The 57,671-nt window shown below is 29.5% G+C and carries 56 protein-coding genes (2 of these 56 running past the window's edge); all 56 read right to left on the bottom strand.

The window, feature by feature from the left end; all coding sequences use genetic code 11:
* On the bottom strand, positions 1–721 hold the 5' portion of the coding sequence (locus HNP35_RS18095) for a glycosyltransferase (protein WP_184165366.1). It extends 398 nt beyond the left edge of the window; the window shows 721 of its 1,119 coding nt (coding positions 1–721); it begins with the start codon at positions 719–721; its stop codon lies beyond the left edge, outside the window.
* Positions 722–1,699: a glycosyltransferase gene (locus tag HNP35_RS18090; protein WP_184165369.1), complete on the bottom strand. Its 978-nt coding sequence runs from the start codon at positions 1,697–1,699 to the stop codon at positions 722–724.
* Positions 1,689–2,708: a glycosyltransferase family 2 protein gene (locus HNP35_RS18085; RefSeq protein WP_184165372.1), complete on the bottom strand. Its 1,020-nt coding sequence runs from the start codon at positions 2,706–2,708 to the stop codon at positions 1,689–1,691. Before HNP35_RS18085 ends, HNP35_RS18090 begins: the two co-directional genes overlap by 11 nt.
* Positions 2,709–2,712: 4 nt before the next feature.
* Positions 2,713–3,582, bottom strand: a complete 870-nt coding sequence (locus HNP35_RS18080) for a hypothetical protein (RefSeq protein ID WP_184165374.1) — start codon at positions 3,580–3,582, stop codon at positions 2,713–2,715.
* Between the two features lie 5 nt (positions 3,583–3,587).
* On the bottom strand, positions 3,588–5,120 hold the full coding sequence (locus HNP35_RS18075) for a hypothetical protein (protein WP_184165377.1): 1,533 nt from the start codon (positions 5,118–5,120) through the stop codon (positions 3,588–3,590).
* A gap of 102 nt (positions 5,121–5,222) precedes the next feature.
* Positions 5,223–6,761, bottom strand: coding sequence for a glycosyltransferase family 2 protein (locus HNP35_RS18070; RefSeq protein ID WP_184165380.1), 1,539 nt, complete (start codon positions 6,759–6,761; stop codon positions 5,223–5,225).
* Complete coding sequence (locus tag HNP35_RS18065) at positions 6,761–7,921, bottom strand: glycosyltransferase family 4 protein (protein ID WP_184165383.1); 1,161 nt, start codon at positions 7,919–7,921, stop codon at positions 6,761–6,763. Before HNP35_RS18065 ends, HNP35_RS18070 begins: the two co-directional genes overlap by 1 nt.
* A 2-nt stretch (positions 7,922–7,923) precedes the next feature.
* Positions 7,924–8,805, bottom strand: coding sequence for a hypothetical protein (locus HNP35_RS18060; RefSeq protein WP_184165386.1), 882 nt, complete (start codon positions 8,803–8,805; stop codon positions 7,924–7,926).
* On the bottom strand, positions 8,805–10,238 hold the full coding sequence (locus tag HNP35_RS18055) for an MBOAT family O-acyltransferase (protein WP_184165389.1): 1,434 nt from the start codon (positions 10,236–10,238) through the stop codon (positions 8,805–8,807). The genes HNP35_RS18060 and HNP35_RS18055 overlap by 1 nt, the downstream gene beginning before the upstream one ends.
* A 3-nt stretch (positions 10,239–10,241) precedes the next feature.
* On the bottom strand, positions 10,242–11,204 hold the full coding sequence (locus HNP35_RS18050; protein ID WP_184165392.1) for a hypothetical protein: 963 nt from the start codon (positions 11,202–11,204) through the stop codon (positions 10,242–10,244).
* Positions 11,205–11,218: 14 nt separating this feature from the next.
* Entirely contained in the window at positions 11,219–12,646 is a 1,428-nt protein-coding gene (locus HNP35_RS18045; RefSeq protein WP_184165395.1) for an MBOAT family O-acyltransferase, read from the bottom strand.
* A gap of 20 nt (positions 12,647–12,666) precedes the next feature.
* Entirely contained in the window at positions 12,667–14,061 is a 1,395-nt protein-coding gene (locus HNP35_RS18040) for a UDP-glycosyltransferase (protein ID WP_184165397.1), read from the bottom strand.
* Complete coding sequence (gene neuC / locus HNP35_RS18035; protein WP_184165400.1) at positions 14,061–15,182, bottom strand: UDP-N-acetylglucosamine 2-epimerase; 1,122 nt, start codon at positions 15,180–15,182, stop codon at positions 14,061–14,063. Before neuC ends, HNP35_RS18040 begins: the two co-directional genes overlap by 1 nt.
* Positions 15,182–15,841, bottom strand: coding sequence for a TylF/MycF/NovP-related O-methyltransferase (locus tag HNP35_RS18030; protein ID WP_184165403.1), 660 nt, complete (start codon positions 15,839–15,841; stop codon positions 15,182–15,184). Before HNP35_RS18030 ends, neuC begins: the two co-directional genes overlap by 1 nt.
* The gene (gene neuB, locus HNP35_RS18025) at positions 15,841–16,881 is read right to left on the bottom strand and encodes an N-acetylneuraminate synthase (protein WP_184165406.1); all 1,041 of its coding nucleotides are present in this window, start codon (positions 16,879–16,881) and stop codon (positions 15,841–15,843) included. Before neuB ends, HNP35_RS18030 begins: the two co-directional genes overlap by 1 nt.
* Before the next feature lie 45 nt (positions 16,882–16,926).
* Positions 16,927–17,724 carry an SDR family oxidoreductase gene (locus HNP35_RS18020; RefSeq protein WP_184165409.1) on the bottom strand — a complete coding sequence of 266 codons (798 nt, stop codon included), beginning with the start codon at positions 17,722–17,724 and terminating at the stop codon, positions 16,927–16,929.
* Positions 17,714–18,406 carry a cytidylyltransferase domain-containing protein gene (locus HNP35_RS18015; RefSeq protein ID WP_184165411.1) on the bottom strand — a complete coding sequence of 231 codons (693 nt, stop codon included), beginning with the start codon at positions 18,404–18,406 and terminating at the stop codon, positions 17,714–17,716. The genes HNP35_RS18020 and HNP35_RS18015 overlap by 11 nt, the downstream gene beginning before the upstream one ends.
* Position 18,407: 1 nt before the next feature.
* On the bottom strand, positions 18,408–19,388 hold the full coding sequence (locus HNP35_RS18010) for a Gfo/Idh/MocA family protein (RefSeq protein WP_184165415.1): 981 nt from the start codon (positions 19,386–19,388) through the stop codon (positions 18,408–18,410).
* Positions 19,389–19,486: 98 nt separating this feature from the next.
* Positions 19,487–20,581: a glycosyltransferase family 4 protein gene (locus tag HNP35_RS18005; RefSeq protein ID WP_184165417.1), complete on the bottom strand. Its 1,095-nt coding sequence runs from the start codon at positions 20,579–20,581 to the stop codon at positions 19,487–19,489.
* 6 nt (positions 20,582–20,587) lie between these two features.
* Positions 20,588–21,664, bottom strand: a complete 1,077-nt coding sequence (locus HNP35_RS18000; protein ID WP_184165420.1) for a glycosyltransferase family 2 protein — start codon at positions 21,662–21,664, stop codon at positions 20,588–20,590.
* Positions 21,665–21,671: 7 nt separating this feature from the next.
* Entirely contained in the window at positions 21,672–22,496 is an 825-nt protein-coding gene (locus HNP35_RS17995) for a glycosyltransferase family 2 protein (RefSeq protein ID WP_184165423.1), read from the bottom strand.
* A 45-nt stretch (positions 22,497–22,541) separates the two neighbouring features.
* Positions 22,542–23,360, bottom strand: coding sequence for a glycosyltransferase family 2 protein (locus HNP35_RS17990; RefSeq protein WP_184165426.1), 819 nt, complete (start codon positions 23,358–23,360; stop codon positions 22,542–22,544).
* Between the two features lie 23 nt (positions 23,361–23,383).
* Positions 23,384–24,244 carry a glycosyltransferase gene (locus HNP35_RS17985; RefSeq protein WP_184165429.1) on the bottom strand — a complete coding sequence of 287 codons (861 nt, stop codon included), beginning with the start codon at positions 24,242–24,244 and terminating at the stop codon, positions 23,384–23,386.
* Positions 24,245–24,325: 81 nt separating this feature from the next.
* Entirely contained in the window at positions 24,326–25,165 is an 840-nt protein-coding gene (locus HNP35_RS17980; protein ID WP_184165432.1) for a glycosyltransferase family 2 protein, read from the bottom strand.
* 25 nt (positions 25,166–25,190) lie between these two features.
* A complete protein-coding gene (locus HNP35_RS17975; RefSeq protein ID WP_184165434.1) occupies positions 25,191–26,129 on the bottom strand; it encodes a glycosyltransferase family 2 protein in 939 nt (312 codons plus the stop codon).
* The gene (locus HNP35_RS17970; protein WP_184165438.1) at positions 26,114–26,995 is read right to left on the bottom strand and encodes an alpha-1,2-fucosyltransferase; all 882 of its coding nucleotides are present in this window, start codon (positions 26,993–26,995) and stop codon (positions 26,114–26,116) included. The genes HNP35_RS17975 and HNP35_RS17970 overlap by 16 nt, the downstream gene beginning before the upstream one ends.
* Positions 26,995–27,705 carry an FkbM family methyltransferase gene (locus HNP35_RS17965; RefSeq protein ID WP_184165442.1) on the bottom strand — a complete coding sequence of 237 codons (711 nt, stop codon included), beginning with the start codon at positions 27,703–27,705 and terminating at the stop codon, positions 26,995–26,997. Before HNP35_RS17965 ends, HNP35_RS17970 begins: the two co-directional genes overlap by 1 nt.
* Positions 27,705–28,238: an acyltransferase gene (locus tag HNP35_RS17960; RefSeq protein WP_221433471.1), complete on the bottom strand. Its 534-nt coding sequence runs from the start codon at positions 28,236–28,238 to the stop codon at positions 27,705–27,707. Before HNP35_RS17960 ends, HNP35_RS17965 begins: the two co-directional genes overlap by 1 nt.
* On the bottom strand, positions 28,222–29,487 hold the full coding sequence (locus HNP35_RS17955; RefSeq protein ID WP_184165444.1) for an ABC transporter ATP-binding protein: 1,266 nt from the start codon (positions 29,485–29,487) through the stop codon (positions 28,222–28,224). The genes HNP35_RS17960 and HNP35_RS17955 overlap by 17 nt, the downstream gene beginning before the upstream one ends.
* A 74-nt stretch (positions 29,488–29,561) precedes the next feature.
* Positions 29,562–30,689, bottom strand: coding sequence for a glycosyltransferase family 4 protein (locus HNP35_RS17950; RefSeq protein ID WP_184165447.1), 1,128 nt, complete (start codon positions 30,687–30,689; stop codon positions 29,562–29,564).
* 29 nt (positions 30,690–30,718) lie between these two features.
* Positions 30,719–31,588 (bottom strand): ABC transporter permease, encoded by an 870-nt coding sequence (locus HNP35_RS17945; protein WP_184165450.1) that lies wholly within the window; start codon positions 31,586–31,588, stop codon positions 30,719–30,721.
* A gap of 143 nt (positions 31,589–31,731) precedes the next feature.
* Complete coding sequence (locus tag HNP35_RS17940) at positions 31,732–33,699, bottom strand: polysaccharide biosynthesis protein (RefSeq protein WP_184165453.1); 1,968 nt, start codon at positions 33,697–33,699, stop codon at positions 31,732–31,734.
* 84 nt (positions 33,700–33,783) lie between these two features.
* Positions 33,784–34,668: a glucose-1-phosphate thymidylyltransferase RfbA gene (gene rfbA, locus HNP35_RS17935; RefSeq protein WP_184165455.1), complete on the bottom strand. Its 885-nt coding sequence runs from the start codon at positions 34,666–34,668 to the stop codon at positions 33,784–33,786.
* 63 nt (positions 34,669–34,731) lie between these two features.
* Positions 34,732–35,577, bottom strand: coding sequence for a dTDP-4-dehydrorhamnose reductase (gene rfbD, locus HNP35_RS17930; RefSeq protein ID WP_184165458.1), 846 nt, complete (start codon positions 35,575–35,577; stop codon positions 34,732–34,734).
* Positions 35,577–36,125, bottom strand: a complete 549-nt coding sequence (gene rfbC / locus HNP35_RS17925) for a dTDP-4-dehydrorhamnose 3,5-epimerase (RefSeq protein ID WP_184165461.1) — start codon at positions 36,123–36,125, stop codon at positions 35,577–35,579. Before rfbC ends, rfbD begins: the two co-directional genes overlap by 1 nt.
* Before the next feature lie 13 nt (positions 36,126–36,138).
* On the bottom strand, positions 36,139–37,266 hold the full coding sequence (locus HNP35_RS17920; protein ID WP_184165465.1) for a DegT/DnrJ/EryC1/StrS family aminotransferase: 1,128 nt from the start codon (positions 37,264–37,266) through the stop codon (positions 36,139–36,141).
* Positions 37,266–37,685: a WxcM-like domain-containing protein gene (locus HNP35_RS17915; RefSeq protein ID WP_184165468.1), complete on the bottom strand. Its 420-nt coding sequence runs from the start codon at positions 37,683–37,685 to the stop codon at positions 37,266–37,268. Before HNP35_RS17915 ends, HNP35_RS17920 begins: the two co-directional genes overlap by 1 nt.
* Entirely contained in the window at positions 37,682–38,647 is a 966-nt protein-coding gene (locus HNP35_RS17910; RefSeq protein ID WP_184165471.1) for an MraY family glycosyltransferase, read from the bottom strand. Before HNP35_RS17910 ends, HNP35_RS17915 begins: the two co-directional genes overlap by 4 nt.
* A 9-nt stretch (positions 38,648–38,656) precedes the next feature.
* Positions 38,657–39,589 carry a GDP-L-fucose synthase family protein gene (locus tag HNP35_RS17905; protein WP_184165474.1) on the bottom strand — a complete coding sequence of 311 codons (933 nt, stop codon included), beginning with the start codon at positions 39,587–39,589 and terminating at the stop codon, positions 38,657–38,659.
* A gap of 47 nt (positions 39,590–39,636) precedes the next feature.
* Positions 39,637–40,755, bottom strand: coding sequence for a GDP-mannose 4,6-dehydratase (gmd, locus tag HNP35_RS17900; RefSeq protein ID WP_184165478.1), 1,119 nt, complete (start codon positions 40,753–40,755; stop codon positions 39,637–39,639).
* Positions 40,756–40,781: 26 nt separating this feature from the next.
* Entirely contained in the window at positions 40,782–41,696 is a 915-nt protein-coding gene (locus tag HNP35_RS17895; RefSeq protein WP_184165481.1) for an NAD-dependent epimerase/dehydratase family protein, read from the bottom strand.
* On the bottom strand, positions 41,696–42,517 hold the full coding sequence (locus tag HNP35_RS17890) for a glycosyltransferase (RefSeq protein WP_184165484.1): 822 nt from the start codon (positions 42,515–42,517) through the stop codon (positions 41,696–41,698). The genes HNP35_RS17895 and HNP35_RS17890 overlap by 1 nt, the downstream gene beginning before the upstream one ends.
* A 33-nt stretch (positions 42,518–42,550) precedes the next feature.
* Complete coding sequence (locus HNP35_RS17885) at positions 42,551–43,354, bottom strand: alpha-1,2-fucosyltransferase (RefSeq protein ID WP_184165487.1); 804 nt, start codon at positions 43,352–43,354, stop codon at positions 42,551–42,553.
* A complete protein-coding gene (locus HNP35_RS17880) occupies positions 43,351–44,421 on the bottom strand; it encodes a glycosyltransferase family 4 protein (protein WP_184165490.1) in 1,071 nt (356 codons plus the stop codon). Before HNP35_RS17880 ends, HNP35_RS17885 begins: the two co-directional genes overlap by 4 nt.
* Complete coding sequence (locus HNP35_RS17875) at positions 44,418–45,191, bottom strand: glycosyltransferase family 2 protein (RefSeq protein ID WP_184165493.1); 774 nt, start codon at positions 45,189–45,191, stop codon at positions 44,418–44,420. Before HNP35_RS17875 ends, HNP35_RS17880 begins: the two co-directional genes overlap by 4 nt.
* Before the next feature lie 21 nt (positions 45,192–45,212).
* Positions 45,213–46,511: an O-antigen polymerase gene (locus tag HNP35_RS17870; RefSeq protein WP_184165496.1), complete on the bottom strand. Its 1,299-nt coding sequence runs from the start codon at positions 46,509–46,511 to the stop codon at positions 45,213–45,215.
* 273 nt (positions 46,512–46,784) lie between these two features.
* Positions 46,785–47,900, bottom strand: a complete 1,116-nt coding sequence (locus HNP35_RS17865) for a glycosyltransferase family 4 protein (RefSeq protein WP_184165499.1) — start codon at positions 47,898–47,900, stop codon at positions 46,785–46,787.
* Positions 47,901–47,919: 19 nt separating this feature from the next.
* On the bottom strand, positions 47,920–49,107 hold the full coding sequence (locus HNP35_RS17860; protein WP_184165502.1) for a glycosyltransferase: 1,188 nt from the start codon (positions 49,105–49,107) through the stop codon (positions 47,920–47,922).
* On the bottom strand, positions 49,104–50,090 hold the full coding sequence (locus HNP35_RS17855) for a nucleotide-diphospho-sugar transferase (protein WP_184165504.1): 987 nt from the start codon (positions 50,088–50,090) through the stop codon (positions 49,104–49,106). The genes HNP35_RS17860 and HNP35_RS17855 overlap by 4 nt, the downstream gene beginning before the upstream one ends.
* 4 nt (positions 50,091–50,094) lie before the next feature.
* Complete coding sequence (locus HNP35_RS17850) at positions 50,095–50,967, bottom strand: NAD-dependent epimerase/dehydratase family protein (protein ID WP_184165508.1); 873 nt, start codon at positions 50,965–50,967, stop codon at positions 50,095–50,097.
* 108 nt (positions 50,968–51,075) lie between these two features.
* Positions 51,076–52,410 carry a flippase gene (locus HNP35_RS17845; RefSeq protein ID WP_221433472.1) on the bottom strand — a complete coding sequence of 445 codons (1,335 nt, stop codon included), beginning with the start codon at positions 52,408–52,410 and terminating at the stop codon, positions 51,076–51,078.
* A gap of 136 nt (positions 52,411–52,546) precedes the next feature.
* Positions 52,547–52,972 carry an adenylyltransferase/cytidyltransferase family protein gene (locus HNP35_RS17840; protein ID WP_184165511.1) on the bottom strand — a complete coding sequence of 142 codons (426 nt, stop codon included), beginning with the start codon at positions 52,970–52,972 and terminating at the stop codon, positions 52,547–52,549.
* Between the two features lie 36 nt (positions 52,973–53,008).
* Positions 53,009–54,076, bottom strand: coding sequence for a Wzz/FepE/Etk N-terminal domain-containing protein (locus HNP35_RS17835; RefSeq protein WP_184165514.1), 1,068 nt, complete (start codon positions 54,074–54,076; stop codon positions 53,009–53,011).
* 8 nt (positions 54,077–54,084) lie between these two features.
* A complete protein-coding gene (locus tag HNP35_RS17830) occupies positions 54,085–56,517 on the bottom strand; it encodes an SLBB domain-containing protein (RefSeq protein WP_184165517.1) in 2,433 nt (810 codons plus the stop codon).
* Positions 56,518–56,547: 30 nt separating this feature from the next.
* Entirely contained in the window at positions 56,548–57,594 is a 1,047-nt protein-coding gene (gene rfbB / locus HNP35_RS17825) for a dTDP-glucose 4,6-dehydratase (protein ID WP_184165518.1), read from the bottom strand.
* 14 nt (positions 57,595–57,608) lie between these two features.
* Positions 57,609–57,671 carry the 3' portion of a mannose-1-phosphate guanylyltransferase gene (locus HNP35_RS17820; protein ID WP_184165521.1) on the bottom strand. It continues 945 nt past the right edge of the window, so 63 of the gene's 1,008 nt are visible here — the last part of the coding sequence; the start codon falls outside the window, past its right edge; it ends in the stop codon at positions 57,609–57,611.

Below are 57,671 nucleotides of genomic sequence, written 5' to 3'. Positions count from 1 at the left end.
TTTCAGCACCTTCCCCGTATAAATTTAAGATTACCGACTTGCCGTTTCGCGCTAATTTCTCAACTAATTTTATTGCGTATAACGGATTTTTGCCTGAAACTAAACTTCCCACAAAAACAAAATTAATCTCTGAATTTAAACTTTCTTTTACAATAATCTCTTTCTCTGACTCTGAATAAGTTGCGGTAAAAAATGGTTTTATATTTTTAGTTTGATTTTTCCAATTCCCATAAACTAGCACCTCCATATTTCGAGTTAAAAAAGTGTTGTTTAAAATCCATTTTTGAATATTGTATGTAAATGGTTGCTTACTTTGAGAATCCCAGTTACCAGCGTATTTTGCAGTTTTAGTTTTATTAGGAAACAAAACCTGAACAAAACAGCCTACTAACCCCATATTTCCAGGACATCTTAAATGAATATGATCTGCATTTTTCATTGCGAAATATACCTTCCAAAAAATGATTGGTAACTTGAAGATCGAACTAAATATGCGGCTAAAACTAGTAAAGCTAAAATCTGGCACTTTTCTAAAATCTATTTTCTCATGCTTATATGCACTTTCTATAGCAGTAGGAACACCGTTTTTTATGGGCGCAACAATAATTACTTCATCAACATATTTGAACCAAATATTCATTTCGTTAACATAAGGAGCATAGCCAAAATAATCATTAGCTTGCAGAATATGATTAACATGTGTAATTACTGCAAATTTCATTTATAGACTAGTTAATTTTTCGATTACCGAATGAGGTGCTAAATATTCATCAAAATATGCTCTAGCTTGTAATTCTAATTTATTTTTAAACTGTACGTTAGACATTACTTTTTGAATAGCTTCTCTTATCGCCTCAGCATTATTAGCATAGATCAAATGTTCATTGTTATTTAATGGCTCAGGCATCATATTATAATGATCTGTTGAAATAATTGCTTTTCCTAATGCTAAAAACTCTCCAAGTTTCCATCCATGGCAAGATAAAACTGCAGGAGTATTAAATACTACCATAGAATTTTTAATTTTCTTTAAATAAATTTTTAAAGGTATTATTTGTGAATACACTAAACTATCATATCCTAAATTATCTCCGTTAGCTCTTGCTGCAAAACCTCCTTCAAAATTAATCTCTTTAAACTTTTTACATGTCTTTATAAACAATGCTCTATAGTTATTGGTATTTTTTTCCTCTTTCCAAATACTATTCATAAAGAAAACTTGATTATTTGAAGACTTTAAAGGTTTATAATCTTTTAAAGGAAATCTTTTATACTGCCTCCAATAATTCGCTAAGAATTCTCTCTTATTAGAAATTGCTTTTCTAAATTTTATAAAATTAAATAACATGTAATAAAATGTCACAAAAAGGCTCCAAATTTTAATTCCAAAACTTGGTCCAATTGGTATAATCTTCTCAGGACTTCCTGAAGGTATGTAATTCTGATTGTAATTTATTTTACCGTAGATATCACACCATTCCAGTAATTCTAGCTCAATATCTGGTTTGTCTGTCGAATCAATAATTATTTTTTTAGAATATTGATCGTTTTCTATTATAAATGCAAATGCACCTTGCCTTAATTCTGGAAATTTGGATGTATTAAATCTATAATTTCCGTAAACTTTTTTAATACCTTCAATGTAATACGCATCGTAATGTACATCGCACAAACCATAAATATATATCTTATTTCTCATGGGTATTTTTTGGTTTATTAAAAAACAAACTCCATAACCCCACAGTTCTTCCCAATGCTTCAGTTAATGGGACTTTCTTATTACTTTCTGTTAGAACGTTGCTAAATCGAATCGCAGTAAGCAAAATAGTAATTGCATTCCATTTAAAACGGTCCGTAAATTTTGGATTTGGATTTTTTATTCTCCATACATACCAACCGTTTCGCACTACCATTTTACCGTATTTATAGTGGTTTGGTCTTCCCGATGGAGCATGATAATGCGATAAACTTGCAGCCGTATTTAAGTACAAATTTCCTTGTTTTGCAACTCGCAACGAAAAATCGGCATCTTCATACAATCCGTAGCCTTCAAAATAAGTCGAAAATGAAAATGTCTTAAATATAGATTTTTTAAAGGAAGATACTCCACCCATTAATTGTTCGACCTGATAGGTTTTATTACTTGGAGGCAAAAAGCCTACGCTTCGTCCATGAGAAAATCTTGGAGAAAACCCTGGTGGACAGTCACTATCTAAATTTAATTTTTTTCGAAGTACAAATCGGCTTCCGTCTTTTCGTTTCCAGCCGTCGAAGCAAAATTCTTTAATTGAGGGAATGTAGTTCTCATCTACTTTTTCCCATTTTGTTTCATTGTCTATATAACCACCAACCCCGAGAGCATCTGGAAAAACTCGATATGTATCTAATAAACTCTCAAAATATTTATTATCCAATACAACATCATCATCCAGAAAACATACAATTTCTGAATCAATATTTACTTTCGAAATTCCGTAATTACGTTGTCTTGTCAAACCTCGATCTTTCTCCTCTACGCAAAAATATTTTAATTTTTCTATATTGTTTATTTTTAATAGAAGTTCGGTTTTATTGTCTGGCGAGCCATCTACAATTAAAATCTCATCAGGATATAAAGTTTGCTCCTGAACCGATTTTAATAAATTTAGCAATGGTTCAGGTCGCATGTATGTACATATAATTAACGAAAATGGAGGTAATAAAATCATCTATTTAAACTTTTAATATCACGAAAATATTTCCAGCCATTAATTCTTCATCTGAATATTTGATATAATCTTGGTGGAGTTTAATTTTTTTAAACAGCTCATATCTCTTTGATGCCTTATCTAAGGTTTCATATTCTAAATAAACAACTTCATAGTTATATTCTTTAAATATCTCTAGAAATTGTGGCAATCTTAAACGATTATGATAATCATATTTAGTTCTAATCTTACTCCATTGTTCTTCACTATATTTTAAAAAATCCTGAGCAGATATTCTACTATCTCCATGTTGTCTCAAATCACTTGGTGAAATAAAATGAATAACGTAAGTACCTTTTCTGTATTCCTCTTTAATTTTTTTGTGTAAAATCTCAACATCCTTTGCCTTCATATGAGAAAGAACATAACGAGAAAAAACAACATCAACGTCTGGAAGATTATTCTCTACAATATTATAATTAGGAAAATATTCAATGCCATACGGGAGATTATAATTATTACCCAAATTAATTTCTATATTACAATCGTACTTCTTAGAAAAAATATCGTTCAGTTCTACAACCGTTTCCTTTTTAAAATGCTTATTAATATCAAAAGTGAGAACTTCTTTTACATCAAATTTATATTTAAAAAAATAAGGCATAGCTGGGAACCATCCAGATCCAAACTCAAAAACAGTTTTGTCCTTCAAGTCGATATTTAACTCTTTCAACACTTTAGAAAGTCTAAAATATGTTGCCTCTACACTCTTTAACCTATCTTCTAATGTAGACTTATCAAAAAAACTTTGAATCTTATGGTAACAAAAATCGTCTACTTTACTTGGCAATAAAGCAATTGTTTTAAATAAAAGGGTTTTAACTTTATGATTCATTATGATTAAATTGCTTTTCTAATTTCCAGTAAAATATTGTTCTTTTCAAATATATTTCCATCCAAATCTATATCAAAAATTATTTTATCAAAACCTTTCCAATATTCAATTAGTTCGGTAAGTGTCGGATTCCAGATTTCTCTATTTTTGATTTTATTTCCTAAATAGTTAAAGTTTTCTGAGACTTCTAAATCTATTGTTTTTGAATCAGCAAACAATCTCCCTTGATGATATTTCATTGGAACCGAAAAATAAGTGTGGGCTATAAAGACACCTTTTTCATCTATTAAAGTATTAATGTTATGTTTTGATAAAGATCTTTTAAAATCAAGCATTTCTAAGGTTTGAAAAACATAAAACTCTTTATTTCCTATTATATTTTTAAAAACTATCGGCGAATATTTTGATAATTTATAAGGTTTATTTTTAACCTTTTCCCAAAACAAAATTACCTTAAAAATAGACTTTCCAAGTGAAAGGCTATTTTTTATAAAAGGTAAAAGAAACTTTATTTTTTTCTGAAAAATAATCTTTTTGAAATTCCCGGCGGTATTTTTATATTTTAGAATCATATTTTCATCATTGTAGTAATGAAATATAATATTCTTAATCATTAACTGAATCTTTTTAGTTAGTCCGAGATTCTTATTTCCTTTTAAAAAACTAGCTAATGTAAAATGTTTCGTATTCAACTGATTTATTATACCATTTGTTGAAGTTCCCGAATCAATATAATTCCAAAGTATATTTATATTTTTAGCATTTAGAATCTCTCCAAACTCTTCTTCAGATAATACATTATTGCTGAGTAGCGAAAAATTATACGGTTGAAATCCGTGATCAATCCAAACTTTTAAATCGTTGAGTGGCGGAACAAAATTTTCAAAATCTTCAAAACTTTCCTTTTCGTTTTTTATAGATTGAGATAATGAATGATAACATAATTCGTGACCGTCGTTTCTCCACTCTAACAATTCTTCTTTATCATTTTGAAAAGAAGCATTATCAGCTCGTTTTGAAAAATGATTAAGGAAAAAACCTTTTGTAACCTTAACATTATTTTCTTCAAAGAATTTCCTTTGAAGGACTAAGTTTTCGGCAGTATCAAAATCACAATGATCTGTAAAACAAGCTATAGCTGAAAACGGATATTTAGATCTGCTAAATTCGATTCCATTCTGAACCGGAAACAAAAGTGCTGGTTTTTCTGGAAAATCAAATCTTTTTTTAGCAGTTGAGATTTCTTTTTTATTGTTAAAATCAATATAATTTGCAATTGGTTCTGCAAATTCAGGGTTGAAACGCCAACTTAAAATATGAGTATTTTTTTTATTTATTTCCCAAATTCCGTCATTTATATTGGCCTGGACATATTGCCCATTTTTCAGTTTTATAATTTTTGGCGAAAATTCATTTGCAATTCTGTCTTCATCGCATTTTACCCAAGTATAATCATAGTTTCTAAATTCAATTATAGGCTGATCGAATACAATTTCAATATCAAAAGAATTAAGCTCAGAAAGTTTTATTTGAGTCATATCAATACTCAATTTGTGCTTTTGATCTGTATCAAAAACGTAATTTTGTCTGATTGAATTATAATGTATTGAAATTGATTTTATCAATTTATCTAAATAAAATTATTGCTTTAATTTTTCTGCCCAGAATAAACTCGACTCCCATTGCTTACGGAAGCTTGAAAGATATTTTATCGGATTTTTAATTTTTTGGTGTTTATAGAATTTAAAAAACAAAACCGTTTTATAACCATTTAACTGTTGTTTTTTTAAATTCGAAATCTTATACAACATAACTGTAGGCGAAGGTTTCGGCTGAATTGTATCTCTATGCCATGCCAAAACTGGTTTCGTTCTAAACCCTCCTACTGGCGCTTTTAAATGAACAATTTCAGGTTTTGGTGAGTAAATGATATTAAAACCAGCATTTCTTAGCTGTGCTCCAAAATCATTATCTTCACCATAGCCAAATTCAAAACTCATATTATAAAAAATTCCTTTTATATTTTTAGTTTTTACAATACTGCAACCGGAACCAAAACCATCCCATTGAATTATTTGTTCTTCTTTTTTATTCTCAGGATAATTAACTTCATAACATCCAAAGGTTACTTGTTCTACACCTTCTGTTTTTATGAAATCAAAAGCTTTTTCTAAAAAATCATCTTGAATTCTAATATCATCATCTGCCATAAAAACCCACTCGTTTTCAACTTTTTCTAAAGCCAAATTTCTTGCGTTGCAAGCTCCTGCCTGATTGATAAATTGATGTTTTATACAAAATGGCCAATTTTCGGTATTTATAAAATCGAGTTCAGAAATGCTATCGAGATCTGGATTTTGTTCAATTATAATAACATTTTTAGGCTGAAGAGTTTGTCTAGACAAATCTTTAAGGAAATCGTATAGATATTTTTTTCTTCCAATTGTTGGAATGATGATATCTATCTTTTTTTGGTCAATTATTTTTTTGCTTGATTGAAAAGTTATAGTATTTAACGCGTTTTCATTTATGCTTCTTTGCTTATAAAACAAACTAGCAAATAATGGAAAAACAGCTATTTTCTTTTCGTATAAAAATAAATTCAAAAACAATAAAAAGATCCATCGAGTCTTGTAATGGTGTTTTACAAAACGAAATAGCAAAAAGTAATCTATATTATGTTTTTGCACTTCTGTAGAAAAACCTTTAACTAATAGCGGTTCAGAATAACAAAACAAGCCATTTATCATTGCTAATTTTGCCATTGAATGCAAGAAATATTCAAAATCCAAATCGGCCTTAATCTCATTTTTTAAAGCCTTCAATACCGAAGCATGTATTCCACCTACATCACTACTCATCTTCCAAGTAGGATATGTAACATCTTTTTTAACATTTACAAAAAGAGATTCATCAATATAACCAATTGTATCAGGCAAAAAAGAATATTGCGACAAATTGTAAGATGCCATTATTCTCCTATTATGAAAAATTATCTCTAATTTATCAATATTTAAGTTTGATTTTAATTCTAAAAGGCACCAAACAATCAGATGTTCAGGATATTTTTCAGCTATTTCAAATAAGTTTTGCGCTATGCTTTTGTTCGCAAAGACATCAATTTCTTCTGAAAACTGAACCTCAACAATGGTATTATTTTGATGATAAACAATAATCATTACCTGATGCTATTTGAATTAATAATCTTAGAATAAAACATGATATTCTCTTTTGCAATTTTCTTTATATCAAATTTATCCTCAACTCTTAATCTTGCTTTTTTTCCGATTTCTAAAGCTAATTTTTTATTCTGTAAAAGTTCTATAATTCTATTCGCATAATCCATGTGATTTGTTGGATGAACCAAAAAGCCACTTTCCTGATCATTAATTAGTTCTTGCGCCCAGCCAATGTTTGTATTTACAATTGCCTTTTGCATAGCCATTGCTTCTATAGTAACCATTCCTAAAGTTTCTGCAAAACTTGGAAACACACAAACATTCGCCTCCTTAATATGTTGTTGAACTTCCTTGTAAGCTATCTGTCCTAAATAAGAAACGTTTTCCAAATCTTCAGGTTCGAAACTATTTTGCATTATTTTCCAAGTCGAATCTGAGCCTGTCTGAATATCAAAAGAATCACCTCCTATTAAAATTAATTTAGCATTTGGAATACTCTTTCGCACTTGATTAAAAATTGATGGTAATTCTAAAACACCTTTTTTTCTAATAAGTGTTCCAATGTACAAAATTGTATTTTCAATATATTGTTCAGGAAATTCATTTTTAAATAATGTCAAATCTATACCATTTGGGATAACTTTGGTTTCTATTTTCTGATTCTTAAAAAGCGTATTGGTCAATTTTCCAGCAAAATCTGTTGGCGCTATAAATGCTTTTGCATCTTGCAAAGCCAATTTTTCGAACCAAAAATTTTTCTTTCTTTGTTTACGTTTTTCTAAATGGCAGAAATAAGTATCACTTCCGTGAAAGCGAATTACTAAAGGTATTCTAAACTTCATGAAGGCCGTAATCCCAGTCCAGTCTGGAGCTTCAAGAATTTCAATTTTTTCTTTATTTATAACCGAATTACAATATTTCTCAATATGCTTTCTATGTAAATACCATCCAAAAAAAGAATGTTTTCTATTTTTAATGAGATGAATTTTAACTCCATTATCATCTATTATTTCCTGAGTAGATTGTCCATAAACAAAAACTGTAATATCATTTCCTTCCTTTTGCAATGCAATAGCCAGATTTTTTATACTCGTACCTATCCCTGCTGCATGTGCAACTTTAGGATGTGAATATTCTGGAGTTAGAAATGCTATATTCATTTTTATTTATTAAAAAAGTCTTTGATGATTTTTGCTGTAAAAATTTTTGCTCCAGCATCTGTCATGTGACCACAAGACGAGAAATATTTATCTTCGACAACTACGTTTTCATAATTGTATATTTCTGGATAGGCTTTTTTCACTTTGTCAAAATAATTCATTCCTGTAACATTTTCGCACATTGGCGTCATTACGGCAATAAAATTTATGTTGTTCGCTTTACAAATACTCTTAATTTCTTCATAGTATTTATTGTGGGGCAACGGATTTAAATTGACAATATTATTTTTCATATTGCCATTTTTGTGCTTTTCTAATGGGTAATAACCCAAATTGTCCTGTGAATTTGTTTTCTTATGAATCGCTGTAAAGAAAACTTCTCTTACACCTATTTTCCCATCGTATTTTATATATCTATAAAATGGAATATAGTACAGCTCGTTAAAATCACTTTCATTCTTAAAATGATCTTTTATAATTGTTGAATTATGAATAAAAGGAACAAAAAGAGATCCTATTCCTTCTGCCATTTTTTCATTTGATAAATTTAAATCTGCCTCTAGAATTACATTTTTGATTTCGTATTTTCTTTCTATCATTAATTTCAACATTAAGGAAGCTTCAAATAAATGCCCACCACTCATTCCGTAATTAAAGGTTTTTAGTCCTTTATCTTCAAACATTTGAGAAACAAAATGATTATTGGCTCTAGAAGACCCTAAAATAACTACATCATATTTTTTTGCTTCAGAGTTTACAACTGCTTCAATTTTTCCGCGATTTTTTGACTGCATAAAAATGTAAGTGTACAATCCGTCTAAGAGAAATGCAACTAAAACTGTTACCAGAAAAATTTTGAATATGTAGAATAAAAACTTTTTCATTAAAATTGGAAATAAATAAATTCTTTGTAATCTGAGTATGTTCCGAAAGCAATTATAGCCACAATAGCTAAAGCCATTTTCAGCATACTTCTTTTTCCTGAAATTGGTTCTACTTTAGTTCGATTATTCCATTCTACTAAAACAAATAAACCAATCATTAACAGTAATTCGTAATTATATCTTTCGTTTTCTAAATACTGAAATTCGAAGTTTCTATCTGTTATTATTCTTTTCAAATACAAAACGGCATCCGTAATTGTTCTGGCTCTAAAAAATATCCAGGCAATACATGTCAATAAAAAAGTAGTTAGAATACTAAATAATACTTTTATAGAATCTAGATTCCATTTTAAAACAACCGAATCTATATTGTTTCTATTACTGTTGGACAATAATAACGGAAGAAAATAAACAGCATTGATAAATCCCCAGATAATATAAGTCCAATTGGCGCCGTGCCAAAACCCGCTGACAATAAAGATGATAAAAGTGTTTCTAATTTTCATCCAAAGTCCGCCTTTGCTTCCGCCTAACGGAATATATAAATAATCTCTAAACCAAGAAGAAAGCGAAATGTGCCAACGACGCCAAAACTCCGCAATATCTCTTGAAAAATACGGGTAATTAAAGTTTCTCAATAAATCTAAACCGAACAATTTAGAAACTCCTAGCGCAATATCTGAATATCCTGAAAAGTCTCCATAAATCTGAAAAGCAAAATAAATTGCTCCTAAAATCAACGAAAAAGAATTCATTGAATTATAATGATCAAAAATAGCATTTGCATAAACCGCGCAAGTATCTGCAATAACCACTTTTTTTACTAATCCCCAAACAATTTGATAAACACCTTCTTTTGCTTTTTGTAAATCAAATTCGCGTTTAACTTTTAATTCAGGCAGCAAATGTGTTGCTCTTTCAATTGGTCCAGCGACTAAAAGAGGAAAATAGCTTACAAATAGAGAGTAGTCTACAAAGTTGTACTCCGCTTTTATTCTTTTATAATAAATATCAATTACATACGATAACCCGTGAAAAGTGTAGAAAGAAATTCCGACAGGAAGAATAACATTCAGTAAAAATGGACTTGTTTTGAACCCGAAAGAAGTGAGCATTTCTGCAAATGAACTAGCAAAAAAGTTATAGTATTTAAAGATTCCTAGAAAACCTAAGTTGACTAAAATACTGAGCCAAAACCAAAATTTTCGTTTTTTATCAGAATCACTTTTCTCAATTTGTATTCCGGTGAAATAATCTAAAAACGTAGAAAAAACCAATAGAAAAAGAAATCTCCAATCCCAGCAAGAATAGAAATAATAACTTGCAACAATAAGCAAAGCATTTTGTGTACTTTTATTTTTGTTGAAGACAAACCAATACAGAAAAAAAACGATTGGCAGAAAAATGGCAAATGCCAGAGAATTGAAAAACATGAATTAATTTAAGTGTTCATTAATTTTTAGTGAAACTTTTTTTGAGAACAAATTTGCTCCAGTTTCATTTAAGTGAAATGTATCATAATAGTATTCATCATGATTTGAAATATCGTCGTAAGCCATATCAATGAAGATAACATTTTTATATTTTTTCTGAATTGAATTTAACTCCTCAACTATTGTCTGTCTAGTCAGATCATAACTTTTGGTTAATCTCATCTTATTTTCAGGCATCCAGACAAATATAAGTTTTGAATCTTTATCTAATCTCGAAAAATAAAAATAAATCATTTTGTGTAAAATCCTTATTTCTCTCTCGTTTGGTGCTTTTGCTTTGAGTTGAGGTAATTTTTTTAAGTTATGGTAATCTATTTTAAAAACCCGATCTTGCGGACAATAGCCTTTAAATGTTGTTGCATTTTTTTTTGTTGCATTTGAAAAATTAGCCACAATTCCTTCTTCGAGCATCTTAAAACTCTGATTGTATTTCAATAAGGGCATAATCTTAAATAAATTAAATTTGTTTTCATATTTCCCTACTAATGAATTAATATCTTCATTGTACACAAAAGGATAAAATTGTGCTATATCTGGTATTTCTGTATTCTCACCAAAATGAGCCATATCAATATTTTGGATAACAATTTTAGGTTTCTTGTTTCTTTTAATGTAAATATCAAACTTATATTCCTGTAATTTATAACATCCTGCATTGAAACTTATATTGAAACAATCTCTTTTCAAATTGTCTCCAATAATTTGAGAATTATACCCCATTAGACTTCGCGAAGATCCATTTACAATGATATCACTATTTATTTTTCCATCGACAATATTTTTCCAATCGTTATACTCAGTATTCTTAAGATTTCGAAGACCATTATCTGCCAGATATTGAATTCCGAAAGAAACAATAAAAGTTATACTAATAATTCCGATAATATATTGGAGAAAAAATTTCATGCTAATAGAACTACTTAGAATTGAAAATAAATGAATTTACTCTGAATATCAAATTGTCCAAATAACAAAATAAATATAAGTGTTATAATGGCTTTAATTCCTGAATATCTATCAAATAAAGGGCATTCTTTTCTTCTGTTATTCCACTCAAGTAAAATGAAGTAAGGCAAGATAATGATAATAATGTAACTTAATTGTTCTTTCAAACTATCTAGGCTAAAGGTAAAGAGTGTAATTCTTTTAATGTATTCAATCGCCATATTTATACTTTCAGATCTAAAAAAGATCCACGCAATACAGGTAAGACCAAAAGTAAAAAGTATACTGCAAATCATTTTTAGAGAAGAAAAATTAAATGCAATAGATTTTTGTTCAATATTATTTCGGTTTGTTTTTCTTAAAAGTAATGGTAGGAAATAAAATGCATTTATTGCTCCCCAAATTATATAAGTCCAATTGGCTCCATGCCAAAATCCGCTTAGTAAGAAAATAATAAAAACATTTCTTATTTGCATTATTTTAGAACCTTTGCTCCCGCCTAAAGGGATATACACATAATCTCGAAACCAAGAAGATAGCGATATATGCCAACGACGCCAAAATTCTGCAATATCTCTTGAAAAGTATGGATAATTAAAGTTTTTTAATAAATCGATGCCGAATAATTTTGATACACCCAAAGCTATATCTGAATATCCCGAAAAATCTCCATAAATCTGAAAAGCAAAATATACAGATCCCATTACGAGAGAAAACGAGTCCATTGATGTATAATGATCAAATATATTGTTAGCATAAACAGCGCAATTATCTGCTATAACAACTTTTTTGAACAACCCCCAAATAATCTGTAAAAAACCTTCTTTCGCTTTCTCTAAATTAAATTCGCGTTTTATTTTTACTTGTGGCAATAAATGTGTTGCTCTTTCGATTGGTCCAGCAACCAATAAAGGAAAGTAACTAACAAACAATGAATAATCTACAAAATTATATTCTGCTTTAATCCTTTTCAAATAAATATCAATTACATACGATAATCCATGAAAAGTGTAAAAAGAAATTCCGACAGGCAAAATAACATTTAATAAAATCGGGCTTACCTTAAATCCAAAATATCCAAGCATTTCTGCAAATGAAGTTGCAAAAAAATCATAATATTTAAAAACACCTAAAAATCCTAAATTTACCGATACACTAAGCCAAAACCAGAATTTTCGCCTATTATTCGATTTACTTTTTTCAATTTGTATTCCAGTGAAATAATCTAAAAATGTAGAAAAAACTAACAAGAATAAAAACCTCCAATCCCAACAAGAATAGAAATAGTAGCTCGCAATAATTAGTAAGCCATTTTGTGTGCTTTTATTTTTATTGAAAACAAACCAATACAGAAAAAAAACGATTGGTAAAAAAAGACTAAATGCTACAGAATTAAAAAACATAAATCTTTTAATTTAACAAATTAACTTAAAATTTCTGTTATTGCTTCCCATATTCTGTCCGAAGAGTCTTCAGCTGGATGCTGATTAATAATTTTGAACCATTCTTGTGCATTTTCTACTATTTGATCAGATTGTTTCAATATTTGTTTTATTTGATCTGCAATTTCATCTGAAGAGTTTAACCAAACAACCGCATCTTTGTTCGGCATTGAACGAAAATGTACATATTTATAGATTTTTGAAACAGACCAATCTGCATCAATTTTGTTTTTCACATCGTAGTTTATATAAGCACAAGGTTTTTTAAAACAAGCAGCATCAAAAACCATTGAAGAACCCAGATTTACAACCATTTCAGAATGAAAAATTGTATTTGATAATAATTTTACATCTTCTTTAGTCGGCAAAATAGTATCCCAATCTTCGCCAATATTTTTCCATACTGGATCGATAGCTGTAATGAGATCTTTATTTTTTTGTAAAACAGCATTATAACGACCAGAAAAATCAACTGGACAACGTCTAAATATAATGCCTAACGAATTATTGTTCTCCTGATTCAATTTTCTAATCGCGTCTGCTGTATCAGACAGATATTGAGGATCATCTGGACAAGTAACAAAATCATCACCAGAATAACAGATATATTTTTTATTGAAATCTAAATCATATTCATTAAAGAACTGAATTTTATCCAGAATACTTTCTGAATCAAAATGGCTTTCAAATTGTGGCGTACCTACAACAAAAATTTGATTTTGATTTACATAAGAATAATATTTTAGAAGCTCAGATTTCATATGTTCGCTCCATACAAAATAATAATCTGTTTCTATAACCATAGTCGACTTTGGCAAATTATCCCAAGAAAAAATAAAAGTTCCAGTCGGTATTTTAAGTTCTTTTGCAGCTAAAATTGGTGCAATTGCTAATAATGGTCTTTGATTGGTACAGAAAACGAAATCAGGTTTATTATCTTGAAGAGCCTTTAAGCATTGCGAAAAAAAAGCTGTTTTTCTCTCGTTTTTCACTATTTTTTCTCGAACCTTTTTTAATCCTTTTTCAGAATTGTAAATCGTAATAAAAAATCTAGTCAAATAACTTTTTACAGCTATTTTTAATTTTTTATATGAAAATGGAAATCTATATCCATCGTATACCGAATCATTTTCTGCTTTAATATTCAGATTGAGCTCAATATGCTTTCGAGCATTTTTATAGCTCTCCGTTAAAGGGTATGATTTAGCATTTTTAATTTTAATTTCATTAAAACCTAAACTTTTCAAATCGAATGGAGTATTATTCCAATAGGTGATATCGAATTTCTTCTCTATTCCTAATTTATAAAAATTAGAAAATGCAAAATTGCGAAGCCCAACTCCGTCTGGCAATAAAATAAAAATTTTCTTAGGCATTAACTATCTCTAAATTGTTTTTGGTGATTGAGTTTCCAAATATCCGATTTCTGAAGACAACTAAGAAATAATTCAGCACTATTTCCTTTTCCGAAATCATCATCTGATTTTTTTACTTTATGAGAATCGATTATAGAAAGTGATTCCGTGATTTCTTTTTCAGAGTAATCCACATTTATGATATCTGCATGAACTGCTCTATTTTGCTGTCTTGTACCAATATTTATAATCGGAATGCCATAATACGGGGCTTCTCTAATTCCGGCACTACTATTTCCTATAATGAATTGGCTATTTTTCAATAGTGTTAGAAAATATTCAAATCGAAGTGAAGGAAAAATTCTAAAGCGTTCGTTTGATTTTAGTTTATCATAACTATCTAAAACAAATCGACTTCCTAAATCATTGTTTGGATAAATGACAATATAATTATGGTCGTCTTTTAGCAACGCATTAACAAAGTTTTCTGCATACTGTTTTATGTTATCAATTTCGGTAGTAACAGGATGAAACATAACTATAGAAAAGTTTTCAAAAGGAATTTTATAATATTCCTTTACAGTTTTCAAATCTGGCAGCTGATCTGAAAACATGATATCTATATCTGGCGAACCAATAGTAAACACCGATTCTTTTACTTCGCCCATCTGAATTAATCTCTTTGCAGCTTCTTCATTTGAAACAAAATGAATATGGCTTAACTTGCTTACACTATGTCTGATCAATTCGTCCACAGTTCCAGATACTTCACCTCCTTCTATATGAGTAACCAGAATATTATTTAATGACCCAACAATAGCACCTGCAAGAGTTTCTACCCGATCTCCATGCACCACTATCATATCAGGTTTTATAGTATTGCAGTAAGCAGAAAATCCTTCAATAGTTCTAGCCAGAGTCAAATCCATTGTAGTTTCGTGCGTATGATTTACGAAAGTGTGAATGTTTTTAAAATTACATCGCTCTATTTCTATTAGAGTATAACCATACTCTTCTTGCAAATGCATACCAGTAACAAAAACAAAAACCTCAAATTCTTTTTGTTTTTCAAGAATTGAGATTAATGATTTTATTTTTCCGAAATCGGCTCTAGTACCTGTTAAAAAAAGGATTTTTTTCATTATTTAATGATGTACGAAATAGCATGTGAAAAAGGCAATTTCTGTATTTTTGCATTGTTCTGAAAGAAATCATCTACTGCTTTATTTGTACCAGCAAAAGTACCATAATCGTCAAAGATAATGATTCCACCAATAGTTACTCTCTCATAAAGTCTTTCTAGAATATGCTTTACTGGTTGATACAAATCGACATCAATGTGCAAAAGTGAAATTTTTAGATGCGGATTTTTATCTAAGTATTCGTCTAAAGTTTTCAAAATGTCGCCCTTTACAAGATCAACATTTTTGTTTAGCCCTTGCTTCATTAAAAGTTCATTCATCTCTTCTAATGAAATGCTTTTACCTCCATTAGTTTCCTGAACGAATGCATTTCTTCTTTCTTTATCTCCTTCAAAATCTGCTTCAGGAAAATCTCCAAAAATATCAAATCCGATAACTTTTCTGCTATTTGTCTGTTCTAATAAATCGCGAAATTTTATCCATTTAAAGAAGGAATTTCCTTTAAAAATTCCAAGCTCAACTATTTCTCCACGAACATTTGAAGTTTGTTTAAAGAATTCCAGATGAGTAATAAATTTACTAAATCTTGAAGGGTCTGCTGTAGCATAAAACCCATTTTCATATTCAAACTTTTTATCTAAATCGTATAAGTTATCCATTACTTAAAATCTTTAAAATCTAATTGTTCATCATTATCAATATCTCTTAACGCAGTTTTGCCAAGTAAATCATTAAAACTTTCTGCTAAAATTTGACCAGTACCAGGACGTTTAACCCAAATGTTTTCTTTGCTTAAAATTTCTCCTTTTTTAATTGGAGCAATCGAACAAACTGTCGCGAACGCAAAATCAATAGTTACTTGCTCTTCCTGTGCAGGTTTTTTTGATCCGCCACGCATTTGCGCAATTTCTGCACTCGAAATAATTAATTCTTGACAAGCATTTTCATCCATACTACAAACAATATCCGGGCCTGTACGCTGCATATGATCTGTAAAATGTCTTTCTAAAATACTTGCTCCCAAAGCTACAGCTCCCAAACAGGCATTGTTATTTAAAGTATGATCGCTTAAACCAAAAACTTTATTTGGAAAAGCTTGATTTAATTCGACCATAGCTCCAAAACGAACTAAATGAATTGGAGTTGGGTATAAGTTTGTTGTGTGCAATAAAGCCACTGGAATATTATGTTTGTCAAATACAGCTACCGCTTTCTGAATACTTTCAATTGTATTCATTCCCGTGCTTAAGATAACAGGCTTTCCAAAAGAAGCAATATGTTCTAAAAGCGGGTAATTATTACATTCGCCTGACCCAATTTTGTAAGCTGGAATATCGAACTTTTTTAATCTTTCGGCTGCAGCGCGAGAAAAAGGTGTCGAAATAAAAATCATGCCTTTACTTTCTACATAATTTTTAAGTTCTAGCTCTTCTTCTTCATTTAATGAGCAACGTTCCATGATTTCATAAATCGAAACGTTTGCATTTCCTGGAATTACCTTTTTTGCCGCATCAGTCATTTCATCTTCTACGATATGCGTCTGGTGTTTTACAACCTCAACACCTGCTCTTTGAGCGGCATCTACCATTTCTTTAGCCACCTGAAGTGAGCCTTCATGATTAATTCCTATTTCAGCAATTACTAATGGTGGATAATCTGGACCAATTTTACGGCCTGCTATTTCGATATATGGATTCATAAAATGTCTTCTTCTAAATTATATTCTTTCTTTTATTTTCAAAAATTACCAAGCTGTCCATCCTCCATCAATAATCAAATTGTGTCCCACAACATGACTGCTCGATTCGCTTGCTAGATAAACAATTCCTCCACGAAGTTCAGACTTATCACTCATTCTACCAATCGGATTTAAATTTTTAAATCGTTCTAAAAACAATCCTTCATGGCCATTCCAAATACCTCCTGGCGTTAAACTATTTACTCTAACTCCTTCTTTTGCCCAAAGAGTTGCTAAATATTTTGTTAGTGCTACGACTCCGTGTTTACTAACACTATAAGCAACAGGTTGAGATATTCCCGTTCCAGGATATATATTATGATTCGGACTCACAACTCCGTAAAGTGAAGCAATATTAATTATTGAACCTGATTTTTGTTTTAACATTTGACTCCCCACTACCTGACAACCTAAAAAAGCTCCTGTTAGATTGACATTCATAATAGCATTCCAGTCTTCTAGAGGAAAATTTTCGAATGATGCGTCAAAGTTTTTAGATTTGCTTTGATTTGTAAATCCAGCATTATTTATCAAAATATCTATTTTTTTATATTTCTCTAAAATAAAATTCAAGACCTCTTCCCAGCTTTGTCTAGAAGTGACATCGCATTTTATAAAATCAATTTCACAATCTTCTTTTTTTAAAAATGCTGTAATTTCTTCAGCTCTCTCCAAATTAATATCTGCCAAAATTACCTTTGCACCATATTCACTTAAAGCAAGCGCGTGTTCTGTGGCAAGCAAGCCTGCTCCTCCTGTTACGAGTGCCACTTTGCCTGTTAAGTCAAATAAATTATTTTTCATTTAGTAAAAACTCTATTAATTTAAAATCTAATTCTGTGTCAATATCAACAGCTCTTTCTCTTGGCATTTCGCTTATCATGCACTTTGCTTCACTCCAATGCTGATAATTGTACAATGCTTCTTTTTTTATTACATAAGCCGCCGGCGTCAAGCTAAATACTTTTGGAGCGTCTTGTCTTCTAACAATGGGTTTAGCTGTTTTTTTAACCATTTCTGCAAAACCTGTTTCTTGGATTTCCATCATGTTAAAATATGGATTTCGTTCAGGTTCGTAACCAGTTATTACCACATCTATTTCTGGCGACTGCAATGCTAATTCTATGGCCTTATCAATATCTTCTGTAGTTTTCAAAGGTACAGTAACATCCATATCAACGATATAGGTAACTTTTTTTCCTGAGAGTTTTTCATACTCTTCAACTGCATTAATAAAAACTGGCCACTTACTAGCTGTATCTGTGGCTAGTTCTTTTGGTCTAACCAAAGTCTTTCCTATACCATTTTCTTTTGCGACATTTAATATCTCGTCACTATCAGACGAAACCACTAAATCGCTAATATATTTGCTTTTCTTTGCCGTATCTATGGTATAAACTATTAAAGGAATACCCTTAAGTGGTCTGATGTTTTTCCCTAAAACACCTTTTGAGCCTCCTCTACAGCATATTGTTCCTAATATCATATTAGTTTATTGAAATAAATTGTTTGTTTATTGAAGAGTTTTTGGCGGCAATTACCATTTTTAAACTGATTAATGCTTCTTCAAAAGTTGTTAGCCTATAATCAAAATTACTATCGTTTATGAAAGCTCTTACACTATCAATATAACGTTGATTTCTTTCGAAACCTGCATAAGAAAAAATTTCAGTTTCTTGATTATGACTAACCACCTTAACTTCAGACTTTGCTAAATCCCAAAAAAGGGTTCCTTTTTCACAAGTAATCATACAATTTCTAACCAATTCTTTTTGGTGGTAATCTAAATGGATTGTTGCTGTTGAATTATTTTCAAATTGAATTAGTACATCAGCAACATCTTCTGTTTCTATTTCTAAGTTTGGGTTATTTTGAAAAAAACAAGCAATAGTAGCTGGTTCTCCGATTAACCATCTCAGATAATCAAATTCATGCACCAGATCTAGCATTACTCCGCCACCTTTATCGATTTTGGCACTCATGCTTTTTTTATAATCTTGATCTGGTCTCCAATCTGGAAGATATTGTCCAACCAAGGCATTTATCGAAAATATCTTTCCTAATTTTTCCTCAGCAATTAGTTCTTTCACTTTCATCAATCCTGGGTCAAAATGCAAATCATATCCGACTACAATTCTTTTAGAATTTTCTAATAAAGCACTAACTTTCTCTATATTATCTAAATTGTTGCTAATGGGTTTTTCTAAATAAATATTAGCAACATTAGACTCTAATAAAAGCGTTAAATCTAGAATATGGTTTGATGTCGGGGTGCAGATAAAAGCATGCGAAATTAGATTTTCTTTCAGTGCTTTTTCTGTATTTGTATAAGTCGTAAAACCTTTAAACTCTAAAGGAATATTTTCAGAAGTACTTACTATGCTAATATTTTTTTCTCCTAAATGAATAAGATTTTTTAGGTGCCTTTTGCCAATAGAACCAAGGCCAATAATTAGAATATGATTCATTTTAAAAGGGCGTTTTCGGTTAAATCAAAAGTAAATAAATAAATTACTTTTTTTTAAATTTCGTTTTTTAATGTTCTAGAAATTCTTTTCCTTACTAATTACTGTATACTTCTTTTAGCATTTTCTATAATTTTATTCATTCCCAAATTCCAACTTTTGGAAGAATAGAGATCTTTTGGAAAAGAAACCGAAGGATTTTCCTTATTTCTTAAAAATTCTAAAATAGCGTTTTCCCACTCTTCTACAAAATTCGGATTTTCAATCAGTTTGCCTAATTTTCCATATTGCAAAACTTCCGGAACTCCTCCATTTGCAGAAGCAATACAATAACAACCGCAATGTAAAGCTTCGATTAAGCTTAAACCGAAACCTTCATGCCATAAAGTTGGAAACAAATAACAATCACTGGTTTGGTAATATTTTGGTAATTCGCTGTTTGGAATTCTGCCTAAGTATTCAACTCCAGAAATTGGATCTTTTGGTTCACATCCTATTACCCACAAAACAATATCCTGTCTCATTTCATATACTCTCTTCCATGCATCCAATAAAATGTGCAATCCTTTTTTGGGGCGATCTTGCGAACACCAAACAAAGATTTTTTTATCTGAAAGATTGCGTTCCTTTTTTAATATTTCTTTTTCATCTTTCGAAATAGCATAAAACTTAGAAGTATCTATTCCGTTATGTAAAACCGAAAAACGTGTAGGTAAAACAGTATATGTATTTTTATGCGCTAAATAAGAATCGTGCGTCAGTAGAATCATTTCATCTATAGTTTCGAAAAACCATCTTCCCCGAAAGTTTTCATAAAAAGGTGGGAAACCATGATAAAAAAATTGAATATGACAATTTTTACGCAAACCTTTATGAACCAGAAAAAGCTCTAATGGCTTTACAATTCCAAAATTATCTACAATTTGGATAATGTATTTCTCTTTTGTATTTATGATGTCTTCTAATGCTTTTAGATAAGCAAAATAAGGCTGTTTTAGAAACTTCTTTTTTAGTTTAGTTACTATATTATTAGAAATACATTCATAATTAACGGTTTCAAAAAAAGACTCTGGACTTTCGCAAATCAAATAGTCAATTTGATGATTAGATTTCAAGTAATTATAATACATAGAAGTCCAGCTACCTGTCTTAGAATAAGGGAGAGGGAATTGTGATAATAAAATTACTTTAGCCATTAATTTTTATTTTTTAATTTTAAAACTTATGCTTTTCAAATCATTGCTGATCTTATAAGTATAGGCATATTGATGATAGAAAGAAATTATATGCAAAAGCAACTTATCATTAATTTCTTTTAAGGTGTAATAGTTGGGAACTTTTTTTCCCACTCTTTTTTTCAATTTATATTTTAATGAAGATTGAAAATCATCTTCAACAAATCGAACAGACAAAATTCCATTTTGAAATTTAGGCAGCTCTACAAATAAAAAATGATCAATTATTTCTGATTTATTATTTAAAATTAGTTCATTTTTAAAAAGATCTAATTCATTAAATTCAGCTTCAGAATTTATTGTTCCCCATTTTGATAAGTTTGCGCAGGGTTCATTATTTTTTAAATTATACTGTAGATGCCGATTATTGATTTCGACAATTTTGCTTAACTGCAATTCTAAATTCAATTCTTTAGTTTCTCTTCCTCTGTAATTTTTATGCCATTGATGAAGCATCATTAATTTTGAATTATAAAATTCAATTTCACATCCATGTTTTTTCAAACGGTTGTGAATATCTGTATCTTCAGAGCCCCAAAAATGGAAAAACTCATCAAATCCTTGAAGTTCTTTTATCTTTTTTGTTGGAAAAAGTGACATTCCTGTTGCTTCTTCACTGGCAAGAAAGTTCACTTTATAGTCCTCAAATTTTAGCTGTTTCAGGCTTTCTTCATTTGACAAAAATCCTACCTGAAAATATAAAACTTTTTCAGGATTTAGTTTTTCTTCCAGTATGTTGCTAAATTCAGGATGAAAAATAATATCTATATCTGCATTGAAACAATATTCTGATTCTGTTTTTTTTATGGCATAGTTTAAAGCTTTGCATTTATTCCAAGGTTGGTATCTTGTAAAAACATATTCATATTTTACAAAATCGTATCTTAAAATAAGTTCTTTAACTTGAGTTGCCAAATCCAAATCTGAGCCATAATCAATAAAAACAACTTCAAAGTTTTTTTTCGATTGTTGCTGTAACGAGTCTAATGATCGCTTAACACGTTCTAGATCTCTGTTTCGGTAAGTATATAAAATCGTAATCAAAACTTACTTATTTCTTTTTGGGGATGAATACTAAAATAATCCTGAAAATGATTGATACAACTTTTCTCCAAAATACCGATTTTTCAATTTGAAGTAATTCTTGCGAACGATTGGATGAATAAGCCAGTAATTGTTTATAATCTTCAACAAAAAAAGGAAAATACTTATTTAATGTGTCTTCTCTTTCTTTTTTAAATATTTGTTTATAATTAGAGCTTCCTGACACTCCTCTTGTATCATATATTGCAACTATTAAATCTATTTTCTTTATTTTAACCTTATGAATATAAATGGCATAAATAAAGAATTCCCAATCCGAAGCAATCTTAAAATCTTCATTATATAAAAAGATAGCATCAAACAAAGATCTCTTAATTATACAAGATTGCTGACAAATAGTTTGCTTATAAAAATATGAAAAATTTAATTTTTCTGGATGAATCTGCACTCTCTCCATATTAGTATCTTCATTTCTAAGCAATACATCGCCATATATTATTTCATCATCAACGGAGATAGTTTTAGCAATATTTTCTAAAATATTTTCATTATAGAATAAATCGCCACTATTCATAAAGATTACAAAATCACCTTTTGCAACTTTGATACCCTTATTCATGGCATTATATATTCCGTTGTCTTTTTCGCTTACAGTATAAGTAAAGTGATTTCTATAATCCTCTATTACTTCTTTACTGCCATCACCACTTCCTCCATCAATAACAATGTATTCAAAATCAGTGTAGGACTGGTTAATAACACTCTCTATAGTTTTTTGTAAACCTGAAGCATTATTAAAATTTATTGTTATTACCGAAATTTTACAATTCATAAAATTTTATTTGTTGCAAAAAACTACTTTAAATCTATAAAATAATTATAAAAAATATCTAATGAAGTAACCTAAATTGCATTTAAGAAATATATCTGCTAGCTTATTCTTTTTATATAGCCAATCTGGATTTCCCCATTTATTATGATATTTAAGAAATCCGCTAAGGCTCTTTTCATTATTAAAAACCCATTCGTGTTCTTTTTTATGTAGGTATAAAGGTATTTTATATTTATGTAAAAATTCTTTTTTATCCTGTTCACTTTTCTCTGTAGAGCGTTTCTCTAAGTGTTCAACTTTAGAATTAAAAACAATGGCATGTTTGATATTTTTGCTTTTTAAAGTCATCGCATAATCATTGTCTGCATAATAAAAATCAAAAGTTTCATCGAGTAAACCTATTTTGTTAAAAATCTTTTTATTTACAACTAAACACCAACCCATAATATGAGTTCTAACTTTGTAGCCAATTTCAAAAAGATCTAAAGAATTGTATTGGGAATTTCCCGCTGGAGAAAATGACAAAATAGAATTATTGATTTCTGCGACTTTTAAGATTTCAGAAAACCAATTTTCATGAAAAATCAGGTCGTTATTACATAATGCGATGTAATCTCCTGTAGATTCTTTAATTCCAATATTTAAATATTTATGGAAATTAAAATCTGAATCTGGAACAATGACATTTACAAATTCGGGATATTTATAATTGGATTGAAAATATTCTTTATTTGACTCAATTGCTATAATTTCAAAGACAATATTAGATTCTGACTCTCTTAATGAATTTAAGCATTTCAAAGTCATATTGTATAACTCTTGAGAGTTTGTCAACGTTAAAAAAACTACAGATAATTTTATCATTTCGACATTATAATCAATTTTACTTACCTACTTTTAAAAGTAAGTCGGACCAATTTTTTCAAAAATTTATAATAAACCAATGAATATATTTTGAATGGCAACAAACTTATCCAAATTGAAATTGCATTTTTTTTCAAATTATAATTCAAAGCATGATTGACATATTTGACTCCATTTTCAAATTCTAAACTTTTTAAATCCTGAATAGAGAAATCACCGATTACCAAAGGCAGGATATTTTTATAAATCTTATGAACTTTAAAAGTAGAATCTACCCAATCTTTATTGATTGTTCCTATTGAGAAATGCTCAACCAAAATTTTATTGGTCACCATCACTTTATATCCGTTTTTTCTATATTCAAAGGAAATGTTCAAATCGTAATTATGAAAACCTTTCATTTTTGAATTGAATTGGATATTAGCGTCTTTTCTCATCATCATAAAAACACCATCGATCGCAGCAACTTCAATCCATGAATTGTTTTCAAAACCGTAATCCCATTTTTCTACGAGCTTATTTGAATGTTGTATAAGATGGATTGCTTTTTTTTCTTGCGGACTATTCCACCACCCAGAAGGCATTTTTGTTTTTATAAGAGATCCTGCAACTCCGATTAAGCCAATTTCTTTATTTTCTCTAAAAGTTTCAACTAATAGTTCTCCCCAATTACTAGAGTGAATTAAAATATCGTCATGCAAAAAGCAAACAAAATCGTACCGGCTTTTTTTTAAACCAAAATTATAAGCTTCAAAGATTGAATATTGATTAGCAGAATTATCAATGACAATTAATTCGTATTCGCAGCCAACAGTCGTCTGAATATTTTCATTCAAATTATGAGAAATATCTTTTGATCTTGAACAAATAATTAACGATATCATTCTAACTACTTAGATTAAGAAATTTATTTTTTAGCGTTGTATTTAACAATTTAAAATGTCTCTTGAAAAGCTTATAAACTATTATCCTTTAAATTTTCTGAAGAAAGTAAAGCCGAAGAAAGTTTTACAAAAAAGGTCTATAACATACTTTTTGCTTTTTATATTCGAAGAATATTCTTTTTTAAGAGAAATCAGTTCGCTATTATTTCTCATAAAAGAGCCATAAGTATTGACGAAAAACTCTGCATGTTTTAAGCTTATATATTTATGCATTTCTTCCTGTTTTTCTGATTTTAACAATGTAATCATAGAAGAATCTTTTGTTCGATAATAAAATAGGACTAAGTCTATTCTTTTCACTTCACCTCCATTTTTTAACAAGGAAATCCAAAAATCCCAATCTTCTAATCCGTAAATCATTTTTTCATCATAAAACCCAACTTTTTCCCCATCTATTCTTTTAAAAAATGCGGAACAGAATATTAAATTATTATCTGCAAGATTTTTTAAATTGAATGGTGGTAAAATCCATTCTCTTTCATATTTCCCAAATTTTTCTGCTCTACAATAAACTACTTTTAGATTTGAATCTTGCTGAAAAACTTCAATAGCTTTTGTACAATAATCTTTTCCAATTTTATCGTCTGCGTCCAAAGGAAGAATAAATTCGCCATTAGTATTAGCGATTCCAGTATTTCTAGCAGCACTTAAACCTGCATTTTCCTTTGCACTATATTTGAACCTGCCGTCTTTATTAAGCCATTGTTGTGCAACAATTTCTGTATTGTCTGAACTGCCGTCATTTACTATGATACATTCCCAATTATAATAAGTTTGATCCAAAACCGATTGCAGGCATTCATCCAGATATTCTGCCTGGTTGTAACATGGGACAATTATAGATATTAAGGGAGGTGTCATTTTGGTAAGTATTTAAAAATATTTTTTAAATATTTAGTGTGTAAATCAATAATCTCTTAGTTGCTTTTGTTGGTAAGAAAGAATTAAAAAAAAGATAAATATATTGTAAACTGGATTTTGATATGTATTTACTATTCTTTTCGATCCATATAGCTAATTCTTGTTGAGTAAATAGATTTTTCTTGTAGATTTTATTGAACTTTAATTTTAATTCTTTTTCTATTTGTTTCTTGTAATTTGGATAAAGCTTTAATAAATCAAAAAAAGCATCTGGTATCTTATTGAGAGCAATTTTGTCACTTGAAGTTATTGAATTATTGTGAATTCTGTATTTTGTTAAAACATAAGTTGAAGAGTAAAAAACACAGTTATTCATTAACAATTTTAACCAAAGATGATAGTCCTCTACATTTTGAATTTCAGGTTTCTCCGAAAATCCCCCCACCTCTCTTACTTTTTCTATTTCAACCAAAACTGACAATATAGGTATTCTATTTCTTTGCAAAAAAAAACCTAAGCTTTTTATATCATAAAAGAGACCTCCTGGAACATTCATTTTTTCTTTAACATCAAATATCTCGTCATTTTTAAAGACATACGAGTCACTAAATACTAAATTTGCATTGTTTTCCTGAATTTCTTGAATTTGAATAATCAGCTTATTAGTTAACCAAATATCATCTGCATCTAAAAAAGCAAGGTATTCACCAGAAGACTTTGAAATTCCATAATTTCTAGCTTTTCCCTGTTTTCCATTTTCTTGATAGAAGTAATAAATTCTTTCGTCAATACTCGAATAATAATTTGCAATTTGTGCCGTATTATCAGTTGATCCATCATCTATTATAATTAATTCCCAGTGAACATATTCCTGAGAAATTACAGATTTTATGGCACTGTCGATGTATTGTTCTGCATTAAATGCAGGCATTATTACAGATACTTTTTTTATATTATTATCCATTCTTCTGGTATCATCGACTTAATATCTATTTCTTTTGCTTTAAACCATTTTTTCGGAGCAATAACTATTTTATTTTTGTTATCGTTCAACCAAGCGGCCCACCAACTAAAAGAACTATTTGCAATTATATTATGAGAACAAATACTCATTAAAAACATATCTTGCCAGCTATTTTCTTCTTTGTTATGATTTATATAAATTTTAGGAAAATTCAAGTTCTCAAAATTTTGTTTTACCCATTCAGGATCATCTGAAAAAAAGACTAAAGTGGGTTTTTGAATCTTAGAAGCTATCAGAAGTATAGCTTGTTCATAATATTGAATATCACATAATCCGTGAAATTGATTTGTAATTGTATCAGTTACATAATCACCTCTTCGAATGTGAACCGCAATAGTGTTTTGTTGTTTAAATATATGAATTAAATTTTTGTTTTCTTGAGAAAGTTTGTCAATAGAAAAACTAAAAAGCGTTTTCACATATTCTTCAAATCCTGCAAAATATTTATAACTTTGGAAATATCCTGTAAAAAATACTGGTGCTTTCAAGGCTAACAGTTCTGAAGAATATTCAAATGTTTCTTCTTCCTTTTTCTTTGGAAAGTTTAATTTAAGTTTTCGTTTTATCCGATTAAGCAATGATAAATTATTGAATAATGAAATATCCGATTCTTTTACAAATTCATAATGATTTTCAAAAATAGAAAGTTCAAAATTTCGTGGTGTAAAACCTTTTCTTTTATCCGTAATGCGATAAGCGCTATCTTCAATAACAATTTTTGTTTTGTTTTGTTTAGCCATAATAGAACCAAATGCATATTGGAACATTTGATTCCCTAGACCACCTTGAAGTTTAATTAAAATCATTACCTCTCCCAAATTTCTTTCTTTACGAAAATTGTATTAATATTTGTATCTGCATAGAGTAAATATCCTTTATCTACGATGTAATTAATTAGTTCAATGTTCTTAACACCATTACCAGTAGTAGAAAATGAAATCGTTTCTAAACAGATTACTAAAGGAAAATTTTTCTCAAAGTCTATTTGTTTAATTACAATTTCATCAACTCCTTCAGCATCTACACTTAAAAATTCAGGAAATTTATCCAATTTAATGATGTCAAGAATTTCAGAAAGTGTCAAAACTTCAATTTTTTTTACTTCTTTAATTTTGTAATTCCCTTCTTTACTGTATTTTTCTGCTTCTGTTTTAGAAAAAGTATTTAATGTCGGAGATGATATAATGTAAAAATCTAGAACTCCATTTATATCTCCCACACCAACGTTTAAATTTAAATCTTCATCTCGATTTGTAATAAAATTTTTGAACAATTCTGGATCTGGCTCAATGTTTATACCCCTAGATCCATTTTGATAAAATAATGCTGTGTTACTTAAATAATATGGATGATGTGCTCCAATGTCTAAATAACTTGGGTTTTGAATGTTTAAATTGTCGAAAATAAACTTTATAATTAAGTCCTCACCAGATTGTGAATATGAAAATTTCTTAAATTTATTTTTATCTGAAGTTTTAAATAAAAAACTTATAATTTTTTTGAAAAGTCTTTTCATTAGTTAAGTCTTGATGAAATTCTCTTAGCCGGAACACCTCCGACAATATCATATGGGGCCACATCCTTGTTTACTATAGAATTAGCAGCTATGACTGCACCTTTACCAATCCTTACATTATCTGTAATAGTACAATTTGCTCCAATCCAAACATCATCTTCAATTATTATAGGTCCATTACTAAAACTTCCAGCCTTAATCATTGGAAGTTCTAATCTTTTATATTCATGATTTCCTGAAGCGAATACACAATGTGGAGCAATCATTACGTCATTACCAATTGTTATCCCATAATGAGAAACAAAAAACACAGAAAACGGCCCTATTTGTGTATTTTTTCCGATTTTCAAAATAGCATCTGGAGCACGAACTATAACATATTCGCAAATTAGTGATGTTTTATCAAGTAGAACATTACACTTATTGTAAATTAAAGCTGTAGGATGTATATGATATGATGATATACTTTTTAGTTCTTTTTGTTTATAAGAAAGATAACAGCTTTTAAGCTTTTGTTTAATTCTTTTCAACATAAATTTTCATTTGATTGCTAATTAGCCCTCCTTTATTATTTACAACAGATTCACCTTGTTCGCTTATAACGTCTGAAATCACTAAAAACATTTCGGCATCGATATATTCAATTGATTCCTGTCCCCTTGAAACTCCAATCAATATTTTATATCTACCTGGGTTGAATTTAATTGTCTCTTCTAAAAAAAATGCTTCATAATTTCCTACATCTAAAGTTTGTGGTAAAGACCATGAACTTGAAATTGCAGTTTCATGAATATCTGTAATACCAATTGCAACTATTAAATTAGTGATTTTTTCATTAACAATAAAGTTCAGTCTGATTCTCCAAGGTTTTCCAACAGGAATTTCGTTCATTAGATTTCCATCTAAATCTTCTATTTTCAAACTTTTAGAATATACTATTTTACTTTGGGATGCGGTTGTATCAAAATAATATTCTGCATTACTATTTTCAGATTCTTCTAAATATTGTTGAATGATATCTTGAGTTCTACCTTGAGCAATGAATTTTCCGTTTCTTAGTAAAATACATTTAGTACATAATTTTTGAACAGCTGCCATATTATGGCTAACGAACAAAACTGTTCTCCCTCCTTGTTTAGAAACATCCTGCATTTTCCCAATTGCCTTTTTTTGAAAATCGGCATCACCAACTGCTAAAACCTCATCTACAACCAAAATTTCAGGCTCTAAAAATGCCGCCACAGCAAAAGCCAAACGTACAGTCATTCCAGAACTATATCTTTTTACAGGAGTGTCTATATAACGTTCGCAGCCAGAAAACTCAATAATTTCGTCTAGCTTTGAGTTGATTTCTTTTTTGGTCATTCCTAAAATAGCTCCGTTAAGAAAAATATTTTCACGACCAGTCATTTCTCCATTAAATCCAGTTCCAACTTCTAATAAAGAAGCAATTCGTCCACGAGATTTTACACTTCCAGTTGTTGGCGCGGTAACTTTTGAGAGTATCTTCAAAAGAGTAGATTTTCCTGCACCATTTTTCCCAATGATTCCTAACACTTCTCCTCGTTCTACCTCAAAATTTATATCCTGCAATGCCCAAACGTAATCTGAATTTCCTTTTACTGTACGATCATTTGTCTCTCCAATCTTCAAATATGGATTTTCCTTCCCTCTTATTCTATGCCACCAACGATTTAAGTCATGACTCAGAGTACCTGTTCCGACCTGTCCTAAACGATATTGCTTAGAAATATTTTCAGCTTTTAAAATAATATCTTTCAAATTAGAAATTGTTAAAAGTAGTTATATTCATGTACAATAATTTTAATTCTTTAATGACTTCCAAAGCTGTATTTTCAATAACTGTTACAAGCTTTTTCATATACCTTGATGCATTTCAAAGCAGCATTTTCCCAAGTAAATTTTTTTGCCTGCTCGATACCCTTCTGTGAAAAATCATTTCGAAGAGTTTCATCATTAATAATATTAGCAATTTTACTTTCCAAATCTGTTGGATTATTTAATTCAAAATAAATTCCAGCTTCACCTGCAACTTCAGGAAAAGAACTATGATTTGCCAATATTACGGGACATCCGCAAGCCATTGATTCTAAAACTGGTATTCCGAAACCTTCGTAAATAGAAGGAAAAACAAAACATTTTGCATTTTTATAAAAAAATCCTAATTCATTATCTTCAAAAGCTTTAAAAACTACTTTATCTGTTAATCCTAGCTCCGAAATTAATTCATTTTCCAAACGATTAAAACTACCACCTCCTGCGCAAACTAAATAAAGATCTTCTTCTTCAATTAACAATTTGGAAATTGATTGAATAAAAAAAACAAAATTCTTATAAATCTGTCTAGTTCCAACAAATAAGATATATTTTTCAGGCAGATCAATTCGAGTATCTTCTTTTATTTTGATGGAGGTGCCATGATAAATTACATCTATTTTAGCTTCGTTAATGTGTGGATAGAGTTTTAAAATATCTTTTTTAGTGTTTTCTGATACTGCTATTATTCGATTAGCTTTTTCTATTAAGAGCCGTTTATTTTTAGTTAAACTCTCAGAATCTGAAAAGTACTGGGGAAAAAGCTCATGAATCATATCATAAACTGTCAGAACAAAAGGTTTATTTTCAATATAATTTAGAAAATTTGTATCATAATAAGTTGGTACAAATAGATTATAATCTTGTTGAGCCAATATTTTCTTTAATCTACTCTTTCCGATATTATAAACTTTTAGTCTTTTATCTAACTTAGCTTTTTTTAATAATTTGATTAAAAACTTAAATAATTTTTGCTGAAATGAATTGAGCTCACTATTCTCAAAATAAACATTTATAGAATTATTTAGAGGCGTAATAATCTTATGTTTTCTTTCTCTCAAGATTATTTCAAAAACTTCAGTATAATACCTAGAGATACCACCATATCTCTGCATATTATATATCTGCGGATCAAGTACAATTTTCATTATTAATTGCTTTTTTTTGATAACTAATCTTATACAGTATCAATAAAACTTTTTTCGGTCTTGTTAAAAACCAATAATCCGCCAAAAAAAACAGTTAACGTAATTGCCATAGTATATAATAACCCTAAAACAGATATGTTTCCAGTATTTAAAAGCATATAGCGAGAAGTTTCTATCACATAAGCTAACGGATTATATTGTACAATCCAGCCAAATCTTGGAAGTTTTTCTTTTATTAATTCCATTGGGTACATTACAGCAGATACATACATCAGCAATTGTATTCCAAAACCGACTAAATTATTTAAGTCTCTATATTTTGTTACCATAGATGAAATCAACATTCCTAAGCCAAGACCAAGAATTCCCATAAATGCGATTAATACTGGAAAAAAGAATATTGCCGCATTTAAGCTTAAATTTGTACCTTGAAAGTAATAGAAAATATAGAAGAAAATAAAAATTCCAAATTGAATTCCGAACTTTATTAAATTTGAAATTACTACTGATAAAGGAGTTATAATTCTCGGAAAATAAACTTTTCCAAATATAGCCGCATTAGACTTAAAAGTATCTGAAGTTGCGCTAAGACAAGATGTAAAATAATTCCACACCATTATTCCGGCTAGATTAAACAAAAATGGAGGAATAGATCCAGTTTTAATTCCGGCAACATTATTAAAAATAATCGTAAATGTTATTGAGGTAAACAAAGGCTGAATTAAATACCATAAAGGGCCAAGCACTGTCTGCTTATAAACCGTTATAATATCTCTTTTAACAAAAAGAAACAGTAAATCTCTATATTGCCAAATTTCTTTAAAATTTAGTGAGAAAAACTTATTCTTAGGTGTTATTTCAAACAGCCATTCATTTGTTTTATCAGCCTTATTATTCATTTGATCGATAAGAGGGAAGCGTTATTAAAAAAATTAAAAATTAACAAGATTTTTAACATTTTAGAATTTGTTTAAAAATGCCAAAAGGTGTTTTTTATAAAAAACACCTTTTGATTATATTTTGAATATATTATTAAATGAGATTATTTATCTAAAACCTCAAACGTCGAATTCATACTTTTAAATTCTGGAACTATCTTTTTCATTTTAGCTACTATATCATCATTTTCATAAAAATCAGCAATTCCAATAAGTTCATCAACATCAATATGAAGATTTTCATACTCATCCTGAATTTCCTGCGCAATCATGATTTTGTTATGATACGTTGGAAGCGTTTTAGAAGTATCATTTAATAACTCTTCATAGAGCTTCTCGCCTGGTCTTAAACCAACAATTTTGATTTTTATTTCTTTGTCAGGAATGAAACCAGCCAATTTAATCATTTTCTTAGCTAAGTCGATAATTCGAACAGGTTTACCCATATCGAAAATATAGATTTCTCCACCGTTACCCATTGCTCCAGCTTCTAATACCAGCTGACAAGCTTCTGGAATGGTCATAAAATAACGAATAATATCTTGATGTGTGATGGTTACTGGACCACCTTCTGCAATTTGTTTAGTAAATAGCGGCACAACAGAACCATTTGAACCTAAAACATTTCCAAAACGAGTTGTGATAAATTTGGTACCACCTTCTACATTTTCTTTTTGATTTTTTAGGAACAATGATTGAACATATTTTTCAGCGATTCTTTTGCTGGCTCCCATTACGTTACTAGGATTTACCGCTTTATCTGTAGAAACCATTACAAATTTCTTTACACGATATTTGCATGCCAAATCTGCTAGATTTTTTGTTCCTTTTATATTGGTTTGAATGGCCTGAGAAGGATTTTCCTCCATAAGAGGTACGTGTTTATAAGCCGCAGCATGGAAAACAACATGCGGATTGTAATTTTTAAACACTTTTTCTAATGCCTTTTTACTTCTAACATCTGCAATAACTGCTACGATTTTAGTATTTACATTCATGCTTTGTGTTTCTAAGCATAAATTATGCAAAGGTGTTTCGGCATGATCAACAACAATAACATTTTTAGGATTAAAATTTAAAACCTGTCTTACAATTTCACTTCCAATAGAACCCGCAGCTCCGGTAATTAAAATTGTTTTATCTTTTAATTGTTTAGAAATTGATTTACTATCTAAAACTATCGGTTTTCTCTCTAGTAAATCTTCAATTTGGATATTTTTTACCTTTTGAGAAATTTCTTTTTGATTTTCCCAATCCGAAATCAACGGAACGGTATATACTCTATAATTGAATTCTAAACACTGATCAACAATGATAAGCTGTTCATCTTTCGTTAAACTTTTATCTGCAATAATCACTCCTTCTGCAGCAACAGATCGCATAAGAGCCGGAAGTTTTTTTCGTAAAATTAAAATTGGAAGATCCAGCATACGCTTAGATGCATTCTGATTGTTTTTATCTACAAAACCAACAATTTTAAATCGAGAAGGAGTTTCAAATTTTAACGCATTTGCTACAGATATTGCATTTGCATCTGTACCATAGATTACGGTTCTAACCAATTTAGTTGTTGCTTTTTCTGAAAAATACATTTCAAAAGTCTGCTTTACTATTACACGATATAAAAATAGTCCACAAAAAGAAAGAACTAAGTTGATGAAAAGTGCTGTATTTAAAAAGGCTTTATGACCAGAATATAATTCGAAAACTAAATTAATAAACAAGAAAAAAACCAAAACTGACATCTGAGAAAACAAAAGTTTTATCGCATCTATATATGATGAATGTCTAATAATTCCTGAATAAGTTCTAAAAAGCCAAAAGAAAAATATGTTAACTAGAATTAAACTTCCAACAAAATAAAAATCGTGTGACGTAATAATATAACCTATCGCAGTCCCTTCGAAAAGCAAATAAGTAAAAGAGAATGAGAAAAACAAAACCATTACATCAATAGCAATAATAATCCACCTAGGCAGATAACTCAAATTATTGATATTTGCCCTAAGATTTCGTGGCGAAAAAGTTTTATATAACAAAGATGTTATATTATTTGGTTTGTCTGTATTCAATTGAGCTATATTTAAGTCAGTAAAATTTGAACTTTATACAAAAATACAAATTAAAGGTTTTAAACAATTACTTAGAGGGCCAAATTAAATTTTAACACCTTTTTTCTTTTGTTTTAAAAATTCAATCAAATATGTTCCATAGCCTGATTTAAGCAATGGTTGTGCTAGCTCTTCAAGGCGATTATCATCGATAAAACCTTGTCTCCATGCAATTTCTTCAATACAACCAACTTTTAATCCTTGTCTTTCTTCTAAAACCTGAACAAATTGTCCTGCTTGCATTAAACTATTAAAAGTTCCCGTATCTAACCAAGCAGTTCCTCTACTTAATATACCAACTTTTAATTGTCCTTTTTGAAGATATACTTTATTTACATCAGTGATTTCATATTCTCCTCTAGCACTTGGTTTAATATTTTTTGCAATTTCTACAACCGAATTATCATAGAAATATAAACCCGGAACTGCGTAATTTGATTTTGGTTCTAATGGTTTCTCTTCAATTGAAATAGCATTTTTGTTTTCATCAAATTCTACCACTCCATACCTTTCAGGATCTGCAACATGGTATGCAAAAACAACGCCTCCATTCGGATCAACATTATCTTTTAAGAGTTGTTGCATATTTGTACCGAAGAAAATGTTGTCTCCAAGCACTAAAGCTACTTTATCTTTTCCGATAAATTCTTCACCAATCACAAAAGCTTGAGCTAATCCATTAGGATTTGGTTGTTCAGCGTAACTAAACTTGCACCCAATTGTACTCCCATCTCCAAGAAGTTTCTTAAAATGCGGCAAATCATGAGGTGTTGAAATAATTAAAATTTCATTTATTCCAGCCATCATTAAAGTTGACAATGGATAATAAATCATTGGTTTATCATAAACCGGCATTAATTGTTTGCTTACCGCTAAAGTTAAAGGATGCAATCTAGTTCCAGAACCTCCAGCTAATATAATTCCTTTCATAAAATTTGATTTTTGATTTTAAAGTTCCATTCAAAATTTAATCTGAGCTATTAAATCATTTTTCTAAACAAACATTTTCTTCAAACTTTCTTTATAAGTTGGAATATGTAGATGATAATTCGATTTTATTTTTGTTTTGTCCAATAACGAAAAATTAGGTCGTTTTGCAGGAGTAGGATAAGACAAAGATGATATTGCTCCTACTTTACAATTATAATTTCCAAGTTCTTTAATGCTTAATGCGAATTCATACCAGCTAATTTCACCTTCATTAGAATAATTATAAATTCCTGAAATCCATTTTGAAGATTGAACTATATCAATCATTGCTTGGGCTAAATCAGCTGCATATGTAGGAGAGCCTATCTGATCATTTACAACATTTATTTCTTCTCTTTCCTGCATTAATCTTTGCATGGTTTTCACAAAATTATTGCCGAACTTACTGTATACCCAAGAAGTTCTGATAATAATTGATTCTGGATTTTCTTTTAAACAAGCCTTCTCTCCAGCTAGTTTACTTTCTCCATAAATATTTATTGGATTTGTTTCTGCCTCTTCGTTTAAAGCAATCGAAGAAGATCCATCAAAAACGTAATCTGTCGAAATATGAATTAATTTCGCATTGTTTTCTGCGGTATATTTTGCAATTAATGCTACCGCATATTGATTTATCACAAATGCCAAATCTTTTTCAGATTCAGCTTTATCAACAGCAGTATACGCACCACAATTAAAAATATAGTCAGGTTTAATCTCTTCTATTTGAGATTGAAGCAATTCTAAATTATTTAAAGTAGCTTTTGTTCTATCAGCAAATACCCATTCATATTGAGGATAATTAGATGATAAAACTGAAAGTTCACTTCCTAATTGTCCTGTTGCTCCAGTTATAAGAATCTTTTTCATTAGAACAAACTGTTACAATTTTCAATAAAAGGAAGAATCTGATCTTTCTCAGAAACTATAGCGTCTTCTAAATTCATTCCCCAATCAATATTTAAAGATGGATCATCAAATTTAATTCCGCCTTCTGAAGCTTTATTATAAAATTGATCACATTTATAAATTACTGAAGCTGTCTCACTAATAACTGAAAATCCATGAGCGAATCCTTGTGGAACTAATAATTGTTTTTTATTCTCTGCCGATAATAAAATACTAAATGCTTTTCCATAAGTTGGAGAATCTTTTCTTAGATCTACCGCAACATCAATAATTTCTCCCTCTAATACACGCACTAATTTTGTTTGTGCAAAAGGAGGATTTTGATAATGCAAACCTCTTAAAGTACCTTTTTTAGAGAAAGATTGATTATCCTGAACAAAATTAATATGAATACCTAAATCTTCAAACTTTGTTTTACTATAAGATTCAAAAAAATATCCTCTCTCATCTCCAAGAACAGTCGGTTCTACAATTAATAAATCTTTTATAAATGTTTTTTCGATTTTCATATTTTAGTAATAATCAGATAAAGAAATTATGTATAACTTCCTTAATTCTAATTTTATCTTTGTTTGTTAAATTTGATCCAGATGGTAAACACAAGCCCTTTTGAAATAAGTTTTCTGCAACTTTATTCCCGTAATAAGGATATTTTTCAAAAAGTGGTTGTAAATGCATTGGTTTCCATAAAGGACGACTTTCTATGTTTGCATTTTCAAAAGCAATTCTTAAATTCTCTCTTTCTACTTTTGTTTCTAATACTATTGTATTTAACCAATAATTTGAAAAAAAGTCTTCATTTACATTATCAAAAAGTTTTGCATTTTTAATTCCTTTGAAAATTTCTTTATAAAATAAGTGATTACTTCTTCTTGCCAGAATATTCTCTTCTAATATTTTTAACTGCCCAAGACCTATTCCTGCACAGATATTGCTCATTCTATAATTATATCCTAATTCACTATGCTGATAATGAACCGCTTTATCTTTAGATTGAGTAGCATAAAATATTGCTTTTTCTTTTTCTTCTCTTGAATTGACAATTAATACTCCTCCGCTAGATGTTGTAATAATTTTATTTCCATTAAATGAAATTATTCCGAAAGTACCAAAATCACCACATTTCTTTCCCCTATATCTACTTCCAAGTGCTTCGGCACTATCTTCGATGATTGGTATTTCATATTTTTCAGCAATTGCATGAACTTCGTCGACTTTATAAGGTGTACCATATAAATGAACTGCAATTATAGCCTTTGGCTTTTTACCTTTTAGGATTCTGTCTTTTATCGCAATTTCAAGATTCTCTGGACAGATATTCCACGTTTCGTGCTCGCTATCTACGAATACTGGAATTGCATTCTGATACAAAATCGGATTTGCTGAAGCTGAAAATGTCATACTTTGACATATTACTTCATCTCCATCTTTAACACCTGATAGTATTAATGCTAGATGTATAGCAGATGTTCCAGAATTTAATGCTGCTACATATGATTCTTTTCCAAAATAACTTTGAAGTTCATTTTCAAATTCATTTACGTTTGGTCCTCCAGAAGTAATCCAATTTGAATTTAAAGCTTTTTGAATGTATTCTTGTTCAAAACCACTTTCTTTAGATAACGACAAATAAATTCTATCTTTATCCATTATATTTGCCAATAGTCTGATGGATAACGTACATCATCTTCATTTACGTTTGCTAACGGTAATGTAGAAAATGATATTAATTTCGAATTTTCTTCTAAAGATTCCACCGCATTTGCATAACCTGCAGGAATATGAATAACTTTACTATCTAACTCAGAAACTAAAACGGATTCTATGATCAAATCTTTAGAAGGATTTTCCCAATCATCAATTTGAACAAAATGAATTTTAAAAGATCCTGAAAGACAATAAAAATTTTTCGAATCTAATTTATGCCCTTGCCACGCACGCACCGGATTTTGTTGAGAGTTACTTATAATATAAAACCTTTCGATATTAGAAAAATCAAAATCATTTACAAAGGCAATACTACCTCTTTGGTCTTCAAATCTTCCTCCTTGGATTACTTTCGGTTTCATACTCTTAATTTTAAATTGCTTCTATTTAACAAATAAAACTTTAATGTATAAATGATAAGTAAGGGCAAAATGATAATTAAAAAAATGATTCCATCATTGATTTTTTGATAAAGACTTACAACCAAAAACGAAATCGCAACTTGTGTTAATCCATATATTAAAGCAACTAATCTATGTTGCATTTTATATTCATTGCTTAAAATCTGATAAAAATGCAAACGATGAGCTTCAAATATATTTTGTTTCAAATACAATCTGTGAATAATTGTACAAATTGCATCAACGCCATATACGGCTAAGAACAATAACCAAATAATTGATTCTGTGACAAGAACAAGTTTTAAAACTAAGTAGATAACCCAAAAAGCTATCGCTATACTTCCAACATCACCAGCAAAGCATTTTGCTTTTTTCCTATAATTGAAAAACAAAAATATTAAGCTTGCAATCATTGCATATTTTATAAAGCTTCCATCAGTAAAAAGTTGGAGTTTTGTATTTACGTACAACAACGAGCCCATAACCGCTAGAGTATAAAGACCTGTTATACCATTAATTCCATCCATGAAGTTATACGCATTAATCAAGCCAATTGCTAAAACATATGCTATTGCAATACCCCAAATTGGAAATAAACTGAACAGTCCCAGGTCGAAAAAAATCAAGGTGATGGAAAGAAAATGAATCGAAATTCTTATTTTATTGGATAGACTTTGAATATCATCCCAAAAACTGACCAAACTCACTAATGTTATTCCTGTAAAGAAAAAATAATTTGTTTGGATATGTTGAACAAAATAAAGCAAAGCCGAAAACCAGAAAATAATTCCGCCTCCTCTTAAAGTTACCTCTGTGTGTGAACTCCTTTGGTTAGGTTTGTCAATTATATTAAAACGATCGGCTACTTTAAAATAAAGCAGCATAATGATCATTAAAATAATTCCTAAAATTGTATATTCCACTTTATGAAATTATTCCCAGTTATTATCTTTGATTTCATCATAAACTTTCTGAATACCTTCTTCCAAACTTGTTTTTGCTTTCCAGCCAAAACTATTCAATTTGGAAACATCCATTAATTTACGAGGCGTACCATCCGGTTTAGAAGTGTCTGTTAAAATTTCTCCTTCAAAACCAACTATTTTTTTAACTAAAATGGCCAAATCTAAAATTGAGATATCTTCTCCTACTCCAATATTTACTAATCCTTGTTCGTTGTAGTTTTCCATCAAATACAAGCAAGCTTCTGCAAGATCATCTGCATGTAAAAATTCTCTTTTTGGGCTTCCTGTTCCCCAAATGGTGACAGAAGATTCATTATTACGTTTGGCAGTAATAAATTTTCTTAACATTGCTGGAAGAACGTGTGAATTCTTTAAATCGTAATTGTCATTAGGACCATACAAGTTTGTTGGCATAACAGAGATAAAATTACAACCGAATTGATCTCTATAAGCATCACACATTTTTATTCCTGCAATTTTTGCAATAGCATAAGGCTCGTTAGTAGGTTCTAATTCTCCTGTCAGCATGTACTCTTCTTTTAAAGGCTGAGGCGCCATTTTAGGATAAATACATGAAGAACCTAAAAACATCAATTTCTTTACATCATGCAAATATGACTGATGAATCACGTTATTTTGTATCATCAGGTTTTCATAAATAAAATCTCCTCTGTAAGTATTATTAGCGATAATACCACCAACTTTTGCAGCCGCTAAAAAAACATAATCTGGTTTTTCTTCGGCAAAAAAATCTGCTACAGCTTGCTGATTTCTTAAATCTAGCTCTGATGATTTTTTAAGCACAAAATTGGTATATCCTTTAGCTTTTAATTGGCGTAAAATAGCTGAACCCACCATACCGCGATGTCCAGCTATATAAATTTTATCTTCTAAATTCATAATGATAATTCTATGTCAAGAATATAAATTATTCTGATTTATTTTAATTAATATCTAATTGCAGATCTTACTTCATTTAACATCTTTTCTCTTTTTACATAATCAAGATCAGATATCATCATTTCTTTAACTAATCCAGCCAAATCATATTTAGGAACCCATCCTAATTTTGTTTTTGATTTAGTAGGATCACCAATAAGTAAATCTACTTCTGTTGGACGGAAGTATTGCGGATCAACAGCAATTACTTGTTTACCAATTTCGATTTGATAATCAGGATTACTACATGATGCAACATATCCTTTTTCGTCAACACCTTCTCCTCTAAATTCAATTTCAATTCCAACTTCAGCAAATGACATTTTTACAAAATCACGTACATAAGTTGTTTCTCCCATAGCAATAACATAATCTTCTGCAACATCTTGTTGTAAAATACGCCACATAGCTTCTACGTAATCTTTTGCATGACCCCAATCACGTTGTGCATCTAAGTTACCTAAATACAAGCAATCTTGTTCTCCTAGTGCAATAGCCGCTGTAGCCATTGTTATTTTACGAGTTACAAAAGTTTCTCCTCTACGTGGTGATTCATGATTAAACAAAATTCCATTACAAGCAAAAATATCATATGCTTCTCTATAGTTTTTAGTAATCCAAAAACCATAAATTTTTGCTACTCCATATGGTGAACGAGGATAGAATGGTGAATTTTCGTCATAAAGACCTTTTTCATTTTTATTCTCAGCTAGTCCACCATATAATTCAGATGTTGATGCCTGATAAATACGGGTTTTCTTTTCTAATCCTAAAATACGAACAGCTTCTAAGATTCTCAGCGTACCAATTCCGTCAACATTAGCAACATATTCAGGAGAATCAAAAGACACTTTTACGTGGCTCATTGCTCCTAAATTATAGATTTCATCAGGCTGTACTTCTTGAATAATTCTAATAACGTTAGTTGAATCTGTCAAATCTCCGTAGTGCAACTTAAAATTCACATGTGTTTCATGTTGATCTTGATAAATGTGATCAATACGTTGTGTATTAAAAGAAGAAGCCCTTCTTTTTACACCATGGACCTTATAACCTTTTTCCAGCAATAGCTCTGCTAAATAAGATCCGTCTTGTCCTGTAATTCCTGTTATAAGCGCTACTTTCATTTTTATATTTTTTAGTTTTATATTTTTTAGTTTCTAAATGATTCAAAAGTTTTTATTAATCCAATTTTGGCATCAATCGGCAATGGCTTTCCTAAAGTATTAATTACTTTTTTATTACTTACTACATAGCTTTCTGTCAACTTTTCTAAACGTTCTGAATTTAAAGGCAAATGTAAGATGTCTCCAGTTTTTGCAATTGCTTTTATAAGGTTTGAATTTATATTCCATATATTGGTTTTCTGATTCAAGCTTTTCCCTAATATCCTGATTAATTGATTAGTCGATATAGATTCATCATCAGCCACATTATAAATTCCTGAAGGTATTTTTTGATTTCCTATAAATTCTTTAATAACATAACAAAGATTTTCAATACTTAAAAAGGATCTTTGATTTTGAAAAACTCCTAATGGCCAAGGTAACCCACTTGCTACAATTTTATATAATAAATTTAAATTTCCTTTATTTCCTGGACCATGTACCATACATGGTCTAAGTATATAAACTCTTTTTTCTTTAGGAAGTTCTTTATTTAAAATATATTCTTCGGCTTTTTGTTTTGCAATTCCATAATGAGTTTTGGGCATTGGAATTGTATCTTCTGTTAAAATTCCATCTACTTTATCTGCAACTGCTTTAACAGTACTCATAAAAATAAATACACTTGATTCTGAGATTAAAAAAGCATCAAATAACTGTTTTGTTAATTCAAAATTTGCATCATAATATTCATTTGGAACAGAAACTTTTTTCAAGTCATGAGCTTTTCCTGCTAAATGAACAATGGCATTACAAGCAAAAACAAATTTTTGGTTTGGAATAAAACGAATACTAAGTGGTTCTATTTGATAATCATCTTCTAAATATCTTTTAAGATTAGATCCTACAAATCCAGACAAACCAGTTATTAATACCTTTTGATTTGAAATACTTTCTTTCATTACCTCGCCATTTTAAAATAAATAAATTTAAACATAAAAAAAGGCAGTAATCTAATTGGGAGTTTTAACAAAATAACTTTTAAAAAATCAAAATAATTATAAAAGTTAATGTTTAAAAATTTCCTGTATAAATTAAATTCATTTCTTGCATAAGATATACCCCATCTCCTTTTTATAGCATCTGATTTGTTTTCTCCTAGTCTAAACCATAAAACTTCATCTGGAACATTTCCGAATTTGTAGTTTTTTAAATATGCTCGAACAAAAAAATCGTAGTCTTCTGGAAAAATTGAAGAATCATAACCATTTAAATCATTAAAAACTTCTTTTTTAAATAAAATAGTTGGGTGAGAAAATGGAGATCTAAACTTCAGTAGCTTTACAATTTCTGAGTGTTCGCAAGGCACTATTCTATGTGATATTACTTCATTTATATCTTTTCCAAATTCTGTAATTTGTCCCCCGACGATATCCAAATCTAATTCATTTAAGGCCTTTAACTGCTTTTCAAACCTATCATTAAAACAAATATCATCTGAATCCATTCTTGCTATTAATGAATTTTTTGCATTTTTTATTCCAATATTAAGGGCATTAGCAAGTCCTTTATTTTCAGGCAAGGCAATTACTTTAAAAATTTCTGAATAATTCTTTTCATATTCATCAATTAAAGAATCTAGTTCCTCTTTTAATGGTCCATCCTTAACTAAAACTATTTCATTTGGTCTTAAAGTTTGATTAATAACTGATTCCAAAGATTGCCTTAAAAAAATAGGATTTTCTTTAAAATAAACAGATATTACAACAGAAAAGTTTGACATAATCATTATTAATAAAATAGTTTTTTAAGATAATTAAATTTTTATTTCGTTAGGCAATTTAATATCTCTTCTATCATTTGGAATCCAAAATTCAGGACCAATAACAACACTTTGTTCATTATTTGATAAAGCACTTGCCCAAAACGAAAATGTGCTAGACGAAAGAATTCTATAATTAAATTTTCCGATCAAATAAAAATCTTCATACATAGTACCTCCAACAAAATTATACTTAACATTTAAATCTTCCATAATTCCAGCAGCATATTCTTTATCATCTGTCACAATATTAAATTCATCAATATTATGATTTTTCATCATAAACTGCATAGCTTTATAATAATAACTTTTAGGTGCTACGTCATTAATTCCTAGTTTAATAAAATCTCCTCCTCTAATATGTACTACACATGAGTTAATATTTTCAAAATCCTTTTTTATGAAAATATTTTTAAGAATTTCTATTTCAACATTTAAATCAGTTTGGCTTAAACAATTTTGAAAATATCCATCAACTAATAAAAATTTCTTATTAGTTTTTTTTAGAACTGTTTGAAAATTTTTATCACTAACAAAAGGGAATCTAGATAGCCTTAAAGGGAACATTCTTGGTATTCTATATTTTGTAATAATTGATTTTCGAAACTCAACTTCTAAGTTTAATTTTTGAAAATCAAAGAAATTTAAAAGTTCATTTTTTCTTTTAGTCTCGTACTTACCTAAATAGCTTATATCGCAGATGATTTTTTTTGCATTATTTTTTTCTGCAAGTAACAATGCTGCACCAAGCATAAATATTTGGTTTCCTAAACCTCCCGCTAAACGAATAGAAATCATATCAAATTTTTATAAAAAGTAACAAATTCATTTGAAAAAAGTTTTAATGAAGAATGATTATCTTCATAATAGCGATATCCATTTATTATTAATGAATCCCTTAATTTTTGATCTGTTAAAACTTTTTCTATAAGATGTGCTGCGTGATCTATATTAGAATTATTAAAAACTAAACCAGTATCTTCGTTTCTAAGAATATCTTCTACTCCAAAGAAATCATTTGAAACTACAGGTGTCTTTAGCATCATCGCTTCTAAAATTGTAATAGGGAAACCTTCTTGTTTTGAACTAAATAATAATAAATCTGAATTGCTTAAAATTTGCTTTGTTTCCAAATTTTCTTTTTGACCAAGAAAGTATAATTTATCGGGCATAAACTCTTGCGCGTAATTATTACATTCCTCAAATTGATCGCCATTACCTATCCAAATAAATTTTGTTTTTTCAAGTTTACATTTTTTTGCGATTTCAATAAATAACAAAGGTTGTTTTCTTTCTTCACATGATCCAACCATTACTATCTGATTAAAATTTTGTGTTTTAGTGGAAGTTATTTCGCAATGCTCTATTCTTGTATTTACTTTATTAACTGCAACTTTATTATTTATTTTTTTAACACTATTTAGCTCACTATTCGACAATACTGTTATAAGATCAATATTACTCAAAATAAACATATCAAAATACTTATGAATTATTGCATTTAGACCTTTAAGTTGAGTGTATCGCAAACCATGTGGAGTATATACAACTTTAATTCCATACTTTATACTATAGAGCGTGGCTATGAGTCCCGCTCTCTGTGTATGTGCATGAATTATAGATATTGAATTTCTAACAACTATATCATGTAATTCTTTTAATCGTCTACTAATTTCAAAAATCCTGTATCTCATGTCAAATTGCTCAAAATTGACTTTACAATACTTCTCCTTATCTTTTTCGCCAATTAAAGAACCTAAAGTAAAATTAACATTGATAGACTCTGTATTATTTACAATATTCTGAACATATTGTGCAACTCCACCCGATACTCCATCTAATGTTCCTATTAAAAGTATATTCATTTATTAAATCCTTTTATAGATTCTATTTTCTCACCAGAAACTAGTATCAATAGAATATTTTTCAAAAATCTTTTAGTATGTCTAATAACATAGTTTTTTGATGCTAAGAATAGAGAAAAGTACTTTTTTTGTACTAGAAATACTTCTTTAGTACTTAGTTTAAAATTATCAGATGCTCCTCCAATCCTCATTGTAGTAATAATTTTATCAACATATAATAATTTTTTACCATTTGTGTAGAAAAATAGAATCAAATCATAATCTGCACAAATTCTAAAATTGATATCAAACAACTTGCTTTTATATAATTCTGTCTTTAAAAAACACGTTGGATGATTTAAAGTCATATCTGTTTTCAAAGCTGAAATTGATGGGTATATGATTTTAAACTGATTTGTTTCTGGATTAAAAAATTTCATATTCCCATAGAGAACATCTGGAGAATTATTATTCTGATAGGCCGTAACAATATTTTCAATACTTGTATTATCGCTGTAAAAATCATCCGAATTAATGAGACCTACCAATTCCCCAGTTGCTTTTAGAATTCCTTTATTCATGGCATCGTAAATACCATGATCTTTTTCACTTACCCAGTAAGCTAATCTGTCTTCATATTTCTTAATGATATCAATAGTTTTATCCTTGGAGCCACCATCAATTATTATATATTCAATATTTTTATGTGTCTGATTTAAAACACTTTGAATTGTCTGCTCTAGAAATTTCTCTCCATTAAAAACAACAGTAACAACACTTACTTTTATCATCTTAAATTATACGTAATAAATTTATTTACAATCAAACTTATGTTTATTTACTTTTCTACCAATATAAAGTAAGATCATCAATGCTAAAAATACAATATGTGATTGAAGCATACTTTGAAATAATGAAAAAATAAAAACAAACATAAAAAACAAGACTATTAGGAAATCAAAAATATAGTTTGTTTTTTTAAATTTTGCATAATAAAACCCCATAAAAACTCCTATAAGCAAGGGAATAAAGAAAACAAAAAACTCTCTGCCATCTGCATAAAGTGTAAATAGCATTGTATAAAAGGCGTTATGATATATAGGATATCCATTTCTATCGTATCCGGTTTCTACGGGTAAATGATGATCTTTTACCATGTATGAATAATGAGAATCATAGGTTGGAGAAAATCTTCTAATGAATAACGTAGATACATAATCCATTCCTCCCAATGTTCCCATACCATAACTCATATTGTTATTTAATTTAGAGGAGGGATCATCAAGCTCGTTACTTAACAAAGTAAATCCAACTGTGTGATACTCAAATATACTTTTGTACAAAACATTCCCGAAATTACTTTCTCTCAAGCCTCCCACAACAAGTAAAATTAGGGTAAATGTTAGTATTATTTTTTTAAATTTGGTTTTGATTGCTTTACTTTTAGTAGGATTTAGTATGAAAGCAATAAATGTCATCATTAAAATATAATAAAGACCAAATCTTCCTAAACGCATTGTTGACTCTAAAAACATAAGAAGAGAACCAACATAAAATATTTTTTTTTCGCCTTTGAAAATAAATAAATATACTCCAACTAGTAAATAAAATAGAATATACGGACTTATTGTTAAACTATATAAAATCTCCAAATATGGATTGCCAAATAAAATACCTTCATTATCCCCATCTGAAAAAGTAAGTCCTCTATAACCTTCAACTCCTTTAGTTGCAAGTATATAAATAGCCTTTAAAAAAAAGAATAATACTATAGGAAGAACAATTTTATATGTCTTATCAAATATTTTTTTTATTTTATTTTCAAAAATATCATCTTTAAATTTATACAATTCTTTATGATATTTTCTTCCGCTACATATAAAAACTCCAAAAAAACTTCCAAATAGCAAACCGCTATTTAACAGAAAAACCAAGAGAAGAACATATTCATCAGGTTTATATAGATCTGTTAATCCTGCATACGAAATAACAACCCAAAAAGCCCACCATAATATAATTATACTAAGAGGGTTTAATAGTTTTTTAAAAATTATCTTTAAAAATATAATATATAAGATATTTATTAAAGAAAATAAAAAAATTACTAACATTATAAAGCTTGACTGATTAATTCATCTAAAATATCATAAAATGAAAATTATAATTCCAATCTAAAACTCTATTTTTACTGAAATATAATTGATAAGATTTAACAACTTCATTTGACCTAACTATTTTGAATCATTAATCAAGTCTCTATCAATATATTAATTTCTGAAATACATATAGAGCTTTAGCTCTTAAAGGAATAATTTTACTTTTACTTAATTCTAGCTTCTAGTAAATATATTAACTGTAAGTTTAATTATTTATCACTACAGTTTTCAAATATTTTTCTGTTGAAAAATGCTTTTATAAACTTCGGCTGTCTGGAATGCTGTTTTTTCCCAGGAAAAAAATTTAAGCCTTTCTTTTCCATCTTGGATTAGTTTAGTTCTTAATGTTTCATCATTTAAAACATTCTTTACAGCATTTTTAATTGAATTTTCATCATTTGGATCGAAGTATTGAGCTGCATTACCTGCAATCTCGGGCAAAGAACTTGTATTGCTACACACTAAAGGACATTCACTTGCAAATGCTTCTAAAATCGGAATTCCAAATCCTTCATATAGTGATGGAAACACAAATAATTTTGCATGTTTGTAAAAGTATGCTAAATTAAAATCACTTAAATCATATTGAAAAACTTGATTTGAAATATTAAGATTTGCAAAAAAAGTCATTTCATCTGCGCTAAATTTACCTCCACCTGCACATAAAAGAGAAAGTTCTTTATCATTTAATAAAATTTCACTGGTAGCACTAACAAATTTGTCGAAGTTCTTATAGCTTCTTCTAGAACCAACAAAAAGTAAGTACTTCTTAGGAATATCTATATCAATAACAACATTTGGATCATACACTAAAGAATTCCCTAGATATATCACTTTAATCATTGATTCTTCTAATCCGTAAATTTCTATAAGATCTCTTTTAGTGCTTTCAGAAACAGCAATAATTTTAGAAGCCTTTTCTATTAATGCCTTCTTATCTCTAGAAGTAGAATCATTTGAAGAAAACATATGATTAAATTTTTCGTGGATCATATCATGTACTGTCAATACAAATGGAGTATTACCAATATATTTTAAGAAAAAGGGATCATAATATGTAGGGTGGAAAAGATCAAAATTTTGCTTTTTTAATTGATTAACTGTATTTAACTGATTCACTACTGTCATTATTTTTTGTTTTCCCTTGAATTTTCGATCCAGAAAGAAAAATCTAAAAATAGAATTGTGATCTTTTGTAAAATAGTTATTATTTGAGATTAATAACGGTACCTCTATGTCAAAATTTTCTACAATTTTAAGTCTCTTGATAAGTTCAAAAATATATCTGGAAATTCCTCCATACTTTTGTGCAGTAAATATCTGATGATCAAAAAGTACTTTCATATTACGTATTCATTTTTGGCTATGAACCTACAACTAATGAAGTTATTGCAGATTTAAGTTCGTTATAATAATTACTTGTCGAATTGTGTTCTTTCACAAACTCATAATTATCTATTTGCATCTTTTTAATAGTAGCCCCATCTAGTGATATTGCCATTTTTATTGATTGCTCGATACCTTCATATGTTAATTTTTCTATCCAAATCTCATTAGCAGTTGAAACTGTTGTTTCATGGGAAATAATTGGTATTAAGCCACCGTTACCTACAACTGTAAGAACTGAAGGTGAACCTCCTTCTGAACAAGAAGGAAAAACAACAAATGAACATTTTTTTAATATTTCTACAAACGTTTCACTATTTATATCCAGAAATCCATATGTAATTATATTTTTATTTTCAAACAATTCTTTTCTGTAAACATTTACAAAATCAACCTCCTTATCGATTGGACCGCAAACATGAAGTGTTAAATCTGGATTATTAGAGAAATAATCTAACAGTAAATCTAAACCTTTATGAATCAATCCTGAACTGCCAAACCAAAGAAAATTTTTATTTGCTTCGACAGATCTTTGATTAATTAATTCTTCGGCATTATGGATATGATAAAATGGAGCTGGTACCGCAAGCACTTTTCCCTCATAATATTTTTTGAAAGAATCTGCACACTTATCATTTCCCAAAGCAATTATTCCATCAACCAGAGAAGTTTGATGGGTCCAAGTTTTTTCAACAAAACGAGCAGATTTTCCTAACCAAATTCCCTTATGATCATATACGTTTTTTATTCGTTGCAAAGTCGCATGATTTTGATGACAGACATGCATACCCGTTCCATAATAAATCGTTTTTATTTTTTTATTGTAGGATCCTTCAAAATATTTTTGAAAAACATTTCCAAAACCACATATAATATCATATTTCGATAAGTCTAATTCACTATTATACTCATAATTGACCACATCGATATTATAACCTAGTTCTGATAATATCTTTGCCCAAGATTTTGCCTCAAAATAGTTTGTATGGACAAATGAATCTTTTATAAAAGGGACAGTGATATAAGTCAAAAGTGCATTTTTCTTATAATTCGTTTTATAAAAATTTTTAATTCTCTTACTATTATTGTAAAGCAAATAGCCCGAACGAAATAAGGAAAAAAAGCTAGGAAATCTTTTTTTTATGTATTTTTTTAAAGAATTCATTTCGAAATAATATTCTTTACATATTTCGCGGTTTTAAACAAATGCATTTTCTTTAAAACATCTCTTAGTTTCTGATCCTTATATGAAGGAAGTGATTTCTCAAAATGCAATCTAGCATCATAATATTCATTTGGAAATATAAATGGGTTTGTTTTAATCTCATCTACAGAATCAAAATCATGCGATTTTAAAAAATGACTATCCGTTACATCTCCCGTGGTATGAGTTCCATCTACTCCAATGTTATGAATCATATTAATCGAAGGAGTTAAACAAAGACCATAATTAAACAAACAGGTATATACCCATTGAATATCCCACGTATTTAAAGTGTTATTATAAATTAAATCAAACATTTTCTCAAAATGTTTAACGACATACATTCGATCGCTAACAAATTTCAAGTCTTCAGGTTGCACTTCTTTTCTCCAAGTTTGCATTTTAACATCATATTTGCCCCATGCTCTTCTCCATGTCGCCCATCCCCAGATGGTAAAATGTCTTGAGTAGAAATAATCATTATTTATGGTGTCTCTTATATCGAGAAAATAATTTGTACCACTAATCATCATTATACGCTCATCATTTCGATGCTCATTTAACATTTTTTCACAAAACCAAAAAAAACTCAAAGTTGGCAAGCAGTCATCTTCTACTATAATTCCCATCTCTTCATTTTCAAAAAACCAATCTATAGCGCTACTTACCGCTATTTTACAACCTAAGTTTTTTTCACGAAAAAGAGTTTTTACTTCACAATCCCAATCTATGTTTGCTGTTACATAATCTCTTACTTGATTAACTTTATCTGTTTCATCTTTAACAGATTCTCTCGCACCATCTGCCGCAATGTAAAGCTTTGGAGGTTTCGCTTGACGAATTGATTCAAATACTTGAATCGTTGTATCAAGACGGTTAAAAACTAAAAAAAGGACTGGTGTTTTTAAATCTTGTGTAGGCTTAAATGTACTAATTTCTTCCATGATTTTAAATTGCTTCAAATTTACTTTTCTTTAAATCTTCAATGTAATCCTTTATAACCATTGTTGGCTTCCATCCAAGAGCCTCTGTCTTAGAAGAGATTACATCTGCTGTCATTCTATTTCCTTTACGTTCAGGAAGCATTATGATTTCTTTTCCAAACATTTCAGCAATTTCAAGTATGCTATAGGCTTCTGGGCTGCCAATACCGAATTCATCACCGTAACCATTTTCACCAACAAGAACTAAACCATTTATTATATCATCTATATGAGTAAAATTTCTTTTTTGTGTACCGGGTTTTACTATCGTCAATGGCTCATTTTTAAGCATTCTATCCTTGAAAAGAGCAATCAAAGTAGCATATTTTCCTGTTTGAATTTCTCTATTTCCGTACACATTATAAAAATACGTGATTGCATATGGTATATTAAACCATGCTCCATAATTCTGAACAAGTTCTGTATTAGATGCCTTAGTCCAAGCATATGGGCTTGCGCTTCTTCCTAGTCCCCCATCACCAAATTTTGTACTACTACCAGCATACACGATTTTAGCGCCTGTTTTTCGGACAAATTCTAGAACAGCAAAAATTCCGTCTTTATTAAATTTCCAAACTTGCTCAATATCGTCAAAACTTTGCTCTACTCTCGAATATTCTCCAAGATGATAAATAATATCCGGATTAAAATCAATAAGCTTATCAATATCGGCGGTTAAACCTTCGATATATGTAACATTATCAACATGATTTTCATAACTACCAGTAAAATAATTATCTAAAGAATATACATCATTATTATCATCTTTTGCTAATCTCTCGCAAAGGTTCGACCCAACAAATCCAGCTCCTCCTGTTACTAATATTTTTTTTTTCATTTAAATTATATATTAAATTTTGCTTATTTAAAAAATAAAGATTTTTATAACTAAAAATAGTTCTAATGTAAACTGAATACAAAACTATCCTTCTCAAAAATAGTATTACTACTTATACATTTTAAGAATATGAATAGGAAAAAAAGACTTCGTTTTCATTTTAAGTTGTTGATACAAATCTTTGTCAAATATATCGTATACATAATTGGCAAAAAATTGTCCAATTAAGGTAGCAATAGCAGATCCACAAATACCATAAATCGGTATCAAAACATAATTAAGGATTACATTTAATACCGCTCCTAACAAAGTTCGATAAAAGGCTTTTTTAGTTTTATTTTCTGCTGTTAAATATCCACTAAACGCGACACCTAAAAAAACAAAAACACCTGTCCAAATATGAATCATTAGAACACTACCTGCCTCGTCATATTGGCCACCATATAGAATTTCTACTATCCAATTACTTAAAAATGTCATTGGTAAGGCAATAATAATTGACATCCACACCATTAAATCGTATAATTTTTGAAGTCTCGAATTATACAATTCTTCACTTTGTTTTTTTGCGCTTATAATAGCAGGAAACAATGAAGAAGCTATTACCATTGGAATGAAATACCAAGCTTCACTTAATCTAATTGCTGCAGCATATTGACCGACTTCTTCTGGACCAAGTAATTGATTAATTATAACTTGATCAATCTTCATATAAATTGAAATAACTATACCACTCAAAAAAAGTGGCCAGCTGTCTTTCAATAAACTTAAAGCCGTTTCTTTTCTAAATCTAAAATTTTGTGTTTTAAACTGTGTTTTTTTTAAAAAAAAATAAATAAAACCTAGAGCTAAAACAATACTATCTGAGAGTATGACCCAAGCAAAACTTAAAAGAGATGCTTTATTTATAATCAGTATTATTTTTATGACACTGGAAATCAATAACGAAATTGTATTAGCATATACTACATACCGACTAAGTACTTTTGATTGGAAGTAAAAATCTATAACATTAAAAGTCTGAAACAAAGTTGCACTTGCAATAACAAAAAAAAGTGTATTTGTGTAATTATCATTAGACATAAATGCAACAGCAATAACTAATAGAACAATTGAAGCTATTGCTCCTATTAATTTTAAATAAAATGTCGTCCCTAATAATTCTTCTGCTCTATCTTCATTTTTAATTAATTCGCGAACGACTATACCATCAAGACCTAAACCAGCCGTAACTGCAAAAAGTCCAACAAAACTCTGCGCATAATTGAGCATTCCGAATTTCTGAGGCCCTAAATATCTAGCAACCCAAATACCAACAAAAACACCAATACTTAGTCTCAAAACCTTCTCTCCAAAGAGCCAAGAAGTATTTGAAAAATACTTCATAAATCCTTGATGATTTAATAACTCTCCTGATTTTGCTTTTAAAGATTTTATTAACATTTATTTTTTATTTTCTTCTGGTTCAATCAATCTTTATTAGCCAAACAATCTTCATAATTAACAACTTCATGAATCAAATTATACTTTAGTGTAGAATCATTTCAATTCTCCACTCAAAATTTTACTGCTGGTAATTTTAGATACTTTTTAACAATTCTTTATTAGCAACATCTCTCCTTAAACCTGAACTTGAAAATCGATGATCTCTAGCATTAAAATACAATTCTATGCCTTTTGATTCACAATACATTCTGCCAGTAAAGTCCTTTTCTCTATATTCATCTCCTACTATGCGCACATCTATTTTAAATGAACGCAATATATCTTCTAAATCTTGTTCTGTTGCATAAGGAACAATCTCATCCACAAACTTACAACCTTTTAATTGTATATATCTTTCCACAACCGTTTGTGCTGGTCGATTTTTTTCTGGACGATCTAGCGTTGGATCAGTTTGTAAACCAACTATTAAATAGTCGCAATGTCTCTTAGCTTCTTCCAACATTTTAATATGCCCAGCATGCAACAAATCAAACGCACTAAAAGTTATACCTATTTTCATATTTCAATTTGTTTTTTTATTAAAACACAGCATAAATTAAACAAAACTCTTAAAAATTCTTCGTATAATAAGTGCTAAGACTATTAAAAACCCTGATATAAACCCTCCAATTAAAATTCCTTTTGCTTTCCCAAATTTTTCTATTGGCAAAGGCAAAATTGGTTCATCTATAATTTGAATCAAGGGTGTTTCTTTTCTCAGTGTTACTTTAGACAACTCCGATTGCTTTACCAATTCTGTTAGAATAGCTGTATTTGCTTGTACGTCTACTTGTCTACGAACAGAAGGTGCCCTGCGAACATTAAGAGCAGGGTTTAAATTAAAAGTATTATCGTTAGCTACAGCTACTCCAGTTATAGCACCGTTTAATTCAGAACGAACAGAATCAACTTGATGTTCTAAAATTTCCATATTAATGCGAGCTTTTTTACTTTTGGTTTCAATGTAAAATTGGCCAACTTGTTTTGCTAATGCTCTACAAAAATAAAGTGAAAATAATTCATTATTAGAAGCTACGTCCATTGAAATAATAGCGATTTTTTTATCTTTCTGAGCGACTGATAAAGAATTTTTAGACAGACTTTGATATATTGTTCCTAATATACTATCATGCACTCGAGTAAAATATTTACGATCGGTATTAGGCAAAAAAACAATATTCTTTAATTTTGGATTTTTATTCCATTTATCTCTCCACTCGTTATTTTGAATATACATTTCTGCTAAAGAAATAACTTTTCCATTTACTGTAACTGGATTAAGTAAAGTTTCCTCTACCATTGAGCGTGATTTAAAAAGTTCTGTCAAATTTGAACCAGAAAATATACTTCCACCTCCTCCTCCAATATCAATTCCGAATGAACTTGCAAGTCCTAAAGCACCTCCTAATCCTCCTCCTGCTTTTTCATCTTCTAAGGCAAAGGTTAATGTTGCTGTATAAATTGGCTTTTTAGTTAATGAATACACGAAACCAATAATAGAACCCATTAACGCAACGAAAACAATAATTTTCCATTGAGATAAGAGGTAAAAATACCACTCTTTTAACTTTACTACTAATTCTTTTAATGAAATTTCATCATTAACAACATGTCCTTCTTCCATGTATAATCTTATTTAAAAGCTGTAACAATTAATAATGCTAAACTTGAAACCACACTACCGATTCCGACCCATTCTCCCGCAGTCATTTTTTTCCTTTCAGGTTTTTCAGGAACTACAATTTGCGAATCTGGCTCCACTTTTGGATATGATCTAAAAAACAAAAACGAAGTTGTTACATCAGCTTTTCCATTTGGATAAATTATATAGGCTTTTTTCTTCCAGCCTTTACTGTCAATACCACCTACAGCATTAATATAATATTTAAAGCCCTTACCATTTCTATAAGGTATTTCAGATGTTAACAAAACATTCCCGGTAACCTTAACACCTTCATTATAAACTGCTACTTCAATTTCATCTCCCGGAAATAAAGTGACATTTGAAAAATGATTTTTATCTTTTACAATTTTTTCCCAGTTTACAGGAATTGTTGCAAATTTTAAATCTTCTTTCAATTTTTTTGCCAGCTTACCTTTTAGTGTATCATTTTTAGAAATATTTAAATCAATTCTTTCTAATGTTTCAATTTGTTCTTCTTTAATAGGCCTCTTAATTTTCATTCCATCAAGATTTGCAATTGAGGTTAACCCTCCTGCTCTCATTACCACATTATATACTGTCTCTTTTTTATTAGCCAAAACATATTTACCTGGATACCCTACAGCCCCACTGACTGTAACCATTTGAGGTTTCTCATAAACTGCCATCCTACGAATATTAATTACATCAAAAGGCTTTAAAACAAAATTTTTAATTTGCTCATTATTATCAGCTGTGATTTCCAATTCAATTAGCTCAATTCGCTTAGGATCAGCATCATCGATTGCATCAGATTTAATCATTCTTGCAATTTCAACTCTTTTTGAAGCCGAACCAGTTAATCCTCCAACCTGAACTACCAAGTCGTTTAATGTAAGATTTTCAAAATATTCATATTCCCCTGGATTTTTTACTTCTCCATCAATAGTAACTTTATACTCTTCTCTAAAATCCAAAATAGAATATACAGTTACAATATCTTCTCTTTTTAATTCAATATCTGCATTTAAATCACCTGACAATGCAGCTCCCAAATCCACATTAACAATTTCAGTAGTTAAATCTGTTTTTAAACGAATAATTCTTGCTCTTTTACTGTAGGCATCCTCTTTTAGTCCCTCTGCTCTAGTAATAAGATCAGAGATTCTCATTCCTTCAGTAAAAGAATAATAATCTGGTCTAAAAACAGCACCTTCAATTTTAATACGGTTTTCGAATCGATTTAAAATTCTTGTAATTCTGAAAACATCTCCTGATTTAGGCAGATAGGAACTGAATTCACTTTCACTTACATCATGAACTTTAAATTCTTTTCCTGTCTTTTGCAGTACATTTATCGATGCTGTATAAGCAAATTCATTAAACCCAGAAGCAAAATTTAACAAATCAGAAAAACTTTCACCTCTTTTCATTTCAAAAATGCCAGGACGTTTCACTTCTCCTTCCATAGTAACTCTCTGAGTATATGCTGGAATTCTAATTACATCATTTTCTTTTAACGTAACATTATCAGATTGATCTCCTTTAACTAAAAATCGATAAATATCAATATTTCTATATACTTTATTATTCCTTATTAATTCTATGTTTCTGTAGCTTCCGTTTTTTCCTGGCCCTCCTGCTAAATGTAAAGCGTTATATACTGTCGCCAAAGACGAAATTGAATAATTACCAGGTTGTTTACCTCCGACAATTGTAATTTTAATAGTTCTTATTTGTCCCAGACTTACACTCACCTGAGATTGCCCAGAACGGACTGTACTATAAACTCTAGCAATAGCCGCCTTTATTTTTTGTGAAGCTGCTTCTATTGACATTCCAGATACAGCTATTTGACCAACATAATCAATAGTTATTTTTCCTTCAACACTTACTGGTATACTAGCATTATATTCTTGAACTCCATAGACACTAACTTGTAACTCATCTCCAGGGCCTAAAATATAATTCATAGGAGTTGCCAATTTTAAATCTGGCGCAAAATCTAAAGTTGGATTATCAAACAACTCCGAACCAAAAATTAAAGCATTAGCAGAGTCTTTAACTTTTACATTTTCAACTTTTTCTTGTTTTCTACCGAATTCAGAAGCTTTTTCTCCCGCTTTTAGCGTATTATCTTTTACCTCCTTTTTTCCATTTTTGTTTTCATAATCCTTAAGTTTGATTTTAAGCTTATTAAAATCAGCTTGAGTCATCCCTTTCGATAGAGCTATCTGCTCTACTTGGTCAATACTTGTATTATTACTTTTTAATTGTGCACTAATTTTAGCCAAATCATCATCAGACAAGTAATCAACCTTTATTGTACTCAAATCTTTAGACTTCATTAAATCCTGTGCTACAGCATTAAATGGAATAGTTAAAACAAAAAACAAAGTAAGAACGTATATAATTTTTTTCATTTTTTTTTAATAGTTTTCTTATTATAATGTTTATGAATATTGTTTCTTATAATAGTCTTGATAAACGCCAGAAGTGACATTTTTCAACCAATCTTCGTTATTTAAGTACCAATTTATAGTTTTTTCTAGACCTTCTTCAAATGTAACAGTAGGTTTCCATCCAAGTTCTCTATTAATTTTTGAAGCATCGATAGCATAACGTAAATCATGTCCTGGTCTGTCTTTAACATATGTTATAAGTTTTTCAGATGTCCCCTTTTCTCTTCCTAACTTCCCATCCATGATTTTACACAATAATCTAACCAAATCTATATTTTTCCATTCATTAAACCCCCCAATATTATAAGTTTCATGATTTTTTCCTTCATGAAAAACTAAATCTATGGCAATTGCATGGTCTTCTACAAAAAGCCAATCACGAGTATAATTTCCATCTCCATAAATTGGAAGTAACTTATTATTTATAATGTTATTTATAAAAAGTGGGATTAACTTTTCTGGAAAATGATGTGAACCGTAGTTATTTGAGCAATTAGTTAAAACATAAGGCAGTCCATAAGTTTCTCCATAAGCTCTCACAAAATGATCCGAGCTAGCTTTAGAAGCTGAATAAGGAGAGTTTGGATCATATGGAGTTTTTTCCGTAAACAAGCCTTCATTTCCTAATGATCCATAAACTTCATCAGTACTTATATGATAAAATCTTTTCCCATCGAAATTACCTTTCCATTGATTTTTAGCTACGTTTAACAAATTCATTGTACCTATGATATTTGTCTTAACAAACCTTAAAGGATCTTCAATAGAACGATCTACATGAGATTCTGCTGCTAAATGTAAAACTCCATCAAAATTATGTATCCCGAAAAGATCATTTATAAACTTTTCATCGACAATGTCTCCTTTGATAAAAGTGTAGTTTGAATTTGCCTCAATATCTTTTATATTTTCTAAATTACCCGCGTAAGTTAAAGCGTCTAAATTAAAAATGTGATATTCAGGATATCTACTTACAAATCGTCTTACTACATGAGAACCAATAAATCCTGCGCCACCAGTTATAAGTATCTTTTTCATTTATTATCTCTTCTCTAATTTAGCAAATCTGAATTTTGTTTCTCTAATTCACTATAAATATCTTTTACATCTTGTGA

Origin of the sequence: Flavobacterium notoginsengisoli (assembly GCF_014207905.1) — a bacterium.
Classification (GTDB): domain Bacteria; phylum Bacteroidota; class Bacteroidia; order Flavobacteriales; family Flavobacteriaceae; genus Flavobacterium; species Flavobacterium notoginsengisoli_A.
This window is presented reverse-complemented; position numbering and strand designations above follow the sequence as displayed.

Bases quoted from the DNA above. Each gene is read 5' to 3' on its own strand.
- HNP35_RS18090 (WP_184165369.1), bottom strand. From the start codon at position 1,699: ATGAGAAATAAGATATATATTTATGGTTTGTGCGATGTACATTACGAT.
- HNP35_RS18085 (WP_184165372.1), bottom strand. From the start codon at position 2,708: ATGATTTTATTACCTCCATTTTCGTTAATTATATGTACATACATGCGA.
- HNP35_RS18080 (WP_184165374.1), bottom strand. From the start codon at position 3,582: ATGAATCATAAAGTTAAAACCCTTTTATTTAAAACAATTGCTTTATTG.
- HNP35_RS18075 (WP_184165377.1), bottom strand. From the start codon at position 5,120: ATGACTCAAATAAAACTTTCTGAGCTTAATTCTTTTGATATTGAAATT.
- HNP35_RS18070 (WP_184165380.1), bottom strand. From the start codon at position 6,761: ATGATTATTGTTTATCATCAAAATAATACCATTGTTGAGGTTCAGTTT.
- HNP35_RS18065 (WP_184165383.1), bottom strand. From the start codon at position 7,921: ATGAATATAGCATTTCTAACTCCAGAATATTCACATCCTAAAGTTGCA.
- HNP35_RS18060 (WP_184165386.1), bottom strand. From the start codon at position 8,805: ATGAAAAAGTTTTTATTCTACATATTCAAAATTTTTCTGGTAACAGTT.
- HNP35_RS18055 (WP_184165389.1), bottom strand. From the start codon at position 10,238: ATGTTTTTCAATTCTCTGGCATTTGCCATTTTTCTGCCAATCGTTTTT.
- HNP35_RS18050 (WP_184165392.1), bottom strand. From the start codon at position 11,204: ATGAAATTTTTTCTCCAATATATTATCGGAATTATTAGTATAACTTTT.
- HNP35_RS18045 (WP_184165395.1), bottom strand. From the start codon at position 12,646: ATGTTTTTTAATTCTGTAGCATTTAGTCTTTTTTTACCAATCGTTTTT.
- HNP35_RS18040 (WP_184165397.1), bottom strand. From the start codon at position 14,061: ATGCCTAAGAAAATTTTTATTTTATTGCCAGACGGAGTTGGGCTTCGC.
- neuC (WP_184165400.1), bottom strand. From the start codon at position 15,182: ATGAAAAAAATCCTTTTTTTAACAGGTACTAGAGCCGATTTCGGAAAA.
- HNP35_RS18030 (WP_184165403.1), bottom strand. From the start codon at position 15,841: ATGGATAACTTATACGATTTAGATAAAAAGTTTGAATATGAAAATGGG.
- neuB (WP_184165406.1), bottom strand. From the start codon at position 16,881: ATGAATCCATATATCGAAATAGCAGGCCGTAAAATTGGTCCAGATTAT.
- HNP35_RS18020 (WP_184165409.1), bottom strand. From the start codon at position 17,724: ATGAAAAATAATTTATTTGACTTAACAGGCAAAGTGGCACTCGTAACA.
- HNP35_RS18015 (WP_184165411.1), bottom strand. From the start codon at position 18,406: ATGATATTAGGAACAATATGCTGTAGAGGAGGCTCAAAAGGTGTTTTA.
- HNP35_RS18010 (WP_184165415.1), bottom strand. From the start codon at position 19,388: ATGAATCATATTCTAATTATTGGCCTTGGTTCTATTGGCAAAAGGCAC.
- HNP35_RS18005 (WP_184165417.1), bottom strand. From the start codon at position 20,581: ATGGCTAAAGTAATTTTATTATCACAATTCCCTCTCCCTTATTCTAAG.
- HNP35_RS17995 (WP_184165423.1), bottom strand. From the start codon at position 22,496: ATGAATTGTAAAATTTCGGTAATAACAATAAATTTTAATAATGCTTCA.
- HNP35_RS17990 (WP_184165426.1), bottom strand. From the start codon at position 23,360: ATGATAAAATTATCTGTAGTTTTTTTAACGTTGACAAACTCTCAAGAG.
- HNP35_RS17985 (WP_184165429.1), bottom strand. From the start codon at position 24,244: ATGATATCGTTAATTATTTGTTCAAGATCAAAAGATATTTCTCATAAT.
- HNP35_RS17980 (WP_184165432.1), bottom strand. From the start codon at position 25,165: ATGACACCTCCCTTAATATCTATAATTGTCCCATGTTACAACCAGGCA.
- HNP35_RS17975 (WP_184165434.1), bottom strand. From the start codon at position 26,129: ATGGATAATAATATAAAAAAAGTATCTGTAATAATGCCTGCATTTAAT.
- HNP35_RS17970 (WP_184165438.1), bottom strand. From the start codon at position 26,995: ATGATTTTAATTAAACTTCAAGGTGGTCTAGGGAATCAAATGTTCCAA.
- HNP35_RS17965 (WP_184165442.1), bottom strand. From the start codon at position 27,705: ATGAAAAGACTTTTCAAAAAAATTATAAGTTTTTTATTTAAAACTTCA.
- HNP35_RS17960 (WP_221433471.1), bottom strand. From the start codon at position 28,238: ATGTTGAAAAGAATTAAACAAAAGCTTAAAAGCTGTTATCTTTCTTAT.
- HNP35_RS17950 (WP_184165447.1), bottom strand. From the start codon at position 30,689: ATGAAAATTGTACTTGATCCGCAGATATATAATATGCAGAGATATGGT.
- HNP35_RS17945 (WP_184165450.1), bottom strand. From the start codon at position 31,588: ATGAATAATAAGGCTGATAAAACAAATGAATGGCTGTTTGAAATAACA.
- rfbA (WP_184165455.1), bottom strand. From the start codon at position 34,668: ATGAAAGGAATTATATTAGCTGGAGGTTCTGGAACTAGATTGCATCCT.
- rfbD (WP_184165458.1), bottom strand. From the start codon at position 35,577: ATGAAAAAGATTCTTATAACTGGAGCAACAGGACAATTAGGAAGTGAA.
- rfbC (WP_184165461.1), bottom strand. From the start codon at position 36,125: ATGAAAATCGAAAAAACATTTATAAAAGATTTATTAATTGTAGAACCG.
- HNP35_RS17920 (WP_184165465.1), bottom strand. From the start codon at position 37,266: ATGGATAAAGATAGAATTTATTTGTCGTTATCTAAAGAAAGTGGTTTT.
- HNP35_RS17915 (WP_184165468.1), bottom strand. From the start codon at position 37,685: ATGAAACCGAAAGTAATCCAAGGAGGAAGATTTGAAGACCAAAGAGGT.
- HNP35_RS17905 (WP_184165474.1), bottom strand. From the start codon at position 39,589: ATGAATTTAGAAGATAAAATTTATATAGCTGGACATCGCGGTATGGTG.
- gmd (WP_184165478.1), bottom strand. From the start codon at position 40,755: ATGAAAGTAGCGCTTATAACAGGAATTACAGGACAAGACGGATCTTAT.
- HNP35_RS17895 (WP_184165481.1), bottom strand. From the start codon at position 41,696: ATGAAAGAAAGTATTTCAAATCAAAAGGTATTAATAACTGGTTTGTCT.
- HNP35_RS17890 (WP_184165484.1), bottom strand. From the start codon at position 42,517: ATGTCAAACTTTTCTGTTGTAATATCTGTTTATTTTAAAGAAAATCCT.
- HNP35_RS17885 (WP_184165487.1), bottom strand. From the start codon at position 43,354: ATGATTTCTATTCGTTTAGCGGGAGGTTTAGGAAACCAAATATTTATG.
- HNP35_RS17880 (WP_184165490.1), bottom strand. From the start codon at position 44,421: ATGAATATACTTTTAATAGGAACATTAGATGGAGTATCGGGTGGAGTT.
- HNP35_RS17875 (WP_184165493.1), bottom strand. From the start codon at position 45,191: ATGATAAAAGTAAGTGTTGTTACTGTTGTTTTTAATGGAGAGAAATTT.
- HNP35_RS17870 (WP_184165496.1), bottom strand. From the start codon at position 46,511: ATGTTAGTAATTTTTTTATTTTCTTTAATAAATATCTTATATATTATA.
- HNP35_RS17865 (WP_184165499.1), bottom strand. From the start codon at position 47,900: ATGAAAGTACTTTTTGATCATCAGATATTTACTGCACAAAAGTATGGA.
- HNP35_RS17860 (WP_184165502.1), bottom strand. From the start codon at position 49,107: ATGAATTCTTTAAAAAAATACATAAAAAAAAGATTTCCTAGCTTTTTT.
- HNP35_RS17855 (WP_184165504.1), bottom strand. From the start codon at position 50,090: ATGGAAGAAATTAGTACATTTAAGCCTACACAAGATTTAAAAACACCA.
- HNP35_RS17850 (WP_184165508.1), bottom strand. From the start codon at position 50,967: ATGAAAAAAAAAATATTAGTAACAGGAGGAGCTGGATTTGTTGGGTCG.
- HNP35_RS17845 (WP_221433472.1), bottom strand. From the start codon at position 52,410: ATGTTAATAAAATCTTTAAAAGCAAAATCAGGAGAGTTATTAAATCAT.
- HNP35_RS17840 (WP_184165511.1), bottom strand. From the start codon at position 52,972: ATGAAAATAGGTATAACTTTTAGTGCGTTTGATTTGTTGCATGCTGGG.
- HNP35_RS17835 (WP_184165514.1), bottom strand. From the start codon at position 54,076: ATGGAAGAAGGACATGTTGTTAATGATGAAATTTCATTAAAAGAATTA.
- HNP35_RS17830 (WP_184165517.1), bottom strand. From the start codon at position 56,517: ATGAAAAAAATTATATACGTTCTTACTTTGTTTTTTGTTTTAACTATT.
- rfbB (WP_184165518.1), bottom strand. From the start codon at position 57,594: ATGAAAAAGATACTTATAACTGGTGGCGCAGGATTTATTGGTTCTCAT.